Origin of the sequence: Butyricimonas sp. Marseille-P3923, assembly GCF_900184685.1 — a bacterium.
Lineage (GTDB): Bacteria > Bacteroidota > Bacteroidia > Bacteroidales > Marinifilaceae > Butyricimonas > Butyricimonas muris.
The window spans coordinates 1-45292 of sequence record NZ_FXXL01000002.1 but is presented as its reverse complement, the minus strand read 5'-3'; the positions used below and the strand labels follow the sequence as shown (position 1 = coordinate 45292).

The following is a 45292-nucleotide window of genomic DNA, read 5'->3' as shown; positions in this document are numbered from 1 at the left end:
CTCGATCAAACGATCACGAACTGCCGACAATTTTACCCGAACGGGGAAATGACGATGTTTGATAATTTTTGCTAATTCTGACATTGGTTTACTATGGTTTACAGTAAACTTTTTTCAGGGTAATACATATCCAAGTAATACCGTAATCATACCCCATCTCCGGTCTTCCTCCGTTCATACCCCGTACATCCTATTATTTTCCATATAGAAACACCGAAGATGCACGATAGCAAACACAGCCCCATGTACTGATTACCCTAGTTCTTCGGTAGGATTATATTGGGTCCTCTTATTGGTCACACAAATTACATGAACGTCTTGCCCGCATGACTTCACGGTTGAATATCACCGGCAAAACAGTAAAAAAAACAGCTACACAAGAAACTAAAAAAGAAACGACCGAGAATTTTACTTCCCGGTCGACCTCTTAAAAGTTATATCAAAGAATCTTCCTTATTTCACAAAAACATCCTGATTCCAAGTGATACCGCTTATATCTGTAAGGATTAACTCGTATTTTCCGACAGGTAATCCCGTGATAGCCTCATCCCGGATCGTCAACTCCGCCTTTCCCCCCAAAGGGAGCACCAGACTATGCTTGCCGGGCTGCACCTTCGCGACGTACTTGTTTTGAATGCCTGTTCCCGGGAAACGGGACAACTCTTCCCCATTTTTATCAAACACAATATTTCCCGCTGTATCTTTTAGCGTAATCCCGATCAAGAATGAGCCGTACACATCAACCCCCTCTACCCGATAGACCGTAAACTGCAATTCCCCTTGTTTGATACTTGCATCAGAAATTTCAATCTTCGGTTTCACAGATTTATTGTGTAAAGGTCCCCAAACACCATTATGAAAAACCTGATTCGTGAAGAGCGTCAAGAACAGGATGGCGACAGAACCAACCATGACCACTCGATTCACTTGTTTTACAGATAACGGCAAGTCACCGGAAGTCAACCATCGCGACCATTGGCGATCACGTAACCACGTTATTTGGGAGAGTAGAAAGTGATCCGCCGAATATCGCCCTCCCCCGGACAAGAAAATCGTGAATCCCGCCGCAACACCAAGTATTCCGATTTGCCATTCATCCAGACACGTGGTTCCCAACCAACCGGAACCGAGTAGAATACCTCCTGCCAACGCCATCACTCCCACACTCATCAGACGTGTAAAGAACCCGAGCATAAAAGACAATCCCACAATACATTCCACCAACGTGAAAACAACCATCGCCCACCATAACAATTCCGGGTGAGTAACCAAGTATTCGATAACGGATTTTATACCTATCGAATTCGGGAGAAAGTGATTAAACTTTTCTCCGATATACCCGGCGGTATCGGGTATCAATTTGTTTTCCAGTACCAAACGACGCCAAAAGGCCGAAAAATAAGTCCAACCTACCACCAAACGCAAAGCCAGCGTGAACAAACCCGTTAACGCGTACGAGCCTGTAACATTTTGTTTATCCAGAGAAGCCATATTATAATAGTTTTTTTAGTAATTCCGGTATTTCAATGCTTCCCCCCTCTATTTCCCTAATTTTCATTTCTCCCTCGGACGTCAGGGAAAAATTCATCTGCCGCTTGTCATTATCCCCGATGGTTCGTCGGATAAAACCTTTACTTTCCATGGATTTAATCACTTTCGAGGTATTCGAATTTGTTAAATTCAATTGCTCGGCAATCTCCCCGGAAGAAAGTTTTTCCATTCTGGAGAGACAGCACAAGACCATCCCCTCGTTCAAACCCAATTGATAAACTTTCTCGAAACGAGCTTCAAATTCTGCAATTGCCCGATACATATCCCGTATCTTACACAAGGTATCCATACTAATTGCGTTTATTTTTTGGGATAAAAAAACTCAACAACAAGCCTCCCATCGCGGCTCCCCACAAAGAACTATATAGCGGTGAGGACGTGATCGGACAAGTCCCGCTCGCGCATCCCACGAACCGCCAATACAAGAAACCACCCAACGCCCCTAATAAAACCCCCAACAAAGTTAAACCATATCGTTTGAAAAATACTTTCGCCATAATCAATCCTCCTGCTTTATATTACTTCATAATTTATAAATTCACTTTTCTAATGAAATACATATACAAAAGTATCGTATATTTTCCAATAAAACAATTTTCCAATGGAAAATATTTAAATTCTCTCGATAAAAAATACATCACAAAAAAACCTCGGGTTTTCTCACCCGAGGTTTTCCTTGTTAATCATCTATTATTTCAATAAAGCTAAGTATTCATACGTTTGAACAAAAAAGCAGAATTCTTTGATTTCATAAATTTCTCCAAATGTTCTATTTGTCGCATGGAATGAATATCCCCTGAAAGGTAATCTATCACCCCTGCATCCGACAGTATCTGCGCACCACGCGTAGCTTCTTTCCCGTAGAACCCGGTAAAGGACAACAAATTCACCTGCATTTTACACCCTCTGTTTTTCAACGTATTCGCACGTTCCAGTATACATCCCGCGTAAAACGGGTATCGTTCGGGGTGAGCCAGCACCGGGATATATTCTCTCTCCTGTAACCGGAAAACGACCTCTTCAAAAGAAGGCGAAGGAGATACAAAACTATGTTCTATCAAAACTCTTTTTCCTTGAAACGAAGCGATGTTATCCCTCTCGATCAACTCCAGCATGTATTCTCCCACTTTATATTCCGCCCCCGCGTCCGCATCCAAAGAAATCCCTTCTTTCAAAAGACATTCCTTTAGTAAGTCCAACCTGTCCCGTATGATCTCCGGGGTATTCATGGGTGAAGGAAAAGAGATGTGAGGGGTAAAAGAAAATCTCCTGACTCCCAATGCCAACATCCTTTTCACGATAGCGACCGACTCCTCGATCGTCTTCACGCCATCATCCAATCCCGGCAATATATGGGAATGCATATCATGCTCGTAAAAAAAATACTGTTTATTCTCTTTTTGAAACCAAGCCATGGGAAAGAAATTATTTCGACTTCTTCTTCTTTGTATTTTCCTGACCATAGCCATAACCGTACCCATAGCCATAACCGTATCCGTATCCATAGCCATAGCCTCCAGAGCGACTCAACTTGATTCCATTCACCACGATTCCCAGATTTTCCAAACGATTTCCTTTCTCCAAATCGGAAATTACTCGCAATCCTTTTTTGTCCAATACATTTGCCCGAATCACGTACACACAAGCATCCGCGTACCCGCTCAACGAGAAACCGTCAGCTAAAATTCCCAAGGGAGGGGTATCCATGATGACATACGAAAACTCTTTCTTCAAATGTTCCAGCAACTCACCCATCCGGGGACTGGCAACCAACTGTGTCGGATTCGGCGGTACGGTTCCCCCGAATATCACGTACAGATTATCATCCACTTTCTCCATGATTTTACCCGGATCATCTTCCATTCCGGCAAGATAAGCAGACAAACCTTTTCTATTCTCCCGTTTGAAATACTCGTTCAGCCGAGGATTCCGCAAGTCACAACCGATAACCACTACTTTTTTACCGGCCTTAGCGTAAGCATTCGCCAAATGAGCCGCAACCAGAGATTTCCCTTCTCTCGGGATCGTGGACGATACCATAATCACAGGAATCGCTTTTTGTTTGATCAGGTAATTCAGATTTTCGCGAATCAAATGCATGGATTCCGACATCATGAAATCATCCTGATCAACGGAAGTCTTACCATCTTGTAACTGAGGCAATGTACCCAGCAGGGGTGAATGTATAACTTTCTCCACTTCCGATGCATCCCTTACTTTCGTATCCCACAAGTCCATCACAAACAACACACCGACAGGCAACGCTATCCCCATGAACATACCGAATAACAAGATCAACATTTTTCTCGGTGCAACCGGTCGTTCTCCCGGATCCGGATTTTCAATAATCTTCGCCATAGGCACATACATCAATTTAGCGATCTCGGCTTCTTCTCGTTTTTGCATCAAGAACAAGAATAAATTTTCCTTTAATTCTTGTTGACGAGCGATAGAACGGTATTGTTTTTCTTGCGTTGGTACAGATGTCAATTTTTTCTCCACTTGCTGGCTTTCCCGCTCTAAATTAGCAATTTTAATATCCATTCCCTTTTCCACGTTCGCGATAGCCGAGAGAATACTTTTCTTTAACTCCCGAAGTTGCATTTCCAATCCTGTTACGATTGGATTACTCTCGCGGGCAGACAGCAATAACTTCCCTCTCCGCAATACCAACTCGTTGTATTTACTGATTCCACTATTCAATGCCTCGTCTGATAATCCCAAACGCTCCGGCAATATTCTAAACTCTTCTCCTTCATTCCCCTCGAGATAAGCCCTCACGCTTTTTACAACCTCCATCTCCATCTCAAGTTTTAACAACTCTGCTTCAGTGACTTTTTTACGCTCCATCACGAACGCCGCATCAGAGGCGATATTAGTCAATTGATGTGCCTTTTTAAAACTCTCCGCATCATTTTCAATGTCGCCCAATTCTTGGTTGATCACCCGTAAACGTTCGTTGATAAAATCTACCGTTTTAGCTGAAACAAGTTGCTTGTCACCGATCCCGTTCTCGTTATAACGACGAATCATCGTGTAAAGAAAATCCTTCCCTTTCTCCGGATTTGTTTCTTTCAATAAAACCTGAACAGCACTCGTGTTTTTCTCAAGCAAAGCAACTTCCAATTGCTTGTGAAATTTAGTTGTAGCCGACTCGTATGATATAATATCCACCCGGATCTCATCGCCTACCGAAGCCAAAGAGTCACTTTTTTCTATTGCTATATTATAACCTCCCATCGGGATGGCTGTAGAGTATTTCCCTTCGAATGCAAGATTTTTATCAGCATCATACACTTTTATTTTATTCGCACTTTCGAGCATCACATAGATTGTCGTGTCCTTGATATTCCGGGGAATATCTACCAGTACCTTAATCGGAGTACTTCTATATAATTTCTCATCCCGCAACATCTTCCTCCGGGTATAATCAATGTTCAGTTCCAACTCTTTCACCACATCCATAACCAAGTTTTTGGACATGAGTTCAACAATCTCATTCTCCACTAACATATTCCCTTGCAAAAATCCCAATTCCTTCAACATGGGATTCACTCCCAGTTCTCCTTTTTTGGAATCACTGATCATAACTTTTGCCCCGACTTTATATACCGGAGTTGAACTAAAACAAATGTACAGGGCGAATCCCACACACAAAGGTACACTGATTGCGAACCACCACCAACGTGCCAAAAGTTTATAGAAAAAAGCCCGCAGATCAAAATACTCTTCTTCTTCCGTCTGTAATAAATTGTTTTCCTGATTATTCGTTTTCATGCACCTAACACGATTTCATTTACACTATTTCACGATTAAAGTAATTAAAGCCACGATTGTCGACATACTTGACAATATATAGGGCAAGAAAGCACTGACACTTCCTCCCGCGATCCGTCCCTTGTTGGGTTCCACGTACACGACATCATTCTGTTGTAAATAGAAAAAAGGCGAATCGATAAATTCACTCGATGTCAAATCTACACGAGTAAAGATTTTTTCGTCACCTTGCTCCCGCATCACCAGTACATTTTTCCGTTTACCGTTAATCCCCAAATCTCCTGCCATACCAAGGGCATCTAATATTGAAACTCGTTCACTAGCGACTTTATAACTGCCGGGATTTTTTACTTCACCCAAAATGGTCACTTTAAAATTCTGGAATTGAATCGTCACGATAGGATTCTTCAAGTAGACCGACAACTTCTCTTTTAATAATTCCGCCAAATCATTCCGCGAAATGCCTTCTACTTTTATTTTTCCTAAAACCGGAAAATCAATCTCCCCGTTCTTATCTACCAGATACCCACGCGGAATCTGTTGGGTAGTCGTGGTATTTACTTCCCTGCCCAAACCGATCATTGGCGTGTTAAAGGGCAATGCCGATTCCAGATCATCACATGACACGATAATAGATAATAAGTCATCCGTATGAATCACGGTCTTGTATTCACACTCTGCCTTTATTCTTTTATTAACTTCAACATCCTGCAGATACACGACTTTCTTACGGGAACCACAAGAAAAGAGCAACATTCCCCCAAACAGGAATAAAATAATTCTACCCCAAGTATACATATATTCAATATTATTATTTTTTGATCTAAATTCAAGAATTTGTTTTTTGTAAATCACGAATGACGTTTACCACCCGTGCGATATCCTCGTCGGTCAACGTTGGTCCCGACGGCAGACACAAGCCGATCTCGAACAAATGTTCACTCGTTCCATTGCCATAAAATGGAGCATTTGCAAACACGGGTTGTAAATGCATCGGCTTCCACAATGGTCGGCTCTCGATATTATCCGCGTCCAATGCTAAACGGACGTCTTCTCTCGTAAATCCTGCTTCATTCGAATTCACCGTGATGCATGTCAACCAGTAATTAGAATCAAAATCCCCACCTTCCGGTTGACTCATCACACGCACACCTTTCATTCCTTCAAACAGATGTGCATATAAATCATGTATTACCCGTCTTCTATTAATATGTTCTTCCAGCACGAACATTTGTCCCCGCCCTATACCGGCACATATATTACTCATCCGATAATTATACCCGATACAAGAATGCTGATAATGAGGAGCCTTATCCCTTGCTTGCGTGGCATAGAATAACGCCCGCCCGGCAGTATCGTTACAAGGACACACCAAAGCCCCCCCGCCCGAAGTCGTGATTATTTTATTCCCGTTAAAAGACAGTACCGCATACTCTCCAAACATTCCACACTTTTTTCCCTTATACTCGGATCCGAGTGACTCTGCCGCATCTTCTAAAACAGGGATTTCGTATTTTCGGGCTATTGCTAGTATTTCGTCCATTTTTCCGGGCATACCATACAAATGAACCGGTATAATGGCTTTTGGCTTTTTACCAGTCATGGCAATTCTATCGTTAATCGCTTTTTCCAACAATACCGGATCCATATTCCACGTATCCGGTTCACTATCGACAAACACCGGTTTTGCTTCAAGATAGGCAATAGGATTGGCAGATGCCGCAAAGGTAAACGATTGGCAGATTACCTCATCCCCCATCTTCACTCCTAACAGAATCAACCCCAAATGTAATGCTGCCGTTCCCGCACTCAACGCCACAACACTTCTGCCCCCATCTCCCGATTCGCCGTTTCCTGTCAAAAAATCCTGCAAAGATTTTTCAAAAGCATTCACGTTTGGACCTAACGGTACAACCCAATTCGTGTCAAATGCCTCTTGTATAAATTCCTGTTCTCTTCCCCCCATGTGGGCAAGAGACATCCAAATTCTTGAATTCATTCTAATATATTATTCATTAAAAATATAAAACTCCCCATGCCCCGGATACAGGTTTCGACCTTCTGCAATCTTTAGAATAAATTGTAGTGATCGGGCAGCCTCTTCTTTGTCACTACGAGGAAAAGATGTTATAATCTTCAAGCCGGGGATAAAGGAATCTCCCGTGAATATTACTTTCTTCGTGTAGTAAGTCAAACAACTGCTATCGTGCCCGGGGGTTTCCATTATAGTCAACAACTCCCCCGGAAATAATTCTATTTCATCATTATCATGCAATACACACAAATTGTTTCCTGAGAATAAAATGGGGTCATCGTGATATCTGGAGAAATTCAATTTATCAGAAAATAATCCTTCTTTTCCGGCTTCCGAAGTGTATACAACACAATCCGGAAACAATTCGACCAAACGATTAATCCCGTATAAATGGTCATAATGCGTATGCGTGAGAAATATTCCCCGTACCATTCCCCCCTTGGGAATAGCATCCAACACCGGAGCTACATCCCCCACATCTACTAACCAACACCACTCATGCCCCTCTTCCAATAAAACGTAAGTATTGGAATTAAACACAACATTCACCACTTGAATAATATCCATCAAAGTTTTTTCTGAAAAATGAGATGTATTTCTTAACTGCCACTTCTATATAAAGGGAAAAAATGTGACCCTGTATCAAAAGAATCCGATTCTTTTATACGTTCATTTACTAAATAATCGTAAACGCCTTGATTATATATCATTTTAGAAATAGAAAATTGATTCGCCGCATAACGATGAAAAGCCGCTTTAAAATTATACAGGTTGTCTTTTGAAGCACCTAAACCACCTCCAAGATGAAAAGTTTCAAATCCTTGTTCAGCCCCCCAGCACGCTGCCTCATAAAGAAGTAAATTTGTAGGATTTAAGTTACGGTACTCTACCAATGAGCCGGAAAGGTGGTAATGCATTTTTCGGTTAGCAAAAAGAATTATCGCCATTGCTATAATCTTTCCGTCAATCTCCGCATAAAATAATTCGTAATTATTTTTCAAATCAGAGTGAATGGAATCATAAAATGCATCTTCAAAATAATAATATTCTTCAGCATTATCTTTCCGCATGGTTGAATTATAGATTTCCTTAAATATTGAAAGGAAATATCTTTCCTGTTTATGATGAATTACAATTCCGCATTTTTGCGCTCTCCGAATTGTATTTCTATTTTTACTCGTAATATTCTGCCAAATAGTTTCTTTAGAAGTAAGATCCATATGAATAGTATGTCCCAAATCAATAATATCAATCTTACCCCTAAGGCTATCCACATTATTTAAAAGCGGATGCCATCTAACAAACTCACTAACGATCCCTTCTTTAAAGAAGTAATCTTGTAATTCGACGAGCATTGCATCAATTTTTGATTTATCTGCCCCGTCAAAAAGGAAACCACCGTATCCGTAAGGTGTAATCAGATCGAATATTTGATTTTTTTCAGATACACGTGAACGCTTGTTAAGAGAAATCTCACGTTTTATATACACACACATTCCTCGCAACTCGCTTCTCTCCACATAAACAAGAATTGGTATACCATCCCCGTGGATTTGAAAGGCTTTAGCGTAACCGCTTAAATAATATACATCATATTCTTTAAATGATTTAACTATCTCGTCCCATTGTTCCGAGTGTTCCAAGCCAATAATGTTTATCATAACACGGATTCTATTATCTGTTTCAATTCCTCTATATCTTTTTCAGTGTATCTACCATCACAATGGACAGAAAGAATTTTATCTCCAATATTTTGTATCTCAATAGACTGGGAATCACAAATGTTCCATAATATAGCAGGGTAAACACGCCGTTTTATAAGATTTTCTCTTACCTCATCCCGTCTTCTTGTATCCTCGAATAAAAGGATGTATGAAAATGGATTACATTTACTATTCTCCGTGTTAAGTATCTTAAAATAAGCTGAGGCGATACGGGCAAGATTTTTTTGATTCTCGGATTTTTGAAGATACCACGTTACGATATCAAAACTTGCAATATATTCTAAACTCCTATCATCCAGACGAGAAACAGGAAGCCGCTCAAATTCTTTCTCAGTATCTAAGTATAAATTTCTAAAACAATTCTTATCATCAATGCTCCCCTGTAAATACAACTTTTTTAATTCCATGCCACGCCACCTTTTTTGGGCAAGGCTTTCATTCTCTTCAACACGTTGAAAAATTTTCTCTCCCAAGAATCCTTTCGGTGACCATAAAATCCCCCCCTCCGGAATAGGAATCGTCTTTCTCAAAGAAGCGATACACCAATCTGCATCACTTTTTTGTGCCCACTCTCCAATTAAATCGTGCGAATGATCTTCTATTACAGGAACAGGTATGTCAACGTTACTTCTAAAACCCCGAAGTCCGAAAAAATTTACCCTTAATAAAACATCACCTTTTTTGAAGTCTATTTTAGATATCAAGGATGTATCGTTAGCCAAAGGCGAATCTTCATAAAAGACAACTTCAACTGGACTATTCTTTATCGTATCTACAACCTCATAGCAGAAATAGGCCGGCATCCAAATGCGTTTCCACTTAAAATAATCAATAAGCCAGAGTATACATTGTCTTCCATCCGCTAAAAATTGGGAATTAGGATAAAAGTTTACGATAGATTTTTCCCCGTGGAAATTATCTATCACATGAAAATCAGAACCAAATTCTATCATTGTTTTTTTAACCGCTCTAAAAAATGAAGATCATCCACTTCCTTCATATTCCCCGCACCTTCTCCGATATTTTCTTTGGTAAAGATTTTTTTAATCGTAATAAAAACAATCTTTATATCAGTCATTAAGGTACAGTGATCGACATACCACACATCATATTCGAATTTTTTACTCAACAAAAGCAAATTTCTACCATGAACCTGAGCCCAACCGGTAATCCCGGGTCGTACTTCATGCCTTCGATTTTGTTCCGCGGAATACAGAGGGAGATATTGGATAACTAACGGTCTTGGTCCTATAAGCGACATATCACCTTTCAGCACATTAAAAAGCTGAGGCAATTCATCTATCGAAGTCCCGCGAATAAAACGTCCCACTCTTGTAAGTCTTAACGCATCCGGTAATAACTTTCCATCTTTATCACGCTCATCAGTCATGGATTTAAACTTTATGACTTTAAATATTTTTCCATTTTTACCCGGTCTTTCTTGTACAAAGAAAATTCCCGCACCCTTGTTCGCGAAAAAAAGCCATATAGCAATAATTCCTAAAATCGGCCAAATAACCGACAATACACAGAATACTGCGATAAAGTCAATCACACGCTTAAAAAAATATTTATACACCACCATGAAATTTTATAACAACAAGAAAAAACACAAACATTTTCTATTACACGATAGAAAAAAAATCAAATATTTATGATTCGTTGTTTTTGCCAATCAAATAAATTATCAGCTTCTTGAAGAGAAATAAACTCAAAGTCTTTGACCAACTTTTGAAACTTCCCAAAACTCCCTTTAAGCCCGTAATAAGTTTTAAAATAACGTATTGCAGCGGGTTCTCGTTCCCATCCTTTATAACGCCTTTCCTGTTTATTATCAAAATCCTTCATGTGGAAATACGTCATCACGTAATCGTGTTCCCTCACGAAAGAACGAATCATGCCATAAGGAAACAATCGAAAATATCCTCCCCCGGAATAGGCCACGGATTTTCCACACAACGTGACCATGGGGATCGGGTACTCTTTAATACGAATCCCATTGTATTCTACTATCGCAGGCCGATCTGTCTGAAAATTATTAAAACCGCCAAAAGAACGATTAGCCGGGAAAACCGAAGAATCAATTTCAATCCCGTACTTATGCAAAATTTCAAAGATATACTTGTTCTCATCCGAAATTGAAAAAGCAGGAGCTCGATAAGCCGTGATTTTTCTACCTATTAACTGCTCGATAGAATCAATTCCCACTCGTGTATCTTCTTCCGCTCCGGCATAATCAAATTTATACAAAAAAGTATGAGAATTGGAATGACTTCCTATATGATGCCCTGCCCGATCTATTTTACGAACGACATCCGGAGCACAACGAGCCATCTCGCCAAGAATAAAGAAAGTTGCTTTATAACCATGCTCCTCAAGAATATCCAAAATACGCTCCAAATAATCATTTAAACGAGGCAGCCAATCAACTTTATTGCCTAGTTTATAATATTCATATGCCCACCAATCCTCTATATCAAAAGTTAGTATGTTCATGATTCCTGACTTAATAATACACAAAATCCAAATCTGAATCTGCTGACGTGATCAAAATATTTTCATTTCTCATCATCTTTGGATCACCTGTTGCAGTATGCAATTTTTTTTTCATTTTTATTGTCAACGGGTTACATGAAATCCATGAATAATTTCTCGATGTTAAGGTGATAACGATACCTATTTTATTCATTTTTGCCAATTTTACAACAGCTAGCATCATTCTCCTCTCGTAAATAGATCGGCTACACCTGAAATCCACCAGGGACAACATATCAATCCCGCTAAGACGTGTTTTTCTCACGACCAAATACCCCTTCGTTATTCCATCAATCAGATAATTATACATATGATACTCATCCTTCCTATACATATTGAAGAATCTATTTTTCAAGAATGACCTGTCACGAACAAACTCAACTGTATCCTCCATCCAATAACCATTTTCAGGAATATCTGTTTTTTCAACATCATCGACTTTCACGAATAATTCGTTCTTGTTTAATTCAAATGTATCGGGATAATTTTCTCCGGGTTTATACCTTAAAAGTCCTATTTTCTTTAAAGCGGCAGTTACAACAAATCGATTCAATGAAATATACACTCTCACCGGATCAAGCTTAATGAATACATCCATTAGCTTAGATTGTATATTCCACGCAATATCCGTAATACCTGTCGAAAACCAATTCGTAAATTGATTTATATGACCGTATAACATTTTACTTAATCCTTTTCCCCTGAAATGACTGGAAATAATCACGTTCGCAACAAAAAAAACATTCTTTTCTTTCCCTTCATGCAATGACATTCTTGTTTCATTAGCAGTTGTACAACCAATAATCTTATTTTCATTCATCAAGATCACGGTCTTATTCCAATTTTCCTGTTTTCCATGATCCAAATTAGTCAACCACCAATCCAGATAAGATCGACTCCTATTAGGATATTCTGCAATCATGAAAGTCAATAACCTCTCGTGCCACTCCGGTGTATACAAAACTGTCTTTATATCCGTCATTTTCGTGTAGAAACCCAAATGTGTTACCAATCAAGAAATATCAAACCATTAAACTCTAGTTCCATCTTTAGATTTTCTAAAAGACGGGCTTAGTTGCTTTTTTATATTATGCATGGTTCCCCAAATAAAAGGTAATGGGTCTTTAATATCTAAATCCTGAAAATACAAATTTTTACCCAAAAAACGGAACCAACTCGGGTATGTATTGAAACGTTTGGATGAATAAAAGAACCATAACATTTCAAAACCGATATGCCTTAAAAATTTACCATAGCGATACTCGTATTTTTGTTGAGGATTTCCCATATACTCGTCTAAAATAATTCTTCCCCAATCTATACCCGAAACAATCGCCGCTTTAACGCAAGCCGGTACTCTTGGATTTAACTCCATGATTTTCAAATCACCTTCTTCCGGGTCTTCGATAAGATCAAAATCAGCAAAGCCTACCCAACCTAAATCTTTCAACAGATTATAACAAATCTCTACCACTTCCTTATTCTCAACAGTTACGGCACAACAACTACTTCCTCCATTTTCCGGATACCATCTATATTTATAAATGACAGACGAACATACCAACTCCTGCTTCTCGTTCACGTATAGCTGAACTTCCACTTGAGCTCCACCTTGTTTTATGTATTTCTGCAAATGACAATCACCATATTGGGCATAAATTATCGGATATTTTTCCAATAACTCTTCATAGGAATGAACCAGCGTCATGCCTCTTCCTCCACAGGTATGATTAGGTTTTATTAATAGCGGAAACACGCATTTCTCTTTACCGACTTTTTCTATATTCTCTAATGAATTGATTGTAAATGGATGTGGATAATTTTTAGCCTTGCATAAACTCATCAATTTGTTTTTATCATATCCATTCTCAAATACATTATAATCCGGAACTTGGAACCTAACATATTGTGATAATGCCTCTTTATTTTTACTTAAAAACTTAGAAGCCATATCTGACATCGGAATAACCGCATCTATCTTTTCTTTTCTTACAACATCAACAACGAAGTCATAGAATAAAACAGTATCGTCTTTTAAGTTACAGAAATATTTTTTCGAAACATATTTTGAATCATCCGCGTACGAATGTTTTCCGTGATATATCATCACGACTCTGTTACCCAGTTTACGTAAAGACTTGACTATTATTAGTCCCTGCGTTCCGCCATCAAGTACTAAAATATTATACATATAGTTTGCCGGAACTTTATCAAATCTATTCTGCACAAGACTCTCAAATTACTATACCAAAACCAACTCGGGCACAATCATCGGTTGGGACTTCATCCACACGGTTCCCCAAGTCAATCCTAATCCGAAAGAAGACATAAGTAAAGTTTTCTCTTCTTTTATCAATTGTTCCCGCAAACGTGTCACCATTAACGAGGGAATAGAAGCTCCCCCCAGATTCCCGAATTCTTCCAAATTATATGGTACCTTTCCTAATGGCAACTTCAATTTTTTAACAATCCGATCAACAATCATCTTGTTTGCTTGATGGATAAGAAAATAGTCTATATCATGATCTCTGTCAATATTATAATCCGCCATAAAGGTTTCTATCGACTTGGGTGGTTTGGAAATCGCAAAAGAAAACACGTTCATTCCGTTTATCAACGTGTGCACGGGTGCTCGAACAATCCCGTGCCCGAAATCTTCATACACGAAAGACTCTTCCGTGATCGGGTGACGAAATCCCCCGTGGGGAGTCATCAACGCCTCGTATCCTTTCCCGTACGAGTGAAAATCAACCACGATGTCATGTGCTGTCCGATCATATTCTAACGCCATTGCCGTACCACAATCACCAAACAACGGTACTCGGCTTTTATCTTTCATGGATCCCATTCTTAAAGCCGTGTCCCCGACAAGCAATAAGGCGCGTTTCACGCTACCGGAAGATAATAAATTTCCTCCTGTTGTAATGGCATACATACAACCGCAACACCCCATCGGGATATCCATCGTGAAACAATTCTCCGAAAATCCCAACCGTTCCTGCAATAAACAAGACGTGGGCGGAGTTTTATAATCTCCGGTTACCGACTCGAATATCAAAACATCCACGCTCTCTCGTTCCCACTTCAAGTCAGCTAAAAGTTTTTCCGCAGCAGCAAAACACAGATCCGATGCGCAAACATCATCCGAAGCAAGATGTCTTTGCTTAATACCAACCGTATTATTGAATACCTCGGCTTCTTCCGGGGTAAAAAAGTCAAAATCCGTCGTATGAATCACGTTTCGAGGAACAGCTGCCGCAACTCCTGCCACTCTCACGTTTTTTATCTCCCACCTTGCCATAAGTCTTACCGTGTTAAATTTCCACCCCGTACACTCTCAATATCTCTTTGCCCGTCTTATAAGACGTGAAACCCATGATATCTTCCGGCTCAAACATGATATCAAACGTTTCTTCCAGTAATGCAATTACATTCAATTGATGCACGGAATCCCACTCCTTTACACTATCCTTTGAAAAATCATCATTCAAAACATTCTCTGCCACACCAAAGACTTCCGTGAATACCTTGTTATATTTCTGCTCCATTATTATTATTTTCATTTTATTGGTTACTCAATTTACTATACAAAATCTTCCCCACGTTATTCTTAGGCAACTCGGGAATCACCCTTACCTCGAAAGCCGAAGCCACAATCCCGGTCTTTACCACCAGTTCTCCTTTTACCTGTTCTTGCAGTTCGGGTCGCGTAATGTAAACCATCATCTTCACGTCCGTTCCCACACAACCGCATTCTATCGGGTATTTCGATTTAATGATATGCTCGCACTCGTCCAACCCTACCCGAGTCCCGTATAGCTTCAGGAAACGCCCTGTACGCCCCACGATATAATAAAATCCGTCACTATCCCGATACGCCAAATCTCCCGTCTTCAGACTTCCGTTTCGCGTATCTCCCAAAGCCAAATCCTCCTTACACAAGGCATACCCCAATGTCACATTCTTTCCCCGGTAGCACAATTCTCCCTCCCGATTATTTTCCTCAATCACTTGTCCCCCCGTGTCCGTCAGGTACAATTCCCCGTTAGGCACAGCTTTACCAATACTACCACACTTTGACAAAGCAAATTCCGGCGGTAAATACGCCATTCTGGCTGTTCCTTCCGTCTGACCGTAAGTGGCTATCCATCGTTTCCCTGTTTGTTGTGCGTATTCCACAAATTGAAGATTCAATTCCCTTGACAGTTTTCCCCCGCCTTGTGTCAACAACTCCAAATCGGGCAGAGCCATCCTGAAAAAACGCATCATTCGCAAGATCTCGAAACTGTAAGGTACTCCCGTGAAACTCGTCGCTTTTTGTTCTTTTAAAAAAATCCAAAACTCCCGCTGTGTCATACTCAAATCCGTGGCAAGAATAGTCGCTCCAACGAACAAATGACTGAACACAACTGATAACCCCATCGTGTAATACAAGGGTAACACAAGTAGCGGTCTATCACTTTTTTTTAATTGAAAAAAAGTCGAGATGTTCAACGCGGAAGCCTCCACGTTCTCGTAACTGTGCCGCACCAATTTCGGGCTGCCCGTGGAACCGGACGTGGGTAAAAGATGCGATAACTTCTCATGTAGCGGATAAGCCATATTCCCCGTTTTCAATAAGGAATAACCGAAACGACTCAACTTCTGTCCAAAACCGAATCGTTTAGCATCCCTACTTGGAACACATACATAACCGGGTTGGTAAATTGAGTATAGCTGTTCCAATAATTCCCCATCTATCTTAGGATTCAACAACAAAGGGACAATTCCGGTATTTATGAATCCCATACTCCAAGCAATCCCACCCGCGTCATTATCGGCAAAAACGAACACCAGAGAACGATTGGGGAGCTCTCGTTTCAATTCTTCTGAAAACTCCACCAGTTCCCCATATCTCAACTTGTTTCCGGCAGAATCTACTACCGCCAAAGAATCAGCATCATGCTTATTAATATTCAGTACCATACCTTTATATTGACGCACAACCGTCCACTCCTAAAATCTGTCCGGAAATATAAGAAGCCCTCTCGGAAGCCAGAAAAGCACAGGCATTAGCCACGTCTTCCGGGCTCCCCAAACGTCCGAGAGCAATTTTTCCTATGCGTTGATCAATCTTGTTTCCCGTGGTTTCGTACAACTCAGTGAAGCGTTCCGTTTCCACGATTCCCGGAGCCACCGCATTCACCCGTATTCCTTGTGAAGCAAGTTCCTTCGCTGCCGATTTTGTCAAGGATATAACCGCCCCCTTTGTTGCCGAATAAGCAACTTGTCCCGGCGATCCTAATACAGCTGTCACAGAAGCAATATTCACAATCGAACCGGTCTTATTTCTTGCCATAAATCGGGCGGCCAGTTGTACCAACTCCAAGACGGCGATCACATTCACCCGAAACATCAATTCCGTTTCATCACGAACAATCATTCCCATCTTCCGGTTGAAAACCACTCCCGCATTATTCACCAGCACATCTATTCTTCCCTCCTGCTTGTGAATTGACATCAGTGCTCTTTTCATCTCTGCACTATTCGTAATATCGCAACAAACGGGTATTACTCTTGTCCCGAAACGTTCAGCACAAGCCCCTACCCATTGCTCCATTACTCCAACCTGCCGATCAAAAGCATATACCACCGCTCCATCCCCGGCAAAACGCTCAACGATAGCTTTACCGATACCTTGGGCAGCACCCGTGATTATACAAACCTTACCTTGTAACAATCTTTCCATAAGTATTAACTTAAAGTCATCCCTCCATCTATTTTTAAAGCAGTTCCGGTCACCCACGAGGAAGCATCCGATAACAAATAAATAACGGCCAAGGCTACATCTAAAGGTTGCCCATATCGCCCCAAGGGATAGTTTTGCAATTCTTTTCGGTGATCTTCTTCCGTGAATTGTCCATTACGCACTAAATTGGTTTCCACCATACCGGGATTAACACTATTGCATCGAACACCTTTAGGTCCCAATTCAAGTGCCACCGTCCTCATAAACGCATCTATTCCACATTTAGTGGTAGCATAAATCCCGTTCCCGACAGAAACCCGAAAAACACCACCCGCCGAAGCCGTAAAGACAATCGAAGTACCCCGTTTCACTCTCTTCCTTTTCACGAGATATTTTGTCAATAACATCGGGGCTATCAAGTTTATTCGCTGAACCCTTTCGATCTCGGCTATTGTAATAAATTGAGTTAAGGTAAGTTTCATGACTCCGGCATTACAAACACACCCGTCCAAAGCAGGTACATTCTCGACCAAGTCCGCTATTTCTTGTTCCTCGGTAAGATCAATCTTATAATAGCGATGTTCTTGACCGGAAACAACCTCAAGGGAAGATAAAGTTTCTTTCAACCCCTCTTCATTTATGTCTGTCAAAATCAAGCTCGCACCCAACCTTGAACACTCGATAGCAGTAGTTCTGCCAATTCCTCCGGCTGCCCCGGTTATCAATAGCACCTTCCCGTCCAGAGAGTATGGATTGTAACCCATGATATTATTTCTTCTCCAACACTTTATTATACAAATCTTCTATTGTCACCGCATCACGAATATCTTCTCCATTAAGTACAATATCATACTCTTCATCAATCATGGAGATTAATGCCAAAGCAATCAAGGAAGACCATTCATCCAACTCTCTGAATTTTGTTCCCGCCTTAAACACTTCCGGATCCGTTTCTTCAAATAACTCCGCAAATTGTTTTATGAAATTTTGCATATCCGTATCAATTTATCGAGTTTGTATTAAATTATATAATTCCTTAATCGTAGACACGGAACGCAGATCCGCTCCCGTAAGGAATTTATCAAATTCCTCATCAATCATTGATATAATTGAAAGCGCTACCAAAGATCCCCATTCTTCCAATTTTTTGTATTCTGTATCAGGAGTAAAAGTTTCAATAGGAGTTTCATCAAACTCTGCTGCAAATCTCTGCACAAATTCATCTAATGTAATCATAATAAATACTCAATTATATTAATACTAATTTTATTTTGAATCGTAAACTCGTTTACTATATATGCTATAATTATACATGCAAATAGCAATAAATATCAAAAAATATATATAAGGTTGGTGCATCATCCATGCCCGATGAAGATAAACCAGAAATAGCGCACAAATCAGGAATATTCCCTGTCTAAATTTAGCACCTAACAAAGCTGTATAAGCTAAAATTACAGATAAAATCAAACCGATATATCCTAAAAGAAGAATTAATCCGCGATAATCAGAAAGAACAACTTCACTGTCAAGTTTGCCTAAACCCGATATCACCTTGGACGAATGAGTAAACTGTTCGTAGTAATAAGCCCCTGTTTGGTTAATACGTTCATCCAAAGCCCCCTGTAAAGAATTTGTTGAGATAAAAGAACCTACAATTTGCTCTAGATTTCTTTCATAAAGTAAAAACGATAACTGTGCTTGTAAACTTTCATCTAAACTAAAAAAGATAATCGTACAAAATAACAAAAAAGACAGGTAAATTTTCAACTTTCTCCATCCTACCTTATTGACCATCATGTCATATAACTCTCCCAATCCGGCAAGGATGACAAAATTTATTGAAAACGTCAACATACCACAGATCACGATCCACTTACTGATACTATTTCGGGCAAATCGATCTATCAAAAATATAAAACCCAAAATAATGGCAAAGTGTCCCGGTTCTTGCAAAGGGCCACACGCCCGCGGAATGACAGAAGATAGAAAGCCTCCTTTAGCCGTAACAACGATACAACCATACACCCGATAGGTTACACCTGCCATTTCATGAACGTTAGACTGTGCTTCCAACTCGTAATAGGGCAAATACTGTATAATCCCCGTTACCGCACAAATGGCGATAACGCATGAACCTATGGCTAAAAAAACGATTACATTTCTAAATAGCGAATACACCTTGTACAGAAGCTCATTCCGCCAAAAAGCCAACAGTATCAGTGGGAAAAAAATAAAAAAACGAATTGCCGTAGCTAAAATTCCATCATCCAACCTCCACGTTAAATAAGCAAAAAAAACAAACACAGAAAAAGCCAACAATAATCTCTTTGAGGTAAAAAACAATTTTCTTCTATTATACAAAAACAACGTAGCTATAACTACCAAAACCCCAACGAGTGTTGTCAATCTATTTTCAAGCGGATTCCAAAGATAAAAAGGATTTATAGCCGTAAATATCCAAAGGAATCCGGCTAAAGATGAAAATCCGCTAACAAGATTCATCTGCATATTAATGAATACTTAATGGCTGGCAAGATTCATACAAGGGAAGCGTCCAAATCGAACATACACGCTTATCCGGGTACATACGGGCTACAATTTTTTGCAAAGTATCGTCCGGACCCACTTCATAAAAATCCATTGCCCCCTCTTTTGTCAAGTTATGCACCATTTGAGTCCATAACACGGGATGAGTAATGTGTTCTATCAGATTATCTTTTATCCGTTCGGGTTCCGAATGTAATAGCCCGTCCACACATTGACAAACAGGAACAAAAGGTGTATGAAAAGTTGTTTTATCAATATGTTCTTTTAATTCCAAACGAGCTTCTTTCATATACGGGGTATGAAAACTACCACCGATCATTAATGGAACTGCCTTTTTGGCTCCTTCTGCCATAAAAGCCTTACAAGCTAATCGAATACCTTTTTTTGAACCGGAAATAACAACTTGTCCCGGTCCATTATAATTGGCAAAATAAATCGGCTCTCCGGTTTCATCCCAAATTTCTTTAATTCTTCGGGCTATATATTCATCGGGAAGTCCGATAACTGCCCCCATAGCTGTTTTTACTGTTTCGCAAGCCTTTTGAGCAATCAACGCCCTATGCAATACCAAATTCAATCCATCTTCAAAACTAATAGTGCCGTTTACAACAAGAGCGGCAAACTCTCCCAACGAATGTCCGGCAACCAGATCCGGCTTCAGTTCTTCCTGAGCTAAAGCCAATGCAACTTCATACAAGAAAACTGCAGGTTGTGTATTTCGAGTTTCCATCAGCTCCAACTCTGTACCATAAAACATGACATCGGTTATCCTTCTCCCCAACAAATCGTTTGCTCTTTCAAAAATATCTCTAGCTTTAGGAAAACGGTCATACAATTCCTTTCCCATTCCTTCGTGCTGGCATCCTTGCCCCGGAAACATGAAAACTTTCATATAAAAATTATCTCAAATCTTGGTTAATCGGTTTGTAAATATTCGTTTCCGACAGATCACAAGCGGCACTTCCCCATGATAATCCGACACCATAGGCCGCCAACACGACCTTGTGCCACTGACGTGTATCCGGTTTTGTTATTCCATTCGCGTAATCGGTCAACACCAAAGGAACTGTCGTAGGTCCGGTATTCCCATAATTCTTAATATTAAAAGGAGCTTTTTCTTGATCAAGTTTCATCTTCTTCTTCATAAAATCCAATGTAAACTTAGTCGCTTGATGCAAAGCGTAAAAATCTACTTCATCCTTATCCCATTCCATAAATTCCAGCATCGTTTTAATACTTTTGGTACCACACGATACTATAAACGCAAAAACATCATCCCCTTTATTGGCATTCTTACTATAATCCAATTTCCCCACGTTATCCGGCCAATGACGGAAACCGCCATTAACATTTATCACGGTATTGGCTCCCGCTCCATTGGAACATAAATGGAAACCGATTGAAGAATTACCTTCTGAAATTAACGTTGCCGAACCGCAATCGCCAAAAACCATCCTTGCCCCGAGATTACTCGGATTCAATATCTTTGTATTCGTATCTCCGGCCATTAGCAACACGTTTTTACATGCCCCGGAATGAATCATGGATGCCGCTTGAAATAAGCCATACAAATATCCGGAACACCCGTAGGATATGTCAAAGCAAATGGTTTCCTGCGATAATCCGAGTTTATGCTGTAGAACCACAGAGGTAGCCGGATATAGATAATCAAAGGTTTGAGAAACAAACACAACTCCATCAATTATATCCCGATCGATTTTTTCATTTTTTATCAAAAATTCGGCGGCTTCAAAGCATAAGTCCGAGGTCGTTTGATTCTGTCCCGCCACATGCACCCGGACAACACCCGTCGTTTTCTTTACATTATCAATCTCCTTCTCCTCGTACTCGCCTTTCAAGGAATCCATTTCAAACGTCTTCTCCGGAAGACAAGTTGCCACAGCCTTGATCTTTACATTCTTTATCAATACTTTCATTACACTATATATTTACATGTAAGTAATTAACTAATTGCCTGTCCTCCGTCAATAATCAAGTCGGTACCGGTAATCCATCTACCGGCATCGGAAAGTAAATAGATACATCCATAAGCAATATCATCAGGAGTTCCAAAACCTAACGGAATCATAGCAGCCTGTTTGGCCATATCCTCTTCGGAGAAATTACTCTCAGATTTTGTACGAATAATACCCGGATGAATACAATTTACACGTATACTTTTAACTCCGCATTCCAAAGCCATTACTTTCGCAAAAGAATTTATCGCACCTTTAGAAGCTGAATACAGCGAATTTCCTTTATAAGGCTTTAACGAAGCCACCGATGAAATAAATATAACTGATGCACCTTTATTAATCTTGTTTTGACGCAGTAAATATTGAAGCAAAGCGATATTAGAAAAAGTGTTTGTTTTAAATACCTCTTCTACGCCGGCTCGTGAATTATATTTTACAGGTGACGTTTTTACCATTCCTGCACACAAAACAACTCCATCAAGCGGGGGAAGAGAAGACACTAATGCAACAATCTCTTTTTCATCAGATAAATCACAAATAAACTTTAATTTATTATCACCCTCCAGTGCTTGATAAACATTATTCAAACGCTCTTCATTCCGTCCTACGACAATGGAAGAGCACCCCGCTTCAGAACAGCGCAAAGCAATTTGTTTCCCAATACCGGAAGAAGCCCCAGTGACCAGTACGGTCTTAGTATTCAACAAAAATTCCGAATTCATTTTTTATTTTTTTAATATCAATTTACACGAATGAACCGCTTATATCTTTCATTCAATTCATCAACTACTCATTAAAAAAAGACGGCATAAATTGATCATAAAGGATTCTATTTTTGATACTACATTCTTTATTATGTTTCTGTTCTTCTACCGTTAACGGTTTTAAATCCTCCATCGAGTGCAAATCATTCTCAAACGAAAAAAGGATATAACCCTTCTCTTTGTAATACTGCAAAAGATTATTATTTTCTCGTAGAAAAACTTTTACACCATTGCGAAGTAAAGTAGATATATTGCCAGAAGCTTCTTGCCTCCTTGCCCCAAATACAGCAACCTCCACGGAAGTAATCAATGCAAAATATTCATCCCGCGGCATATATTCAAATATCGGTTGAAATTGACTGGCAAATAACTTCTTTCCTATTTTTAAAACGTGATTTCTTACTCGAGGGCTGCCATAAGAAAGTGGTACTATTTTTTTATAACTATTTTTTGCATCCAAACTAGCTATTTTGTTCATTATAGTACAATGATTTCCTGTATTAGAAGCTTGATGATTAATCATTATCGTTCTCGAGCTTCTGGCAGGCAATTTTTCTCCATGCCCCGGTTCCTCTTGTCCGGTATAAGCCGCATATGCAAAAAATTTATATTTTATATCAGTATGAAAATAAGATTGTAATAATTCATAATCTTTATAATTCCAAAAACAAAAGTAATCTACCATAGGTAAAAACTTTTTCAATAGATCTGCGAATACCTTTTTCCCATACCATATCCGTTTTACGAAATAACTATATCGATTCGAAGAATAATAGGTTTGTAACAAAAATGGATTTACACCCCCATCCACGAGTTTATATTTCCCTAATTGCCCTAACGCAAAATAAAGTTCATATCCCCAAAAAATCCAATAAACTTTAAATTCACCATGTTTCTTTAAATATTGAAGACAATCCACGAAACTTGGTTTTATGCCATGTATAATAATTTTATCAATATGATGTTCAATACACAATTGATGAACTTTAGGAAAATCCTCTTCCTCCAAGGGAATACCCAGTAAACGTTCATCGTCTTGTAACATTTGAAAATCCTTTTTTTCCTTATTTACGATAAACAGATTTTGTCCCGGGTAATACTTCTCGAATACTTTCAGGCTATTATTTATAAAATTACCATCAAAACACAAATGTAATATACCCATATATTTAGTTCTTCCTTATAAAATTATCGTATAAACAATTTATCACTCTCTTGTGAAGATCTTGATAACCATCCGCGGATTCCGAAATACAGCCATTCGTAATAACGACAAAACCATATTTTTTCTCCGGTTGGAAGATCATCGCACTAAATAACCCATAAGCTCCACCGGTTTGCCCGCACAATATTTCTCCGGAAATAAGTCCTTTATATTCCCTAAATGAAAGAGCATACCCGGATTCCGGTGTAACCACCTGTCGTATAAGCTTCTCACTTTTTTTGGTAATAATCCGACTATTATTATCCCTGCCTCTTTGGATATGCATAATCATATACTTCGCCAAATCTTCAGCCGATATTTTCATACCACCGGTCGGGGATAAAAGAGGAGTATAGGAAGCCAACCTGTAATTATTCAAATAATCTTTATATGATTTATACGCTTCAGGCATCAAATTGAAACGTTTTGTGCTTGCATTATATTTATACAATGGGACAAGTAAATTACTATCTAATTGCTCCACGTTAAAACTACAATTAAGATTTAACGGCCCTGTTACATACTTTTCTATATAGACATCAAATCGTTCTCCGGATATTTTCTCAATAATGGCTCCTAACAAGTTATAATTGTAATTACAATACTGATATCCCTCTCCCGGGGCATAATCATTATAGCACGATTGATAATTTTTCCCTTTTCGGGGGCTTATGTGATCAAAAGAATGGTATCCCTGACTATCGTTTATACTCGAACGATGGGATAATAACATTTTTACAGTTATCGGGATTTCCGGGTACTTCGGATTGGACACCTTGAAATTCAAATAACGATTTATATCATCATTCAACGCTAACTGACCTTTTTCGATCAACTGAAAAATAGCCGTAGCCACAAACGTTTTTGAGATTGAGGCAATTCTAAAGATATACCCGTTTCGTAACGGTTCTTTACCATTTCCATTGGACGTATCAATTGACTTATAACCCAAAGATTCATTATACACGATTTGCCCTTTATCCACCACAACAACAGACAAACCGATAGCGTGTAATTCTTCCATGATTTTTTTTAGCTCGGTTTGCACCTTGGTATCCTTGTCCGTGGTAATAGAATGATTACCCCAAAAACCAAGCCAAAATATCAATAAAAAACTTCCGATGAAATGCATTACTTGTTTCTCAACCGTTTTCTTACAATTTCTATCTGCCGTGCAAAAGCTCTCAAACTATATTGTCCTTCCTCCAACAAACGGTAGTAATCTTCGCGTAATAAAGAAAACATGAATTGGTCATGATAAGTTCCGTTTTTATACACGGCCTGCCTTTTTATACCTTCTAATTGAAACCCACAGGCTTCGATCATGATTCTGGATGTTTTATGTTCCGCGAGGCAGGCTGCAGTAAAACGATTCATGTTCAAGTGATCAAATACCAATTCTCGAATAAGTCTCCCTACCTCATGTCTTATTTCTCCGTCCCGGTATTGCTTATCTCCAATAACAACCCCACCCCCGTGAGCACATCGACTCACGTAATCAATATCATTAACGGATGTATAACCAACCATCCGACGACTTTCATCATTCAGACAAACAGACAGATAAATCTCTTTGGTGTTATTCATCATCTTTTGTCTAACCCACTCTCTCTCCATTTCTAAAGAAACATACCGAAAATTACCGGAAAGAAGTTTCTGCATTTCCGGATCATTTCTCCATTGATTTATTAAAATATAATCTTCGGGCTCGAATCCCCTTAAAAATATTTTATTCTCTTCCATCATTAATTATTTATTACATTCAAAATACGCTCCATGTCACAACTGCCGTACCGCTGGTCAATGGGCAAAGGCAATATATCATCAGCCAAACGACACTCCAACGCATCGGAAGCACACCATTGAAACACATTCGGCCAATAGGTGGCTACATATATTTTATCAACTATCAACTTCTTTCTTATATCAGCACCTTCCCTCATGCGATAAGGATATACCATGGGACAGGAAAAGGGTATGTTCAAATCCAATAGATTGGAAGTACCTAAATGTTTATGCAAATACGCGAAGTTCTTCAGTCTGCGCTCTCTAACCTGAATAAAATCAATGTTTGAAAGTAATGCACGAGTCAACAAAGACATTTCCCTCACAGGTTGCATCACAAGTTGGCCACTGTTTGCTCTAAAATCAATATACCCGTCTGACGCCGGTTCATCATAGCGTCTTAAAAGATGTCCGCATCGACAATAAGATTTATCCAACTCGTAAACTTGCCTCTCCAATGGCAAATCTTCATAAGCAATACCCCCATCAGGTATTCCGACAAACTTCCGGGGACTATACAGGGTTGATACACCTTTGATAACCTCCGCATACAAAGCCTGAGCATTATCCACGACCAGTTGACTCCCGTATTGTTCTGAAAGATAATGGACATACCTATCTTTCACGCCGAAATAATTTGTATAAAGAATATATTCCCCCTGTTGCAATTCTATTAACTTCTGAAGTTCCAGTTGCTCGTCAATCGAATAAAAAGAATAAGGCAGATTCAATTTCACAAGAGGCTCCAAGACGGTATCGCACGTGTAATATGGTATCCACAAACGACTGATATTCCCTTTTGCCCGAAGTATATACTCCAAAGCATTTCTTCCGGAATTCAACAATACCCCGTTATCATGCATAAAACTGCCTTTATTCGACAATTCCAGCTGAAAATATCCCCCGATTTCTTTATGCATTTCCTTGCTCTATCATTACTTCAACATAAGTCGACGGTGTTTCAAAAAAAGCATCCATATCCTCCCGGGTATCAAACTCCAACAACAATATTCCGATTGTTTGGTTGGAACCTAAAAAAACATCTATTTTATCTCCCTCGTTCAGGAATATATAGGAATTATTCACTCTTCCTTTAAAATGTCCGGATAAGCAATATCCTTTATATATCCCGGGGATATGACTATGCAGCGCGTAATAAGCAAAAACATGCTCATTAGAACCGGGCGTTACAGGAATCGTGTTTCCCAAAGAAGCCTCGACAGCCAAGGCGACCATATTCACGCCGGTATAATTTTGTATTACTTCCGGGATGCAATTTCCCCCGTTGCGAGGACCAAGCTCCATAAGATAAACATGATCGTTTTTATCGACCATCACTTCAAGATTAAAGGATAAATTTTTTAAACCGGAAAGCTGAATCGCCCGCTCGATGTCATCCGTAATATTCTTTTTCAAAACGGAAGATAGTAAAGAAGGAAATTTCATCCCGCAGGGGACATAGCCATTAATACTGTCATCTACCACCTGATCTCCATAACATACAAAATCCAACCGGGAAGTACCAAAAAAACCATCTCCCCCGATCTGGGGTCCGACTTTTTCAATATATTCTTCTATCAACACAATTTTAAGCCTAGAATACGACAGAGCATAGTGAAAAGCCCCCGCAAGCTCATTCTTATCCGAAACTTTAGAAATTCCTTTACTACCGGACGAATCAACCGGTTTTATCATGACCGGGAACCTCCATTCATCTGTATTCACTTCTCGAACATCAAGATAAGGTTTTGCTTTCGGGACACGGAAACCGTTTTTTCTTAAAAACTCCCTCCACAAATGCTTTTCCCCTAAAAGTACAATCTTATCATACGGATTTCCCGGCAGGCCTAATTTTTCACTGACATAGGCTGCCGTGGGAGCTGCCGGGTCTGAAGCGAAACAAAGAATCCCATCCACATGAAGAGAGCGAGCCAATTCCAAAACTTTCTCTTTATCAGTAGTACTTACATTATAATATTCGTCAGCCCATTTATGCCCCGGATTACCCGGTAAATAATCGCAGGTTATAACATGATAACCTTGTGATTTAGCGTATTTAATAGCCGGTACTTGAAAATATGTACCACCAAGAATCAACAACTTTTTCATTGACCGGATTGAATACAATTCAAGATCTTATCAATATCATTCTCCGTTAACCCGTAATACATTGGTAAACAGATGACACTATCCGCCATTTTCACCGCAACAGGAAGATGCACCGGGTTGGCGGATTCCAATCCCCGGTAAGTAGAAAACTCCGTGATCAACGGATAAAAATAGCGACGCCCCAAGATATTCCATTCTTTCATTCTGAAATAAAGTTCATCGCGAGTCATCCCGTATTCCTCGGCATCAATAAAAATCGGGAAATAAGAATAATTATGGCGGATTCCCGGCATATCTTCCATGACACGGATACCCTTTATATTCCGGAGTCCTTCCCGATATTTTACAGCCACCTGCTTCCGACCTTCGATCGCGGCATCCACTTGTTTTAGATTTAACAAACCGTAAGCACTCCTCACCTCGTCCATTTTTCCGTTAATACCGGGCGCCACGATAGTCACCTCATCCGCGAAACCGAAGTTTTTCAAATAATCAATCCTCTTTTTGGTCTTTTCGTCGTGATACACCAAAGCCCCGCCTTCTATCGTGTTATAAACTTTAGTCGCGTGAAAACTCAACGTGGACATATCTCCGGCATTCAAAATAGATTTTCCGTTTACCTCCACACCAAAAGCATGGGCGGCATCATAAATCACTTTCAACCCGTAAGTATCGGCTATTGCTTGAATACGTCCCGTGTCACAAGGTTTTCCGTACACGTGGACAGGCATAATTGCCGTGGTTTTAGGAGTTATTGCCGCCTCGATTTTATCCGGAGCAAGATTGCAGGTTTCGGGATCAATATCCACGAATACCGGTTTGATACCATTCCACCACAAAGAATGTGTCGTGGCGACAAAACTATAAGGAGTGGTAATGACCTCTCCCGTTATTCGTAAAGCCTGCAACGCACACATTAAAGGTAAGGTACCGTTAGTAAACAAACTAATGTAAGGCACTTTTAAATACTCGCATAATGCGGCTTCCAGTTCTTTATGAAAACTCCCGTTATTGGTAATCCACTTTTTATCCCAGATACGTTTCAGTAAATCGTTAAACTCATCAAGATCCGGGAGTAACGGGGAGGTTACTGTAATTTGTTTATCTTCCATTTTTAATTTTTTGTAATGCTGACAAGGCGATCGTTTTTATCTCGATATATTCCTCCCGACGAGTCATCTCGCACAACCCCAAGGCGATACCTGCCCCGATAAATAATTGAAGCGGAAGTAAGAGGAAAGGAGATAACGGAAGGTATGAAACCGCGTAAACAACAACGGCCATCACACCCCCGATGCAAAAAGAAGGATATATATCTTTGATCTGCATTTTCATGGTATAGTTCAAGAACTTACCGGAGTAATAAGCATTTAGATAATAAGCGACAAAACCCGTGATCACGCTCCCCCAAAGCATCCAATAGATACTGATAAAGATACCTAACAGAATAGGTCCGACAGCAATGATCTTCTTTAGAATTTCCAATTTCAGGAATAAGTCTGAACGCCCCTGTACTTGCAACATGTTCAAGTTGATAGCGTGTAAGGGATACAACATCATGTTAAAACATATAATAGGCAGTAAACCTGCCGCGATCAGCCATTTCTCCCCGATTAAAACCAATATCATCGGTTTGGCAATAGCGGCCAATCCCAACATACAAACAAAAGTAATCAACATCGTAACCTTGATCACCCTTTGGTACGCCAACTTCAATCGTTCCTTATCATCTTGAATAGAACTCAACACCGGATAACTCACGCGTTGCACGATGGTAGTCAGGTTACTGGAAAAGATGGCACCAAATTGTTTGGAACGGGTGTACTGTCCTAACATTTGCGCACTATAACATTTCCCGATAACCACTTGAAAAATTTCTTTCCAAGTCGTGTTGATCAGTTCTGATACCAATAATTTCCACCCGAACCCGAATAATTCACGAAAGCTTTGCCACGAGAATTGCAGTTTGGGAAGCCATTTATTATAAAACCAAAGAAAACCGGTGTTCAGTAATTGCCGGGATATCTGTTGCCCGACCAAACTCCATACCCCCATTCCCCCAAATGCCATACTGATTCCGATAATTCCACTCGAGATAGAGGCAATTAAAGAGACTTTAGTCTGCGTCTTGAAGTCAACACGCTTCATTAAGATCGTCTGTTGAATAATAGCAAAAGCATTAATAATCAACACTATTCCCATAACACGGGTTAAGAGAATCAATTCCGAGTTATCAAAAAAACGGCTGATAGCAGGTGAACAAGCAAAAAGAACAAAGAATAATAAAATACTCAACAGCAAGTTAGAAAAAAACACCGTGCTGTAGTCTACATCTTTAGCGTTGTTCTTTCGAATCAAAGCATTAGAAAAACCGCTGTCAACAATACTATTGAACACGGCTATGAATATGGTAATAATACCTATCAAACCGTATTCTTCCGGGGTAAGTAATCTTGCCAATACCAACCCGACCAGAAACATTATTCCTTGGTTGGCTATATTATCGGCAAAACTCCAAGCTGTACCCTTTATTGTCTTTTGCTTTAATGAAGACATGAACTATCTACCTTTCAGTTCTTCAACGACACGAAGCAGATACTGCCCATATTGATTTTTTATCATCGGTTGTGCCACATCCCGCATTTGTTCTCGAGTAATCCACCCTTTACGATAGGCAATTGCCTCCAGACAAGCAATTTTCAGTCCTTGGCGTTTTTCGATTACTTCAACAAAAGTAGATGCTTCAGCCAAAGATTCGTGAGTTCCCGTGTCCAGCCAAGCAAACCCTCGTCCCAACAATTGAACTTTCAGTGCGTTATCTTTCAGGAACTCCTGATTAACCGTGGTTATCTCCAATTCTCCACGAGCGGAAGGTTTGATTGTTTTAGCCACCTTCACAACTGAATTAGGATAAAAATACAATCCCACTACCGCGTAATTCGATTTCGGTTCCCGCGGTTTTTCTTCTATGGACAGCACGTTCCCCTCCTTATCAAATTCCGCCACGCCATAACGTTCCGGATCAGAAACCCAATAGCCGAAAACTGTCGCTTTACTTTCTCGTTCTGCTGTCTTCACGGCTTCGGACAAAAGTTTCGTGAAGAAACTACCATAAAATATATTATCTCCCAGTACCAGACAAACAGGATCTTCACCGATAAACTTTTCACCGATAATAAAAGCCTGTGCTAACCCATCCGGACTAGGCTGTTCCGCATACTCGAAACGTACCCCGTAATCATCCCCGTTCCCAAGCAAGCGTTGAAAAGCAGGCAGATCCTGCGGGGTGGAAATAATCAAAATTTCACGTATTCCCGCTAACATCAATACTGATATCGGATAATAGATCATGGGTTTGTCATACACCGGCAACAATTGCTTACTTACCCCTTTGGTAATAGGATATAATCGAGTTCCGGACCCTCCGGCCAATACAATTCCTTTCATTGAAAATAATACTTATGAATTCAAATTCATTTCCTCGTATTCACGAGCAGACAATATATCAAACTGCAATGCCAATGTACAAAGGTCATCGGGCTCTTGCTCTACAATCATCTTATCCAAAAACAACGTATTTTCGTCGGTATTCCTATTACTTCCGACAATATTGTAATAGAAGTCCACGGCACGATTTTTTCTCCATCCTTTTTCCACGTTTATAGTGAATTTCTCCTCCTCCCATTCATGGATGATGTGCCACGCAAATTCCAAATACTTCTCTTCATTCATGAAATAATAACAGCTGCACAACATCCGACACATTTCAGGGGTACGGCAAGTTTCAACTGTTTTGTCCCCGTTCTCCAATGCTCGGAGAATCTCGCAAGCCTCATCCAACGCCTTATTTAGAATATCCATATCCGAATACGTCAAATAAGAATCCATCAAATCCGCCACATGCCCTACCCGTTCTTCCACGGAGATTGAAGTACTTCCCAATTGAAGCGACAAAACATTCGCGATCTCCCGTATACGTTCATGTATTTTCCACCGGGAAACATAACTATCTTCCAGCCAAGGAAAAACACGTACCATCGAATAAGCCGCCAAAAAACCATGCAGCAAACACGATAATGAAGACACGGGAAAATCTTTCACACGCGTATTCCATACCTTACGGTATAAATCCTTAAATGCTCTCGTATCCATTTATTATTATTATCCTATTTTCTCTAAGAATGACCCCGGAATATACGAGGTCGCTATTGAAACCACACCTTCCAACCGTACAATGACTCTTTTATGACCTTTGATTCGCAACAGTTCGCCTTCCAATCCCGCTAAAGGTCCTTTGATCACCCGAACCCGATCACCCCGTTTTAATTCTTCATTAATTACTTCCACCGTACTTTCCGAAAAATCAAGTAAAAACATAAAATCATTCATCTGTCTGTCCGGGACAATTAGAGAATGCCGGGTTACAGGGTCTTTAAGATAAACAACATTCACTCCCAGCTCATTAATTAATGAAAAAGCGGTTACTTGATCCGTTCGGATAAAAATTAAATGTGGTATTAATATCACTCGTACTCTTTTTTTACCGGCAGACGTCTCTCGAACCTCTTCCCGTATGGCCAGATAGTTCTCTATTTCCAGTCCATCCAACCGCTTCTTGATTGTTAATTCCTGGTTTGTCTTCGTGTAAGCCGCGAACCAAAATATTTTTCGCTCTCTATCTGACATTTTCAAAGTACCCTCTTGCATTAATAGATCATTCATTAAAACCGTCCGGATGCGCTTCGCGCACTGACCTTTTTCATCAGGAATCGACGTTTTTACCATGTGTTCCATATACCATCCTTAAACAGGTACAATATATGAAAACTGTCCTTTTGGGAAATTTCCACTATCCAACCAAGAGTTTTCAATGGCACTATTTACCCATGCATGTTATTTTGTAAATAAAAACAGAACCGCACGTTAATAATTTTCCACAATATCCGCTCTTTTTTGGACACCACAAAAGTATTGGCTGAAGCATGGAAAATGGTGACTTTTCGTAGACATTTACCTCTCTCTCGAAACCTAATACCACAACTGCAAATTGAAAAAATACGATTTATGACATTATTATTGAAACATGTGTTGTTTTTGTCGAATCGACAAGTATGCTCAATATTATTTTTCATACACACAAACTCGACATACCGACCTCCCTCTCTAATTTCTAATAAATCCTAAAAATGAACCATTCAACGCAAGGAATCTTGGGGTATTCTTGTCATATTCCTGTTTAAAAACAATAAACCGGATATACATGAAGAAAAAGGGCATTCAACTCATTTTCTCTTTCCTGACATTATGCGTGTGCTCCGAGATTCAAGGACAAGAGGACAGCAAAAAAGCAAAAAGCACATTCAATGGCTCGATCTCGTTGAATTATGATTTCACGAACAACTTCACAGGGAACATCAACTTGGGATACAATCGGAAGAATTGGGATTTATACATGGATTATTCCGGACATTCCGATCGGATTGAAATCAGTAGCGAACTATCACGTTATTTTCATGATAACAAAATATTCCAATCCATCGAAACCGAACAACATCATTTAAGCCATTTGATAAACCTTCAAATTAATCTGCATCCCTCTACCCGTAATTTATTTCTTTGGGACTTCAAGGTACACCTTCCTAAAATCACCACGAATCAGGAGATAGGTGATAATGAACATAACAGGATCGCTTTCGTCCGAAAAACATTTGAAACCTCCTTGGCTTACAAACACATATTCGAACAAGACAGGCAGGAACTGTCACTAAATGGTACTTTCTCGTACACGAAAGATTCCCATCCATCCAAATACCATGTAAATCATAATATTGTCCATGTATCCAACAGCAAAGAAATCCCTCGCTTCATTCACCTGCAAATGGACTACATAGAATCACTATCCGACAAAGGACATTTGGAAACCGGAATCAAATTTTTCTCCCGCTGGAATAAAATAAATTATATCCGCGAGGAATCACCGGAAGAAAATTCAAACCACTCTCCATCCCGTGAGGTTCTAAACCATGATGAATATATCTTTTCGCCTTACCTTTTCTATTCCGCTCAAGCGGGTAAACAGTTCCATTATAAAATAGGTCTGCAAGCCGATTACGATGATACAGGACATTTTTACCCGTATCCGTTACTGGCTGTCAGCTACTCGCTTGCAGACAATCAGCAATTAGCGTTCCGCTTTACCCGGCAGTCCACACGACCGGACTACACGCAATTAACTCCATCTCTGACATATATCGACCGCGTAACATTCGAACAAGGTAACCCGACATTACGACCGGAAATTATGAATCGGGCGGAAATCAATCACTCGTATTCGGGTAAACAAATACAAGTAAACAGCACCCTCTACTTCAACGCAACCGAAAAATTCATTTCCCCGGTGTACTCGTTCACCCCGGACAACAGCTTACTCCTGAGTTACATGAACGGTATCATACAAAACGAAATCGGATTGGATATAGAAATTCCTTTTGAACCTACCCCGTGGCTAACCGTGCATCCCGCGTTTTCCTTCACACACACGCACTCTTCCGGCAAATCCGGGGATATCGATCTCCACACCAATGCTTTCTGTTGGAACAGCGATTGGAGGATAACTATAATTCCCCGTAAATACATGGAATTCCAAGCTAATTTCCGGTATCGTTCCCCTACAAAAGTTCCACAATTCAAGCTGGAAGAAGACTACTATCTTGATTTATCCGTCCGCCAAGGTTTCTTAGGTGATCGGCTTCAAATAAGCTTTTCCGTCACGGACGTTTTCGACACTTCCGAATGGAATATTCATTCCCTCAAAGGTCAACACTATCTCCAAAACTACAGTAAAGAAGCCACCCACGCCTATTGGATCGGACTGACATTTCATTTCAATTCTTACAAACCGCAACAAATAGTGGACGACCCGCATCCCGTCAAACGCTCTTCCGTTCGTTTGGGACAGTAAAAAAAGCGACACTTGCTCATCCCGAACAGCGTCGCTTTCATATCACAATTTGCAACCAGCAATTTACAACCCCGATTATTTACGATAATCGTAGAAACCGATTCCGGTTTTGCGTCCTAACTGGTTGGCACGAACCATTTTGCGTAATAACGGATGTGGGCGATATTTAGAATCTTCAAACTCATGGAACAATACCTCCATGATTGCCAGACATACATCCAATCCGATCAAGTCGCCCAAAGCCAAAGGCCCCATCGGGTGATTGGCACCCAGTTTCATGGCCTCGTCAATCTCTTCCTTGGAAGCCACTCCATCGGCGTAAATACTGATTCCCTCGTTAATCATCGGAATCAAGATCCGGTTCACGACGAATCCCGGAGCCTCGTTCGCGCTTACCGGAGTTTTACCGATCTCGGTAGCGATAGCCATCACCTTGTCATGAGTTTCTTGAGAGGTCAATTGTCCCGTGATCACTTCTACCAACTTCATCATTGGCACCGGATTAAAGAAGTGCATCCCGATCACTTTATCCGGACGACTTGTAGCGGCACCGATCTCGGTAATAGAAAGAGAAGAAGTATTCGTCGCGAGAATAGCTTCCGGTTTACAGATAGCATCCAACGTCTTGAATATCTCGAGCTTAGTCGGCATATCTTCGGCAACTCCCTCGATTACCAAATCGACATCCTTACAATCCCCGTAATCCATCGTATCTTTGATACGAGCCTTTATCGCCTCTTTCTCCGCGGCTTCCATCTTGCCTTTTTCAACCAATTTGGAAAGACTCTTTTCGATCGTTTTATGAGCTTTCTCCAAAGATGCTTCCGAACGACCTTTCAACAGGACATCATGCCCTGCTTGGGCGAAAGTCTGGGCAATGCCATTACCCATCGTACCTGTTCCTACAACGCAAATTTTCATATTATCTAATTCTTTCGTTTATTAAAAAAATATCATTACTATCTTTTCTTAAAATCGGCATTCCTTTTGCCCAAAAATGCTTGCATCCCTTCTTTCTGATCTTCCGTCGAGAAACAAAGCCCGAACAAATCGGCCTCGATTGAGATCCCGGTATCTATATCCGTTTCAATACCCCGGTTTATCGCTTCCTTGGCATAACGAACGGCAAGCGGAGCCTTGGATGCTATCTTTTTCGCCATAGCCATACATTCATCCATCAAGACTTCGGGTGCCACAACTTTATTTACCAATCCGATACGATAAGCTTCTTCCGCGACAATAACGTCTGCCGTGTAGATCAACTCCTTTGCCTTACCGATCCCCACTATACGAGCCAGACGTTGAGTCCCCGAGAAGCCGGGAGTAATACCCAAACCGACCTCCGGTTGTCCGAATTTCGCTTTCACAGAGGCAACACGGATATCACAAGCCATTGCCAATTCACAACCGCCACCCAACGCGAAACCGTTCACGGCAGCAATAACAACCTTATCCAACAACTCAATTTTTCTAAAGACAGATGCTCCCAATTCACCGAATGCCTTTCCTTCGATAGCGTTCATCTCACACATTTGTGAAATATCCGCCCCGGCAACAAAGGAACGCCCTTCACCCGTCAGGATTACCACATCAATACTATTATCTTCTTTTATCTCGGCAAAGGCTGCATCCAACTCTTTCAATATAGTAGAGTTAAGCGCATTCAACGCTTCAGGATTATTGATCTTCACCGTGCAGATATTCTCTTGCTTTTCTATGATTAATTTCGTGTAAGCCATAGCTTTTCCGTATTATTATAATTCATTTTGATAACACCGTCCGTTTCCGTATCTTTGCACACAAAATTACAATATTAATTGAGAATAAACCAACCTTTTTGACATGAGTTTTTCAGAGTTTAGCATTCAGGAATTAGCAAGCGCGTTTATGGTACTTTTTGCAGTCATCGATATCACGGGCACAGTCCCCATTATCATTGACATTCAAAAAAACGGACACAAAATAAGTGCCATGAAAGCCGCATTGGCATCCTTTGCCATACTAATCGCGTTCCTGTATGTCGGCGACCGCCTGTTAAATTTGTTTAGCGTGGATATATCCTCTTTCGCCGTGGCAGGTTCACTCGTTATCTTTGTGCTTGCCGTGGAAATGATATTCGGTATACCGATCTTCAAAAATGACAGTCCTTCCGGTACTGCCTCCATTGTCCCTCTGGTCTTCCCGTTAATCGTGGGTGCCGGTACACTTACCACGTTGCTATCGTTACGTGCCGAGTATCATATTATTAACATTATTATAGCCTTAACGCTAAACATTATTGTTGTCTATTTCGTATTAAAGAATGTCACGCTGGTCGAGAAAGTATTCGGGAAAGGCGGAGTATACATACTACGCAAATTCTTGGGGATTATTCTTCTGGCAATTTCCGTGAAACTTTTCACCAGCAATCTCACATCACTAATCGATATTTTTAAATAACAAAGGGGCTGAATGCCCCTTTATGTTATACATGTAACCTGCAACAATCGCTATCTGCAATAGCGATTAATATACGCATTCACGCTGGTAACGCCTAAACTTTTTGCCTTCCGCCAATCAACACATGCCTCTTTCCGTTTACCCGTTTGGAAATAAGCAATGCCCCGGTTAGCGTAAATAGCCCCGTTGTCCTTGTTCAGTTTTAACGAATACGTGTAATCCGGAATAGCCTTGGCAAACTCGTTCTGTTTCAGATAGCAATTTCCCCGGTTCAAATAATAGGCGTATACCAATTCGTAATCCTCACCGTTCTTTTTCGAATAGTCAATTGCCAGAGAATACTCTTTCACCGCTTCCGTGTACTTTTTTTGATTTTGGTAAAGGTTCCCCAGATAATAACATAATTCATCGTCTTCCTCGAAAATTTTCTTTGCCTTAATCAAATAATCTTTCAATAAAGAAATCTGATTCGTGTGCGAACAGGCTACATTCAGTGATAAATAAACTTCCCTTAGCTTAGGATTCAAGCGATTTGCCGCTATTAACTTTTGCACGGCATCTTGATAATCCCCGTTTTCGATGTCTTTATTCGCTTCCTGCAACAACTCGATAGGCTTATTAATCGCACTTACATCAACTTGCCCCACCGCAAACTTTGCCACAGAAACCAACGCCACCAAGAGTAAAGTAATTCTTCTCATAGTTTTCCCGCTAAATTATAGATTAGTGTTTTGTGTGTATCAAAAGTCAAAAATAATAAAACGGAATTAAAAATGCAAGAGAAGAATTTAGTTTGTAAAGTTCATGAAATTTATAAAGTTCATAAAGTATGTCAAAAATAACATACCTTATGAACTTTAAATCCCAATGGGACAACTTTATAAACCTGTATTAGAACGATACCATCAAGCGCATCTGCAATTGATGAAAATTCTTATCCAAAGGATAATACACGTTCTTCAAGTTACTGTATTGATATTCACCCATCACCTTCACGTACTGGTTCAACGTATAGTTAATCCCCACCGTGGCAGTATGCAAACGTCCTCCCCCGATGCTGGTCGAAACAGGCGGATAGTCGGAAACCACCCCGTCCGGATAGAATACATGTTTACCGATCAGAAAGAAATCCCCCTTGTTAATATCATTCAATTCGGTGTAGCTGTAGCGGGCAACAACCTCCAAGTCGCCCTTACTGTTACATCCTCCCAGCAAACCGTATTCATCATCGTACTCGTATGCATTTCCGCGAATCAGATATCCCATCTCCGCATAAGCACCTTGAAATTTAGAACTTCTTATCGGGTTACCCGCTAACCAAGACTCTTGCGTTGTCCAACTCCAAACTCCTCCCAATTGGTTCTCGAAAAGCTCCCGGTCATTTCTATTCTTGTAAATACGCTTATAAATATACTCCCCTCTAAAAAAGAAATCGTCAGATTTAAACAAAACCTCCGGTCCGAAAGTAATTGTATTCTTTGCCCAAGGTACATCAGCACTCAGGAATTTGGTCGTGGCATCCACGTAGGTCTGCATATTCGACTCCAATTCCATATTCGTCCGGAAAACATTATCGATCACTTCACCCGTGTTCGTTCTGGCATAATGAAAAGAAGCCCCCACGTGTAACGTGATATCCTCGTCATTAATCGGTTTGTACAACCAACGCCCGCTAAGACTCACTCCTTGGAATCCGGAGATTTGATCATTATACTTGTTCTCGGCGAAAATACCTTGATCGGCAAAGAAACTGGCATCGTAATACTTGTAAGTAATACCTAAACCGCGTCCGGCAGATAACGCCATGGCAGGAGCCGCACGGGCAATAAAATGATAATTATACAAGCTGGCGTTCAGACTCATGCTTGACGGTTCATTAAAATATCCCGCTTTCAAACTATGAATCGCGAATGGAGATTCACAGAAATTATACCGCACGAAAATATTCTTTTGGGTAAACTTGCCTTTCGAGAAATCGAAATCGGCATAAAAATAGAATTGTTTATATGTCAACGACGTACGGATACGGGCATCGGTAATCGCCGCACCGGACTTCATCGGGGTGTACTCCGAATGGTAATAAGCGACATCGGCAAACAGGCGGGCTCCCGCGGTAAACCGTAATCCGTTTTCCTTATTTATATATTGTAGCAAGGGATTCGGCACATCCTCGACCTGAGCTTTTACCCCGTTAGATAACATCACGAGGGCGACCAACATCACGGGAAATAATATATATCTTTTCATACTGATCTGTATTTAAATGATGATTTAGTATCCTAACCTTTCTAACACAACTCTCGCATCCACCAAATCCTGTGATGCCGGACTCTTTCTCCATCCCTGCGTGATCATGTAATTGATACTCATGTCAGAGTGATTCGTGAACAATGCGTCCAGATAAGGAGCTTTATACTTCCCGTCAATCTCCACGCCGAAATTATACTGGCCGAAATACTTTGCCATTTGGTCATACGTGTCAAAAGAATAAGGATGATTCTTCATTCCCGCTTTATGTATCAGGTAATCCTGCCAAGGATTATTCAACTCCGGGTAATCATTCGGGGCTCCGGCAATACACGGTCCTATAAAATGTGCCTTGTACTTCACGCCCAAGTTGATAAATGAAGCGTATCCCAGCGGATCATCATAAGTCAGATCGGTTGCTCCCGTTCCTTTCCATAACAAGAAACACATCGGAACCTGCCCCTTGTAATGTTCGGCTATACGTACCAAACTCTCCAACGAGAAAGTCTGTAAAATCACCTTACCGTTCGTGTTCCCCGTGTTCACCTTACCGTTCACGTAGAAAGGCGTATTCTCCGCCTCCGGTTTAGTAATAATATTCATATCCAAACGATCCAACTCCTCGTAAACCAATTCCTCGAACCCGGTTGGATTCAACCACGGTTCCTTGAACTCGATATAGATACCCGGTCTGTGTCCCGTGTCCTCCGGATCCGCCTCGTACTCGAAAGTATACTTGATCAAATCGGCAGTACCACTCAAACTCTTGATCTTCTCCCCGGTTTTCTGGCCTATCGTGAAAACACGTTGTCCGTCGCCATCTCTCTTCAATATTTTCCCACGGGCGAAATTAACAAGGTCTTCCAAGGTTGAGACATACTGGTGTTGCTCCGAGAAACTCGGACGTGCCTGCTCGATACTTGTCTCGTTAAACCACGTTCCGGCATCCAGCATGGACAACTCCTCATAAGTGTAATAAGCCGGGAGATTCGGTACAAAATTCTTGGCATCCACCCGTGTAAGAGAATCGGCCTCGGCCTCCGTGTACCCGATCTTCTGATAATACGCTTTCCGTATATCAAACGGCAACGTCTCCCCGAATACGTTTTCGATATTCGTCGTGCGTTTCAGATTATCATCATGCAAAGCAAGCACAACCCCATCCTTTGACACCTGCATATCACATTCCAGATAATCGGCACCAATCTCTCTTGCCCAGCGATAAGCGGCTTCTGTTTCCTCCGGTGCCCAGAATGTAGATCCCCGGTGTGCAACAACAGCATACTCCGGCACGTAATCCCTAACCTTTATCATGTCCTCCGTGAGATGATCGAGCTCCACCCGATCCACGTCAACATTGATATTGTTGAATTTTTGGTCTTCACACGACATGACGAAAGCTAATAGCCCGCATGCCATTGCTGCATAAAAAAACTTTTTGATCATAGTTTTTGAATTTTAGAGCGGTTAATGTTTGTTTTCTCCTTTCACTAAATATTGTTCCTCTTTCACGGTAAATGCGGTGAATACAAATGCAAGGGCACAAGCAACCAACAGGATGATAAAACTCCAATCCCATCCAAGGTTTTCAACCACGTACCCCATCATAATATTCGCCAAAAGCGCCGTTCCAAAAAAATACCCGAAAAATCCGGTCAACCCGGCAGCTGTTCCGGCAGCTTTCTTGGGGGCCAGATCGAGAGCGTGTACTCCGATCAACATCACGGGACCATAAATCAAGAACCCGATAGCAATCAATGAAATACTATCCATTACAAGATTATGATCCGTTTTCCAGTATATAAACACGAATAAAGCTACTAATACCATATAAGTCATCGTGGTAAGCGCACGCCGTCCCTTGAACAGATAATCACTCACGATACCACAAATGATCGTTCCGGGAATAGCCGCAATCTCGTAAGCCGAATAAATCCAACCTACCGCACCGCTATCATACCCCTTCACATCCTTCAAGTAGGTCGGGGCCCAGTCTAAAACCCCGTAACGCACCAGATAAATAAAAGCATTGGCAATCGCGATATACCACAATATCTTATTATTCAACACGTACTTGAAAAATATCTCTTTCGCCGTCAACTCTTCCTCCGACTTGGCACTATAATTCTTCGGGTAATCATTACGATACTCCTCGATAGGCGGTAATCCTTCCGATTGCGGGGTATCCCGGATAAGCCAGAAAGAAATTACCACGATAACAAGAGCGACCACTGCCGGGAAAACAAACGTGGCGGTCTGCCATGAACCGAACCATACCAACCCTAGCGAGAACATGATACCGACCAAACTTCCTCCCACGTTATGCGCCACGTTCCAGATCGACATCTTCGTTCCCCGTTCGTTATGTGAAAACCAGTGCGTCATCACGCGCCCACTCGGGGGCCAGCCCATTCCTTGAAACCAACCGATCAAGAACTGCGTGACAAACATCATCACGATAGAAGATATTCCGGCACTCGTCCCCAAGAATAAGGTAACAAGAGCCGACAACAATAATCCTAACGGCAAAAATTTGCGGGCACTACTCCGGTCAGAAACCCCTCCCATCAAAAACTTCGATATGCCATAAGCAATAGCATTTGCCGAAAGCGCCACTCCCAAATCTCCTTTGTCAAATCCCAGCTCCTGCAAATAAGGCATTGCCAGCGTAAAATTCTTTCTAACAAGATAGTAACCCGCATAACCGATAAAAATCCCGAGGAAGACCTGCAACCGCAATCGTTTGTATGTCGGATCAATCTTCTCCTTGGGCAATAAAGGCTTGTGGGGTTCAGGTTTTAGAAAACTCCACATGTCATCAATTTTTATAAATTATTATTTATACATATACATCAGCTAAGCTCAAATAATGATCTTAGCCGCGATATAATTTTCTGCCAATTCCGTGAATTCCTTCACTTCTTCATCTATCCACGTCTGATCCTTCCCAAGTTCCTTGGCCATCACTTCCGCTACTTTCGGGGCTGCTTTAATAGCCTCTTTAGCATCAACGAACAACAAACGAACCCTTCGAGCAAGAACATCCTCGACCTCTCTGGCCATTTCTTTCCGAACGGCCCATACCACTTCGGCAACGGTATAGTCATATTTATCCGACAATTTTTCACCGTATTCCGGATGGTCCGCTATCAATTTCAAAATAGCGTCTTGATCACTTCCGTAAACGTACATATGATCTTTTAGGTTCGGATTCTTCCGATACCCGTGAATATGAAATTTCTTGGTGACACATTTCCTCGGCTCAACCAATTTAAGGGCTATCGCTTTATCCACAGTGTCCTCTGCCATTCTCCGGTAAGAAGTCCACTTACCTCCCGTGATAGTGACCAGATTATTGTCCGAAACGATAATCTTATGTCCCCGGGAAATCTCTTTCGTGCTTTTTCCCTCGTGCTTCGGCGCAGCCAAAGGACGTTGTCCCGCGAACACGGATTCAATATCGTCATAAGTAGGCGCCGGATCCATGTACAAGGATGCCGTCTTCAAAATAAAATCAATCTCCTCCTTCAACGGCTTCGGCTCAATCTCCGGAGTAGGACGCATGATATCCGTTGTCCCCACAACCACCTTGTCATGCCAAGGCACGGCAAACAGCACACGTCCGTCACTCGTTTTGGGTACCATTATCGCGTAATCACTTTTCAAAAATTTCATATCCAACACAAGATGTACCCCTTGGCTTGGAGTTACCATCTTGCTGTGTCCCGGGGAATCCATCGCCATCAAATCATCCACAAGCACCCCGCAAGCATTGACCACGCTTTTGGCTGCCAGTTGCATTTCTTTACCCGACTCGGTATCCACGAATTTCACCCCGGCAACCTTTCCGTTCTTGTCATGTACGATACCCGATACTCGCGCCTTATTCAACACTACTCCACCATTCTCCACGCAAGTCTGTGCCAGATTTATAGCCATCCGCGAATCATCAAATTGTCCGTCATGATACACGATTCCCCCCTTCAACCCTTTCTTCACGGACGTCGGTAAATACTCCATTACTTTCTTGGAAGAAATAAACCTGCTCCTTCCATACCCGAAACCGAACGAAAGTAAATCATAAAAAGTAAGTCCGCAGAAATAAAGGAAATTATCCCAATACGTATAGTTTGATATTACAAATGCTTGATCTTTTACCAGATGCGGGGCGTTAGCTTTCATTCGCCCTCTTTCCCTCAATGCCTCCAACACCAAAGCAACATCTCCTTTTTGCAGATAACGTACACCCCCGTGTACCAACTTCGTACTCCTACTTGAAGTACTCTTTGCAAAGTCCGCCATTTCAAGAAGGGCGACACTATATCCCCGTGTTGCGGCATCAACCGCAACACCTAAACCCGTGGCTCCTCCTCCCACTACAACCATATCCCATACCTTCTCGGATTCTTGAAGTTTATTCAACATATCCTCTCGGTTCATAACGCAATTATTTATTTGTTTTACAATTAATTTTAAGTTCAACAACCAATCAATCCTACCTATGAAAGCCCCTCCGTCCTCCTCGTGCCTACACACGGGTAAATCGGAATATTGAAACAACAATCCTTTTTCTGTTATTGGTCTACGTCAATTCAATAGATAAGAATTTGACTCCTTTGGTATCGAAATAATTTACGGAATTAGGCTATAAAAGTTTCTTTTTTTTTAGAAATTAGCAATATTCATTTAAAATAAATCACTATCTTAGTCATACCTTTTTGAGGGATGATCTAATATTTAGACATACACGTAAGTCATTGAGTATATTATTGATAATCGGAATAGGATGAAATCATTATCTTTAAGTGAAAGACATAGCTACATACTTGATCTGTTGCGGCAGCAAGGCTCTGTTGCTGTAATCGATCTTGCCAATCAACTAAAAGTATCTTCAGTAACCATCCGCAAGGATCTCACGTTGCTTGAAGAAAAGAAAATGTTATACCGTACTCACGGAAGTGCGATTTTAATCAATCCTTATATTAATGATCGCCACGTCAATGAAAAAGAAAAATTCTATACCGAAGAAAAACGTCTTATCGGAATGCAAGCGGCTAATCTGATCACCCCGGACGATTCCATTATCATCGCTTCCGGCACAACCATGCACGCTTTAGCTCGCCAAATCGTCCCACAAGGACATCTTACAGTCATCACGGCTGCAATCAATGTAACGCATATACTTGCATGTAATAAAAACATTGATATTATTCAACTGGGAGGTCTAGTGCGTAATAGTTCTGTATCTGCCGTAGGAAGTTATGCGGAAAAAATGCTGGAAAATTTCTCTTGTAGTAAACTATTTATGGGAGTTGATGGTATTGATTTGGAATATGGACTATCTACAACCAATATGATGGAAGCCAACTTGAATCGAATTATGATGAAAGCTGCCCAAAAAACTATCGTCCTTGCTGACTCATCCAAGTTCGGACGCAGGGGCTTTGGAAAAATTTGCGATTTGGATGCAGTTGAACACGTCATTACCGATAGCCACATCCAACCCAAGATTTTGGAAGAGTTAAGAGAACGAGGCTTGGAAGTCACTATCGCAAATTAATCAAATACTTCAAGTATTTATTACTTTTTGAAACACACTCTCAATTTGTAGAAATCTAAAATCATTCAATCTAAAATAAAAAAAGTCTTTCAATACTGAAAGACTTTTTCTCTTCGTAGCGAGAGGCGGGCTTGAACCGCCGACCTCATGATTATGAATCATGCGCTCTAACCAGCTGAGCTACCTCGCCATAAATCACTGAACTTGTCCAGTGATTTGGAAATCTGGCATCGACCTACTCTCCCACCTCTCGGCAGTACCATCGGCGCTAACGGGCTTAACTTCTCTGTTCGGGATGGGAAGAGGTGGATCACCGTCGCTATAGACACCGTTTAATAAAATTGAAA

45 protein-coding genes, 1 tRNA gene and 1 rRNA gene are annotated in these 45292 nt (G+C 40.7%); 3 read left to right on the top strand and 44 right to left on the bottom strand.

Annotation, left to right across the window (positions count from 1 at the left end; translation table 11 throughout):
• Nucleotides 1-453: 453 nt before the first annotated feature.
• The 35 genes from CS948_RS00240 to CS948_RS00070 all read right to left on the bottom strand — a co-directional run bounded on the left by CS948_RS00240 (nucleotide 454) and on the right by CS948_RS00070 (nucleotide 32532).
• Complete coding sequence (locus CS948_RS00240; RefSeq protein WP_099289796.1) at nucleotides 454-1491, bottom strand: TQO small subunit DoxD; 1038 nt, start codon at nucleotides 1489-1491, stop codon at nucleotides 454-456.
• Between the two features lies 1 nt (nucleotide 1492).
• On the bottom strand, nucleotides 1493-1840 hold the full coding sequence (locus CS948_RS00235; protein WP_099289795.1) for a MarR family transcriptional regulator: 348 nt from the start codon (nucleotides 1838-1840) through the stop codon (nucleotides 1493-1495).
• A gap of 1 nt (nucleotide 1841) precedes the next feature.
• Complete coding sequence (locus tag CS948_RS00230; protein ID WP_099289794.1) at nucleotides 1842-2048, bottom strand: DUF6132 family protein; 207 nt, start codon at nucleotides 2046-2048, stop codon at nucleotides 1842-1844.
• Nucleotides 2049-2255: 207 nt separating this feature from the next.
• Nucleotides 2256-2966: a tyrosine-protein phosphatase gene (locus tag CS948_RS00225; RefSeq protein ID WP_099289793.1), complete on the bottom strand. Its 711-nt coding sequence runs from the start codon at nucleotides 2964-2966 to the stop codon at nucleotides 2256-2258.
• Nucleotides 2967-2976: 10 nt separating this feature from the next.
• The gene (locus tag CS948_RS00220; RefSeq protein ID WP_099289792.1) at nucleotides 2977-5328 is read right to left on the bottom strand and encodes a polysaccharide biosynthesis tyrosine autokinase; all 2352 of its coding nucleotides are present in this window, start codon (nucleotides 5326-5328) and stop codon (nucleotides 2977-2979) included.
• Nucleotides 5329-5352: 24 nt separating this feature from the next.
• Entirely contained in the window at nucleotides 5353-6126 is a 774-nt protein-coding gene (locus CS948_RS00215; protein ID WP_099289791.1) for a polysaccharide biosynthesis/export family protein, read from the bottom strand.
• 31 nt (nucleotides 6127-6157) lie between these two features.
• Nucleotides 6158-7327, bottom strand: a complete 1170-nt coding sequence (locus CS948_RS00210; RefSeq protein ID WP_099289790.1) for a DegT/DnrJ/EryC1/StrS aminotransferase family protein — start codon at nucleotides 7325-7327, stop codon at nucleotides 6158-6160.
• A 9-nt stretch (nucleotides 7328-7336) separates the two neighbouring features.
• Nucleotides 7337-7930: an MBL fold metallo-hydrolase gene (locus tag CS948_RS00205; RefSeq protein WP_099289789.1), complete on the bottom strand. Its 594-nt coding sequence runs from the start codon at nucleotides 7928-7930 to the stop codon at nucleotides 7337-7339.
• A 32-nt stretch (nucleotides 7931-7962) separates the two neighbouring features.
• Nucleotides 7963-9024: a GNAT family N-acetyltransferase gene (locus CS948_RS00200; RefSeq protein ID WP_099289788.1), complete on the bottom strand. Its 1062-nt coding sequence runs from the start codon at nucleotides 9022-9024 to the stop codon at nucleotides 7963-7965.
• The gene (locus CS948_RS00195; protein WP_099289787.1) at nucleotides 9021-10040 is read right to left on the bottom strand and encodes a hypothetical protein; all 1020 of its coding nucleotides are present in this window, start codon (nucleotides 10038-10040) and stop codon (nucleotides 9021-9023) included. Before CS948_RS00195 ends, CS948_RS00200 begins: the two co-directional genes overlap by 4 nt.
• Nucleotides 10037-10666 carry a sugar transferase gene (locus CS948_RS00190; protein WP_099289802.1) on the bottom strand — a complete coding sequence of 210 codons (630 nt, stop codon included), beginning with the start codon at nucleotides 10664-10666 and terminating at the stop codon, nucleotides 10037-10039. Before CS948_RS00190 ends, CS948_RS00195 begins: the two co-directional genes overlap by 4 nt.
• A 65-nt stretch (nucleotides 10667-10731) precedes the next feature.
• Entirely contained in the window at nucleotides 10732-11583 is an 852-nt protein-coding gene (locus CS948_RS00185) for a polysaccharide deacetylase family protein (protein WP_099289786.1), read from the bottom strand.
• A gap of 10 nt (nucleotides 11584-11593) precedes the next feature.
• Nucleotides 11594-12544 carry a hypothetical protein gene (locus CS948_RS00180; protein WP_141560850.1) on the bottom strand — a complete coding sequence of 317 codons (951 nt, stop codon included), beginning with the start codon at nucleotides 12542-12544 and terminating at the stop codon, nucleotides 11594-11596.
• Between the two features lie 108 nt (nucleotides 12545-12652).
• A complete protein-coding gene (locus CS948_RS00175; protein WP_255301812.1) occupies nucleotides 12653-13849 on the bottom strand; it encodes an ATP-grasp domain-containing protein in 1197 nt (398 codons plus the stop codon).
• A 15-nt stretch (nucleotides 13850-13864) separates the two neighbouring features.
• Nucleotides 13865-14923: a ketoacyl-ACP synthase III gene (locus tag CS948_RS00170; RefSeq protein WP_099289783.1), complete on the bottom strand. Its 1059-nt coding sequence runs from the start codon at nucleotides 14921-14923 to the stop codon at nucleotides 13865-13867.
• A 13-nt stretch (nucleotides 14924-14936) separates the two neighbouring features.
• Complete coding sequence (locus CS948_RS00165; protein WP_099289801.1) at nucleotides 14937-15176, bottom strand: acyl carrier protein; 240 nt, start codon at nucleotides 15174-15176, stop codon at nucleotides 14937-14939.
• Between the two features lie 10 nt (nucleotides 15177-15186).
• On the bottom strand, nucleotides 15187-16587 hold the full coding sequence (locus CS948_RS00160) for an AMP-binding protein (RefSeq protein ID WP_099289782.1): 1401 nt from the start codon (nucleotides 16585-16587) through the stop codon (nucleotides 15187-15189).
• A 4-nt stretch (nucleotides 16588-16591) separates the two neighbouring features.
• Nucleotides 16592-17350, bottom strand: a complete 759-nt coding sequence (locus CS948_RS00155) for an SDR family NAD(P)-dependent oxidoreductase (protein WP_099289781.1) — start codon at nucleotides 17348-17350, stop codon at nucleotides 16592-16594.
• Between the two features lie 5 nt (nucleotides 17351-17355).
• Nucleotides 17356-18114, bottom strand: coding sequence for an SDR family NAD(P)-dependent oxidoreductase (locus CS948_RS00150; protein WP_099289780.1), 759 nt, complete (start codon nucleotides 18112-18114; stop codon nucleotides 17356-17358).
• A gap of 4 nt (nucleotides 18115-18118) precedes the next feature.
• Complete coding sequence (locus tag CS948_RS00145) at nucleotides 18119-18343, bottom strand: acyl carrier protein (RefSeq protein WP_099289779.1); 225 nt, start codon at nucleotides 18341-18343, stop codon at nucleotides 18119-18121.
• A 12-nt stretch (nucleotides 18344-18355) separates the two neighbouring features.
• On the bottom strand, nucleotides 18356-18586 hold the full coding sequence (locus CS948_RS00140) for an acyl carrier protein (protein WP_222621205.1): 231 nt from the start codon (nucleotides 18584-18586) through the stop codon (nucleotides 18356-18358).
• 30 nt (nucleotides 18587-18616) lie between these two features.
• Nucleotides 18617-19861, bottom strand: coding sequence for a hypothetical protein (locus CS948_RS00135; RefSeq protein ID WP_099289778.1), 1245 nt, complete (start codon nucleotides 19859-19861; stop codon nucleotides 18617-18619).
• Between the two features lies 1 nt (nucleotide 19862).
• Entirely contained in the window at nucleotides 19863-20792 is a 930-nt protein-coding gene (fabD, locus tag CS948_RS00130) for an ACP S-malonyltransferase (protein WP_099289777.1), read from the bottom strand.
• Nucleotides 20793-20799: 7 nt separating this feature from the next.
• Nucleotides 20800-21837 carry a ketoacyl-ACP synthase III gene (locus CS948_RS00125; protein WP_255301811.1) on the bottom strand — a complete coding sequence of 346 codons (1038 nt, stop codon included), beginning with the start codon at nucleotides 21835-21837 and terminating at the stop codon, nucleotides 20800-20802.
• 26 nt (nucleotides 21838-21863) lie between these two features.
• Nucleotides 21864-22598, bottom strand: coding sequence for an SDR family NAD(P)-dependent oxidoreductase (locus tag CS948_RS00120; RefSeq protein WP_099289776.1), 735 nt, complete (start codon nucleotides 22596-22598; stop codon nucleotides 21864-21866).
• 64 nt (nucleotides 22599-22662) lie between these two features.
• The gene (locus tag CS948_RS00115) at nucleotides 22663-23805 is read right to left on the bottom strand and encodes a TDP-N-acetylfucosamine:lipid II N-acetylfucosaminyltransferase (RefSeq protein WP_099289775.1); all 1143 of its coding nucleotides are present in this window, start codon (nucleotides 23803-23805) and stop codon (nucleotides 22663-22665) included.
• A 4-nt stretch (nucleotides 23806-23809) separates the two neighbouring features.
• Entirely contained in the window at nucleotides 23810-24868 is a 1059-nt protein-coding gene (locus CS948_RS00110; RefSeq protein ID WP_176554840.1) for a serine hydrolase domain-containing protein, read from the bottom strand.
• Nucleotides 24869-24975: 107 nt separating this feature from the next.
• Nucleotides 24976-25587, bottom strand: coding sequence for a GNAT family N-acetyltransferase (locus CS948_RS00105; RefSeq protein WP_176554839.1), 612 nt, complete (start codon nucleotides 25585-25587; stop codon nucleotides 24976-24978).
• Nucleotides 25588-25589: 2 nt separating this feature from the next.
• The gene (locus tag CS948_RS00100; protein ID WP_099289772.1) at nucleotides 25590-26549 is read right to left on the bottom strand and encodes a hypothetical protein; all 960 of its coding nucleotides are present in this window, start codon (nucleotides 26547-26549) and stop codon (nucleotides 25590-25592) included.
• On the bottom strand, nucleotides 26542-27738 hold the full coding sequence (locus CS948_RS00095) for an acetyl-CoA carboxylase biotin carboxylase subunit family protein (RefSeq protein WP_099289771.1): 1197 nt from the start codon (nucleotides 27736-27738) through the stop codon (nucleotides 26542-26544). Before CS948_RS00095 ends, CS948_RS00100 begins: the two co-directional genes overlap by 8 nt.
• Nucleotides 27735-28850, bottom strand: a complete 1116-nt coding sequence (locus CS948_RS00090) for a DegT/DnrJ/EryC1/StrS aminotransferase family protein (protein ID WP_099289770.1) — start codon at nucleotides 28848-28850, stop codon at nucleotides 27735-27737. Before CS948_RS00090 ends, CS948_RS00095 begins: the two co-directional genes overlap by 4 nt.
• The gene (locus CS948_RS00085) at nucleotides 28840-30294 is read right to left on the bottom strand and encodes a lipopolysaccharide biosynthesis protein (protein ID WP_099289769.1); all 1455 of its coding nucleotides are present in this window, start codon (nucleotides 30292-30294) and stop codon (nucleotides 28840-28842) included. Before CS948_RS00085 ends, CS948_RS00090 begins: the two co-directional genes overlap by 11 nt.
• Nucleotides 30295-30297: 3 nt before the next feature.
• Complete coding sequence (gene rfbA / locus CS948_RS00080; protein ID WP_099289768.1) at nucleotides 30298-31185, bottom strand: glucose-1-phosphate thymidylyltransferase RfbA; 888 nt, start codon at nucleotides 31183-31185, stop codon at nucleotides 30298-30300.
• A 12-nt stretch (nucleotides 31186-31197) separates the two neighbouring features.
• Entirely contained in the window at nucleotides 31198-31890 is a 693-nt protein-coding gene (locus tag CS948_RS00075) for a hypothetical protein (RefSeq protein WP_099289767.1), read from the bottom strand.
• A gap of 9 nt (nucleotides 31891-31899) precedes the next feature.
• Nucleotides 31900-32532, bottom strand: coding sequence for a UpxY family transcription antiterminator (locus CS948_RS00070; RefSeq protein ID WP_366482881.1), 633 nt, complete (start codon nucleotides 32530-32532; stop codon nucleotides 31900-31902).
• A gap of 466 nt (nucleotides 32533-32998) precedes the next feature.
• On the opposite strand from CS948_RS00070, the gene CS948_RS00065 reads away from it, so the two are divergent.
• On the top strand, nucleotides 32999-34699 hold the full coding sequence (locus CS948_RS00065) for an outer membrane beta-barrel family protein (RefSeq protein ID WP_099289766.1): 1701 nt from the start codon (nucleotides 32999-33001) through the stop codon (nucleotides 34697-34699).
• 75 nt (nucleotides 34700-34774) lie between these two features.
• Here the strand turns inward: CS948_RS00065 and CS948_RS00060 are convergent, their stop codons facing one another.
• Complete coding sequence (locus CS948_RS00060) at nucleotides 34775-35620, bottom strand: 3-hydroxybutyryl-CoA dehydrogenase (RefSeq protein WP_099289765.1); 846 nt, start codon at nucleotides 35618-35620, stop codon at nucleotides 34775-34777.
• A 38-nt stretch (nucleotides 35621-35658) separates the two neighbouring features.
• Nucleotides 35659-36438 carry a short-chain-enoyl-CoA hydratase gene (locus CS948_RS00055; protein ID WP_099289764.1) on the bottom strand — a complete coding sequence of 260 codons (780 nt, stop codon included), beginning with the start codon at nucleotides 36436-36438 and terminating at the stop codon, nucleotides 35659-35661.
• Between the two features lie 103 nt (nucleotides 36439-36541).
• Between CS948_RS00055 and CS948_RS00050 the strand changes: the two genes are divergently transcribed.
• Nucleotides 36542-37138: a MarC family protein gene (locus CS948_RS00050; protein ID WP_099289763.1), complete on the top strand. Its 597-nt coding sequence runs from the start codon at nucleotides 36542-36544 to the stop codon at nucleotides 37136-37138.
• Between the two features lie 50 nt (nucleotides 37139-37188).
• Here the strand turns inward: CS948_RS00050 and CS948_RS00045 are convergent, their stop codons facing one another.
• From CS948_RS00045 to CS948_RS00025, 5 genes are all read right to left on the bottom strand, one after another.
• Nucleotides 37189-37839: a tetratricopeptide repeat protein gene (locus CS948_RS00045; RefSeq protein ID WP_099289762.1), complete on the bottom strand. Its 651-nt coding sequence runs from the start codon at nucleotides 37837-37839 to the stop codon at nucleotides 37189-37191.
• Nucleotides 37840-38029: 190 nt separating this feature from the next.
• Complete coding sequence (locus CS948_RS00040; protein WP_099289761.1) at nucleotides 38030-39385, bottom strand: porin; 1356 nt, start codon at nucleotides 39383-39385, stop codon at nucleotides 38030-38032.
• Nucleotides 39386-39409: 24 nt separating this feature from the next.
• Complete coding sequence (locus CS948_RS00035) at nucleotides 39410-40831, bottom strand: glycerophosphodiester phosphodiesterase family protein (RefSeq protein WP_099289760.1); 1422 nt, start codon at nucleotides 40829-40831, stop codon at nucleotides 39410-39412.
• Between the two features lie 21 nt (nucleotides 40832-40852).
• Nucleotides 40853-42199, bottom strand: a complete 1347-nt coding sequence (gene glpT, locus CS948_RS00030) for a glycerol-3-phosphate transporter (RefSeq protein ID WP_099289759.1) — start codon at nucleotides 42197-42199, stop codon at nucleotides 40853-40855.
• A gap of 48 nt (nucleotides 42200-42247) precedes the next feature.
• Nucleotides 42248-43825, bottom strand: a complete 1578-nt coding sequence (locus CS948_RS00025) for a glycerol-3-phosphate dehydrogenase/oxidase (protein ID WP_099289797.1) — start codon at nucleotides 43823-43825, stop codon at nucleotides 42248-42250.
• Nucleotides 43826-44171: 346 nt separating this feature from the next.
• Here CS948_RS00025 and CS948_RS00020 point away from each other — a divergent pair, with 346 nt between their 5' ends.
• Complete coding sequence (locus CS948_RS00020) at nucleotides 44172-44945, top strand: DeoR/GlpR family DNA-binding transcription regulator (protein ID WP_099289758.1); 774 nt, start codon at nucleotides 44172-44174, stop codon at nucleotides 44943-44945.
• A gap of 116 nt (nucleotides 44946-45061) precedes the next feature.
• Here the strand turns inward: CS948_RS00020 and CS948_RS00015 are convergent.
• Both CS948_RS00015 and rrf read right to left on the bottom strand, forming a co-directional pair.
• Nucleotides 45062-45135: transfer RNA gene (locus tag CS948_RS00015), tRNA-Met, on the bottom strand.
• A gap of 32 nt (nucleotides 45136-45167) precedes the next feature.
• A 5S ribosomal RNA gene (gene rrf, locus CS948_RS00010) occupies nucleotides 45168-45278 on the bottom strand.
• Nucleotides 45279-45292 lie beyond the last annotated feature (14 nt).

What these genes read in the sequence shown, in the direction of transcription:
- CS948_RS00220 (WP_099289792.1), bottom strand. Translation starts at nt 5,328, where the DNA reads ATGAAAACGAATAATCAGGAAAACAATTTATTACAGACGGAAGAAGAA.
- glpT (WP_099289759.1), bottom strand. Translation starts at nt 42,199, where the DNA reads ATGTGGAGTTTTCTAAAACCTGAACCCCACAAGCCTTTATTGCCCAAG.
- CS948_RS00140 (WP_222621205.1), bottom strand. Translation starts at nt 18,586, where the DNA reads ATGATTACATTAGATGAATTTGTGCAGAGATTTGCAGCAGAGTTTGAT.
- rfbA (WP_099289768.1), bottom strand. Translation starts at nt 31,185, where the DNA reads ATGAAAGGAATTGTATTGGCCGGAGGGTCCGGAACTCGATTATATCCT.
- CS948_RS00055 (WP_099289764.1), bottom strand. Translation starts at nt 36,438, where the DNA reads ATGGCTTACACGAAATTAATCATAGAAAAGCAAGAGAATATCTGCACG.
- CS948_RS00155 (WP_099289781.1), bottom strand. Translation starts at nt 17,350, where the DNA reads ATGGAAAGATTGTTACAAGGTAAGGTTTGTATAATCACGGGTGCTGCC.
- CS948_RS00180 (WP_141560850.1), bottom strand. Translation starts at nt 12,544, where the DNA reads ATGATTGCAGAATATCCTAATAGGAGTCGATCTTATCTGGATTGGTGG.
- CS948_RS00050 (WP_099289763.1), top strand. Translation starts at nt 36,542, where the DNA reads ATGAGTTTTTCAGAGTTTAGCATTCAGGAATTAGCAAGCGCGTTTATG.
- CS948_RS00105 (WP_176554839.1), bottom strand. Translation starts at nt 25,587, where the DNA reads ATGGAAGAGAATAAAATATTTTTAAGGGGATTCGAGCCCGAAGATTAT.
- CS948_RS00210 (WP_099289790.1), bottom strand. Translation starts at nt 7,327, where the DNA reads ATGAATTCAAGAATTTGGATGTCTCTTGCCCACATGGGGGGAAGAGAA.
- CS948_RS00215 (WP_099289791.1), bottom strand. Translation starts at nt 6,126, where the DNA reads ATGTATACTTGGGGTAGAATTATTTTATTCCTGTTTGGGGGAATGTTG.
- CS948_RS00085 (WP_099289769.1), bottom strand. Translation starts at nt 30,294, where the DNA reads ATGTCTTCATTAAAGCAAAAGACAATAAAGGGTACAGCTTGGAGTTTT.
- CS948_RS00020 (WP_099289758.1), top strand. Translation starts at nt 44,172, where the DNA reads ATGAAATCATTATCTTTAAGTGAAAGACATAGCTACATACTTGATCTG.
- CS948_RS00230 (WP_099289794.1), bottom strand. Translation starts at nt 2,048, where the DNA reads ATGGCGAAAGTATTTTTCAAACGATATGGTTTAACTTTGTTGGGGGTT.
- CS948_RS00120 (WP_099289776.1), bottom strand. Translation starts at nt 22,598, where the DNA reads ATGAATTCGGAATTTTTGTTGAATACTAAGACCGTACTGGTCACTGGG.
- CS948_RS00240 (WP_099289796.1), bottom strand. Translation starts at nt 1,491, where the DNA reads ATGGCTTCTCTGGATAAACAAAATGTTACAGGCTCGTACGCGTTAACG.
- CS948_RS00075 (WP_099289767.1), bottom strand. Translation starts at nt 31,890, where the DNA reads ATGGATACGAGAGCATTTAAGGATTTATACCGTAAGGTATGGAATACG.
- CS948_RS00060 (WP_099289765.1), bottom strand. Translation starts at nt 35,620, where the DNA reads ATGAAAATTTGCGTTGTAGGAACAGGTACGATGGGTAATGGCATTGCC.
- CS948_RS00095 (WP_099289771.1), bottom strand. Translation starts at nt 27,738, where the DNA reads ATGAAAAAGTTGTTGATTCTTGGTGGTACATATTTTCAAGTACCGGCT.
- CS948_RS00110 (WP_176554840.1), bottom strand. Translation starts at nt 24,868, where the DNA reads ATGGAAGAATTACACGCTATCGGTTTGTCTGTTGTTGTGGTGGATAAA.
- CS948_RS00070 (WP_366482881.1), bottom strand. Translation starts at nt 32,532, where the DNA reads ATGGAACACATGGTAAAAACGTCGATTCCTGATGAAAAAGGTCAGTGC.
- CS948_RS00185 (WP_099289786.1), bottom strand. Translation starts at nt 11,583, where the DNA reads ATGAACATACTAACTTTTGATATAGAGGATTGGTGGGCATATGAATAT.
- CS948_RS00045 (WP_099289762.1), bottom strand. Translation starts at nt 37,839, where the DNA reads ATGAGAAGAATTACTTTACTCTTGGTGGCGTTGGTTTCTGTGGCAAAG.
- CS948_RS00035 (WP_099289760.1), bottom strand. Translation starts at nt 40,831, where the DNA reads ATGATCAAAAAGTTTTTTTATGCAGCAATGGCATGCGGGCTATTAGCT.
- CS948_RS00065 (WP_099289766.1), top strand. Translation starts at nt 32,999, where the DNA reads ATGAAGAAAAAGGGCATTCAACTCATTTTCTCTTTCCTGACATTATGC.
- CS948_RS00170 (WP_099289783.1), bottom strand. Translation starts at nt 14,923, where the DNA reads ATGGCAAGGTGGGAGATAAAAAACGTGAGAGTGGCAGGAGTTGCGGCA.
- CS948_RS00090 (WP_099289770.1), bottom strand. Translation starts at nt 28,850, where the DNA reads ATGGAAGATAAACAAATTACAGTAACCTCCCCGTTACTCCCGGATCTT.
- CS948_RS00235 (WP_099289795.1), bottom strand. Translation starts at nt 1,840, where the DNA reads ATGGATACCTTGTGTAAGATACGGGATATGTATCGGGCAATTGCAGAA.
- CS948_RS00205 (WP_099289789.1), bottom strand. Translation starts at nt 7,930, where the DNA reads ATGGATATTATTCAAGTGGTGAATGTTGTGTTTAATTCCAATACTTAC.
- CS948_RS00125 (WP_255301811.1), bottom strand. Translation starts at nt 21,837, where the DNA reads ATGAAAGTATTGATAAAGAATGTAAAGATCAAGGCTGTGGCAACTTGT.
- CS948_RS00135 (WP_099289778.1), bottom strand. Translation starts at nt 19,861, where the DNA reads ATGCAGATGAATCTTGTTAGCGGATTTTCATCTTTAGCCGGATTCCTT.
- CS948_RS00150 (WP_099289780.1), bottom strand. Translation starts at nt 18,114, where the DNA reads ATGGGTTACAATCCATACTCTCTGGACGGGAAGGTGCTATTGATAACC.
- fabD (WP_099289777.1), bottom strand. Translation starts at nt 20,792, where the DNA reads ATGAAAGTTTTCATGTTTCCGGGGCAAGGATGCCAGCACGAAGGAATG.
- CS948_RS00025 (WP_099289797.1), bottom strand. Translation starts at nt 43,825, where the DNA reads ATGAACCGAGAGGATATGTTGAATAAACTTCAAGAATCCGAGAAGGTA.
- CS948_RS00115 (WP_099289775.1), bottom strand. Translation starts at nt 23,805, where the DNA reads ATGGGTATATTACATTTGTGTTTTGATGGTAATTTTATAAATAATAGC.
- CS948_RS00040 (WP_099289761.1), bottom strand. Translation starts at nt 39,385, where the DNA reads ATGAAAAGATATATATTATTTCCCGTGATGTTGGTCGCCCTCGTGATG.
- CS948_RS00200 (WP_099289788.1), bottom strand. Translation starts at nt 9,024, where the DNA reads ATGATAAACATTATTGGCTTGGAACACTCGGAACAATGGGACGAGATA.
- CS948_RS00100 (WP_099289772.1), bottom strand. Translation starts at nt 26,549, where the DNA reads ATGCATAAAGAAATCGGGGGATATTTTCAGCTGGAATTGTCGAATAAA.
- CS948_RS00225 (WP_099289793.1), bottom strand. Translation starts at nt 2,966, where the DNA reads ATGGCTTGGTTTCAAAAAGAGAATAAACAGTATTTTTTTTACGAGCAT.
- CS948_RS00195 (WP_099289787.1), bottom strand. Translation starts at nt 10,040, where the DNA reads ATGATAGAATTTGGTTCTGATTTTCATGTGATAGATAATTTCCACGGG.
- CS948_RS00145 (WP_099289779.1), bottom strand. Translation starts at nt 18,343, where the DNA reads ATGCAAAATTTCATAAAACAATTTGCGGAGTTATTTGAAGAAACGGAT.
- CS948_RS00160 (WP_099289782.1), bottom strand. Translation starts at nt 16,587, where the DNA reads ATGGTACTGAATATTAATAAGCATGATGCTGATTCTTTGGCGGTAGTA.